The sequence below is a fragment of the Rhodococcus sp. KB6 genome, assembly GCF_001445685.1.
Taxonomy (GTDB): domain Bacteria; phylum Actinomycetota; class Actinomycetes; order Mycobacteriales; family Mycobacteriaceae; genus Rhodococcus_F; species Rhodococcus_F qingshengii.
Genome location: NZ_LNAK01000134.1, coordinates 545,009 through 602,201 on the forward strand (window position 1 = coordinate 545,009; position 57,193 = coordinate 602,201).

Consider the following 57,193-nt stretch of genomic DNA (forward strand, 5'->3'; position numbering starts at 1 on the left):
GCCTTGGAGGTGCTGGACGGCGAGTCCGAGCTACCGGAATCACTGGAACAACCAGCCAGAAGCAGCGCCGCGGCGCTTGCGGCGGCAATAACTACAGGAAAGCGCATCACAGGTTTACGTCGCATCAGTCGAGCCTTACTGTCTTGATGTCGGTGGTCAGATTCGGCTTGCCGTCACCCTCTGGCGTCGATCCGCCGGCCGCGACCTTGTCCAAAGTGGCGAGCCCGGTTTCGTCGATCGTGCCGAAAACCGTGTACTGCGGGGGGAGTTGTGAGTCGCCGTAGACGAGGAAGAACTGGCTGCCGTTGCTACCGGGTGCCCCGGTGTTGGCCATCGCAACCGTGCCGCGCGCGTAGGTGACGGGCTCCTGCGCTGCCGGGTCGGTGGTGGAATACGCCGTGGTGGGGAATTCGTTGTCGAAGCCGTAGCCCGGTCCGCCGGTGCCGGTGCCGGACGGGTCACCGCACTGCAGCACCTGGAGCGAGGGGCTCGTCGTCATGCGGTGGCAGGTGGTGTCGTTGAAGTAGTCCTGCTGCGCCAAGCTCACGAAGCTGTTGACCGTGCACGGAGACTTCGTTCCGTCGAGTGTGAGCCCGATGTTTCCCTGCGAGGTCTCGACGCTGATGCTCGGCGTCGCGTCCGGCGCGGTGGTGGGAATCCCGTCGGTACGAGGAGGGTTGTTGGCCTTGGACGCGGTAGCGCCGTCGGCTGGATACGAGCAGGAAACCGTGTCGGCCAGTGGCGTCGACAGACCGGCCGGCATTGCACCCGCGGTCTGTGGCGTGAGGCTCGAGTCGTCGGCAGCAGTGTTGGTGGTGTTCGCGTCGTCGTCACTGCGATTGCTCAGCCAGATGAGTCCACCGACGACGCCGACTACGACGACCACGCCGAGCGCAGTTCCGGCTATCGTCATCTGCTTGCGCTTGCGGGCACGTTCTGCGCGACGTTCGAGCTGACGCTCGAGCTTGCGTTTCGCCGCCTCGCGGCGTTGCTCGTTACTCGGCACTGCTGTAGTCCTCCGTATCGCGGGTGGATCGTGGTCGGCCGGCCGAGCGACACCCTGGGGGTCGGCTTCGGCAAGCGGCTCTACTCGTCGTCAGAGTCTCCCATTGCAACCTGAGAACTTACTGGCGGGGCAGCAGCTTAGGCTGTAACCGACAGCGTGTTGTTTGTTTCCACCCTTCGAAGAGGAGTTGCCCCCGTGCTCGTCACTGGTTTTCCGGCCGGGATGTTCCAAACCAACTGCTACATACTCGCTCAGGACGACGCGTGCGAGTGCGTAGTCGTAGATCCGGGTCAGGATGCAGCTGAGCCGCTCTTCGAATATCTGGACTCCAAGGACATGTCGGTCACGGCGGTCCTCCTGACGCACGGTCATCTCGATCACGTGTGGTCGGCCCGCGAGGTCTGTGAGCGGTATTCCGTACCCGCGTACATCCATCCCGAGGATCGCTACATGCTCAGCGATCCGGCACGGGGGATCGGCCCGACGATGAAGGAATTCATTCAAGGCATGACGTTCGTGGAGCCGGACGAGGTGATCGAACTGGCCGACGGAGACAAGATCACCGAGGCCGGAATGACGTTCGTCGTGGACCACACACCCGGGCACACGCAGGGATCGGTGGTGTTCCGCACCCAGGCGAACACCGAGAGCGGGCCCGTGGATTTGGCGTTCACCGGTGACACTCTGTTCCAGGGTTCCATCGGGCGCAGCGACCTGCCCGGCGGAAATCACGAGCAGTTGCTCGCTTCGATCGCCCGCAAGCTATTGGTACTCGGTGACGAGACAGTGGTCCTGCCCGGGCATGGCGGAAACAGTTCGATCGGCGCCGAGCGAAGCTCGAATCCGTTTCTCGTTGGACTCAGCGCACAAGAATAAGGAAAAGTACCTCTCGTGAGTAAAGCCAGCACCTTCTCTGCACCCAAGGGCATTCCGGACTACGTTCCGCCGCAGTCAGCCGAATTCGTCGCCGTTCGTGACGGTTTGACGCGCGCCGCGAGATTGGCCGGATACGGCCACATCGAATTGCCGATCTTCGAGGACACCGGCCTGTTCGCTCGCGGTGTCGGTGAGTCGACCGACGTCGTCAGCAAAGAGATGTACACATTCGCCGACCGCGGTGACCGTTCGGTGACGTTGCGTCCCGAGGGAACCGCCGGAGTCATGCGTGCGGTCATCGAGCACAGCCTCGATCGTGGACAGTTGCCGGTCAAGGTCAGCTACGCGGGCCCGTTCTTCCGCTACGAGCGCCCGCAGGCCGGTCGCTACCGCCAGTTGCAGCAGGTCGGCGTCGAAGCCATCGGGATCGACGACCCCGCGCTCGACGCTGAGGTCATCGCGATCGCCGACGCCGGATTCCGGTCGTTGGGGCTCGACGGCTTCCGCCTCGAAATCACCTCTCTCGGTGACGACACCTGCCGGCCGCAGTATCGCGAACTGCTGCAGGAGTTTCTCTTTGCACTCCCACTCGACGAAGACACGCGTCGACGCGCCGAGATCAACCCGCTCCGCGTGCTCGACGACAAGCGCCCAGATGTACGCGAGATGACGGCCGGCGCACCGCTCATGCTCGATCACCTGTCCGAGAGCTGCAAGGCGCACTTCGACGAGGTGCTAGCGCACCTGGACGCATTGGGCGTTCCGTACGTCGTCAACCCGCGCATGGTCCGCGGCCTCGACTACTACACCAAGACAACCTTCGAATTCGTGCACGACGGACTGGGTGCGCAGTCCGGAATCGGTGGTGGTGGTCGTTACGACGGTCTGATGGAACAGCTGGGTGGACAGCCGCTCTCGGGCATCGGGTTCGGAATCGGCGTCGACCGCACGGTTCTCGCGCTCGAGGCCGAGGGCAAGTCCGTTGCGCCACCGGCGCGTGTCGACGTCTTCTGTGTACCGATGGGTGCCGAGGCGAAGGCTGCACTGGTGAAGATCGCACATCAGTTGCGTGCCAATGGGATTCGCGTCGACCTGGCGTACGGAAACCGTGGCGTGAAGGGCTCGATGAAGGCAGCTGATCGTTCGGGTGCCGCGATCGCTTTGGTTCTCGGCGAGCGTGAACTCGAAGAGGGCGTTGTCGTTGTCAAACAGTTGGCAACAGGTGAGCAGGAGACAGTGGCGCTCGACCAGGTTGTCGACAAGCTCGGGGAACTCGTTGAGCACTGAGGCCGAACCGGTTTCGCTCGATCTGGTTCCCGTGGCGTTGATCGCGCCGCGGCTGAAGAAGTTCGCCGTTGTTGTCGTGGTGTTCGGTGTGGTCGTCGGGTTGATCGTCAGTGTGTTCTCGACGGCGACCGTTGGAGTGATCGTCGGTGCCGTCATCGCGGTGCCGACGTCACTGGCGATCCTGATGACGCTGCGCCGACATATCACGTTGTACGGCAACAGAGTTCGTGCGCAAGCTGGTTTTCGAACCAACGACGTCGACGTGGCCGAGGTACTCACGGCGGCATTGACGGTGCGATCCGGCCGGATCAGCGAAGTCAGCTTGACGCTCGGCGACGGACGGTCCACCGTGCGGATCCCGCTCGCGCTGTATACCGCGGGGGGTGGGCGCGAGTTGGAGATCCTTGCACTCCGCAAGCTCGCCGACGCGCTGGCGGCCAGCGAGTTGGTACCGGCTGCCGCGTTGTCCTCGGTGCTGATCGAACAGTTGCGTGCCGAAGCCCGCGGCGCCGGACTCGCCGAGCGTCCGCTCTACCGCGCCGTCGAACTCGTGACGGCGGAGGGACGAGTGCCGAGAACCACACTGACAGACCACGAAGTGGCCGGTTTACTCGACTAGCGTGGAAACCGTTCTTACAGCGTTGTAGAACGGACAGTCGTGAAAACGGCAGGTGAGGAGTCGGCAATGAGTATTGCGCCCGTAACCGTCACGGTAACCGGAGCGTCGGGTCAGATCGCATACGGAATGCTTTTCCGCATAGCTGCGGGGGAGATGCTCGGCGCTGACGTCCCGATCAAACTTCGACTGCTCGAGATTCCTGCCGCCGTGTCCGCTGCCGAAGGCGTTGCGATGGAACTCGAAGACGGCGCATTTCCGTTGCTGAGCTCCATCGACATCACCGACGATCCCGATGTCGCCTTCTCCGGCGCGAACGTCGGGATGCTGGTCGGCGCACGTCCGCGGAGCAAGGGGATGGAGCGTGCCGACTTGCTGAGTGCGAACGGCGCGATATTCACAGCCCACGGGAAGGCGATCAACAACAACGCAGCCTCGGACGTCAAGGTGCTGGTCGTGGGAAATCCGGCCAACACCAACGCGCTCATCGCGATGAACAATGCACCGGATGTGCCCGATACTCGGTTCAGTGCACTGACGCGTCTCGACCACAACCGAGCGATCGCGCAGGTGGTGAAGAAGACCGGGGTTCGTGCGTCGTCGGTGCGCAAGGTGTCCGTCTGGGGAAACCATTCGGCGACGCAGTACCCGGACCTGTCCCACGCGACTGTCGCAGGTGAGCCTGCACTCGCGGTGATCGACGACCGCGACTGGGTGGAGAACGATTTCATCCCGACTGTGCAGGTGCGAGGCACCGCCATCATCGCTGCGCGTGGATCGTCCTCTGCGGCGAGTGCGGCCAGCGCGTCGATCGACCACGTCCGCGACTGGGTGATCGGTACCGCCGAGGACGACTGGGTATCCATGGCCGTCTGTTCGGACGGTTCCTACGGGGTGCCCGAAGGATTGATCTCGTCCTTCCCTGTGACCTGTGCCGATGGCGAGTTCGCTATCGTGCCCGACCTCGCGATCGACGACTTCTCGCGCGAACGGATCGACCTGTCCGTCAGCGAACTGGAGCAGGAGCGTGCGGCGGTGCGGGAGTTGGGCTTCGTCTGAGGTTTGTCTTGATCAGAGATCTCGGAACAGGTACTGATCGGGATCGTCAGCCCCGAGCACGGGCGGCGACACCATCGGCAGATCGTCGACCATCGAATTCTCGTCGCCGGCAGTGACGAGATACCTCGGGGTAGTGCGTGACGACTCGTCGTCCCGAGATCCGCGGGGTCCACCGCCCAGCATGCCGCCCGGCGACATGCCGCTACTGCCGACTGTCGACGATGGTGCACCCAGGCCGGGCGTTGCTACCGGAACCGGTTGAACTGCAGCAACTCCCGCTGCACCCCTCACCATTCCGCCGGTAGTGCCACCGCTTCCGCTCACCCATGCTCCGCCAGAGCTTGCCGTCGCACTGGGTGACGGCGACGCGCCGGCTGCGAGTGACGTCGACGGATTGCCTGCGCCCCACAGCTTGTCGACGCCGGTCGGAAGCCCGGCGCCGGCCCGTGCAGCCGAAGTTCGAACAGCCTCTGTGCCTGGCTGAGTGGAGTCCGGGTGGGTGGAGTACGGTGCATCACTGGCATCGGTTGAGGCAGAAAGAGGTTGGGCGATCTGACGGGCGGCGTTGTTGATTGCCTCCGCAGTGACCAGGTTGGAGAGTGCCTCACTGGTCGGTGGGGTCGGCACGGGGATCGGTCCGGCAAGGGCGTTCATGGCTGCGGTGTGCCCGAGCATCTCCCCACGCGTCCGAGTCACCGCCGCGACGGCTGCCTGCATGTGTTCAGCTGCCGAGGCAAGCAACATCGCCTGTCCTGGTGGTGTCCACGCGATGGGCGCGGCAGCTGCAACCGTGGTGGCGAAGGACTGCGCGATTGCCGCGAGATTCGCGTTGCCTCGCTGCACCGATTCCGCGGCGGCGGCAGCAGTTTTCGATATCGCGGTTCCGCGTTCGCTCAATTCTGCGCCGCTGTTCTGGGCGGATCGCGACAGTTCGGTCGCGGCGTCACTGCCGGTGCTGTTCCAGGTCTGGCCCACGTCGGCGACCGCGCTTCGGGACAGTCCCATGGCGTGGTCGATGAGAGTGGACGCCTGATCGAAGATGCCGACGGGATCGATGCCCGCAAAAGTGCCTGTGCCGAGACTCTTCCCGAGTTCGATCAAGGGCGCGAACAGATCTTCGATTCCGGGGAGTGCCGGTACCGGTATGCCGGCGAGCATCGATTCGACCACATTGTTCGGCAGTACCGGGGCAGGAGCGCCACCGTGAAGGAATTCGATGACGGTTGTCGAGTCGTCTTCGGTGCTCACGCGGTCGCGCCCGTCGATCCGGCCGCAGCGGTCAGATCTGTTGCGATTGCATGATCTGTGGTGTCGTAGGCCTGCGCGGCTGCACCGGCCGTCGCGGCGTTGCCGGCGTAGAACGTGGCGAGTGCTGCAACATCTTTGGTGTGTGTGGCCTGAGCGCGCGCGAATGCTTCGAGAAATTCGATCCCGACGGGGCCCACGGCCGGTGCGACTGCTGCGATGTTTGCACCCAGATCGACGGCGGCGGCCTGCGCGATGCGTCCTGCCGCTTCGGTCGACGTCGAGCCGTACTTTCGGATGCCGTCAGTGGCGACAGTCAATTCGCTCATCATTACCCCCCAGTTGGTAAGCGTCGTGAGAACTTTAGCGGACCACTGTGGGCCCTTACAGGGAGACGACGCGACCTACTCAGCGGTTCCGGACAACCTGGACGAAGTGGCAGAGATTACATTCGGCTCCGGTGTTGGTATTACGAGTGCGATCGATTTGGCACACTCGAACCATGCGAACCGCTTCGGACGTCATCCTCCGACTCACGTCCGATCCAGCTCGCTGTGGACTGGTGATGGATTTCGACGGCGTGCTTGCACCCATCGTCGACGATCCGTCGGCGAGTGCGCTACTGCCCGGCGCCGAAGACGTGCTTGCGACCCTGGCCGAGCATCTCGGTGTTGTCGGCTTGCTCTCGGGACGGCCTGTGTCGTTCTTGCGAGAGCGGCTCAGCTTGAATTCCGTTGTGCTCATGGGTTCCTACGGCGTCGAGACCTGGACGGACGACGGAATCCACGTGCTTCCGGCCGTCGCGGCGTTCAGTGATGCTGTCGCCGAAGCAGAAGCCGAATTGCGACGCTTGTTCGACTCTCCGGCAGTTGCTGGCATCCATGTCGAGAGCAAAGGCCTTGCGGTGGCCGTGCATTGGCGTCGGGCCGCGGATCGTGCGGTCGCGCAGCGCCTGGTGGAAGCAGCGACGACAGAAATCGCGAGCCGGACCGGGTTGCGGCGTGAGCCCGGCAAGTTGGTCGAGGAATTGCGTCCACCCGTTGAGGAGGACAAGGGGACAGGCCTCCTTCGCGCGATCGCGGCCGCAGGGGTCGACGTCGTCGCGTACGCGGGCGACGACCGGGGTGACCTACCGGCCTTTGCCGTTGTCCTTGCCTCGGGTGGAGAAGCGTTGGTGGTCAAGGGCGACGACATCGCACCGGAAGTGGCTGCTGTCGACGGCGTCCAGTTCGACGGCCCGCAGGCATTCCTCGATTGGATGAAAGAGCTTGCCGCGCAACTGGAACGCTGACGCGTAAGGTCAGTCTGCCAGGAACTCGACCAGGTCTTATTTCGAGGTGCCGCGTCCGCGGGGCAGAGTGACGCGAACCCGCGCGTGCCCTGTTCCTTGGCGTGATCGACAAGCGCTGCGGGTTCTGTCAACGCGAAACTGGCCGCACCGGAAGGGCTCCGGTGCGGCCAGTTTTGGTCTTGGTCGGTTTGCGACTCGGTCAGGCGTCGCGCTTGTTGACGACGGCGATGCTGATTCCGAATATCACCAGCACAAACGCTGCGAAGTAGAACAAGCTTCCCCAAGGGCCCCAATGGAAATTGGTGCTCGAACCCGAAGAGAGGAAGTGGTCGGCGTTGGCGAACGGGAGGAACGGTGTGACGTTTCTGCCGAAGGATCCGAACATGCCGAACAGGCTCTCGATGAGCAGTGGCCACAGCAGCAGTAGTGCAATGGCGCCTGCGGACTGACGAAGGAGTGCTCCGACGGCGATGGCAAGGGCAACGCAGAGGAACGCGAAGATCGGTACGCCGTAAACGGCGCGCCAGGCGTCGGCGTTGTCCAGTGCCAGATTGGTGGAACCTTCAGAGCCTGCCGCAGCTTTGGTGATGAATACCGCGCCGAGCATGAGAACGAAGGACAGCACCGCGCCGAAAGCCCCGATCAGGCAGGCTTTGGCGATCAGAACCGAAGCCCGACTCGGGATGGCCTGGAAGGTGGTACGGATGATGCCGAAGCGGTACTCGCTGGTGATCGCGAGCGCCGCCATGATCATCAGGACCATGACGCCGAATCCGGATACTCCTAGCCCCGCGTCGTTGAACGTGGGGAGGAATTTCTCGAAATCAGGAGTTCCTGATGCGGCTTCGTCGTTGTACGCCTGAATGCTCGAACTCGACGAACGCCCGATCATCCAGGCGACGCCCAACCCTAGGACGATGATTGTGATCGTGCACCACAGCGGCGACTTGGTCGTGGTGATCTTGATACGTTCAGCACTGAGAACAGCCATTACAGTGCACCTCCCATAGCGTGCTGTGTGTTTGCGTGGTGGGCTCCGGCGCCCGGATCGATACCGGATGCGTGGTACTGGACATCGTCCCCGGTCAACTTCATGAACGCATCCTCGAGCGATCCCTGCACAGAAGCCAACTCGTGCAACACGATTCCCTGCGAACCAGCCAAACCACCGATCACATCGGTGGTCGAATCCACGACCACCAACACCGGCTCCGATCCTGAATGTTCCTCGCGGACAGTCAGTCCCTGGGCAGTCAATGCGGCATGGAGAGCGTCCAATTGTGGGCTGCGCACGCGCACCGTCGACTCCGACGAACGATCCACGAACTCCGCGACCGTCGAATCCGAAATCAACCGACCCCGACCGATCACCACCAACTGCTCCGCCGTGAGCGCCATCTCCGACAGGAGGTGACTCGACACGAGCACCGTGCGGCCCTCGGCCGCCAACCGCTGCATGAACTTACGAATCCAGACGATGCCCTCCGGATCGAGACCGTTGACCGGCTCGTCGAACAACAACACCTTCGGATCCCCCAACAGCGCACCCGCCAACCCCAGACGCTGCGACATACCGAGCGAGAACCCGCCGGCCTTCTTGCCCGCCACCTCGGACAATCCGACCAACCCGAGCACCTCGTCGACGCGGGACTTCGGGATCCCGTTCGAAGCAGCCATCCACTGCAGATGTGCACGCGCGCTGCGATTGGGGTGCACCCACTTCGCATCCAGCAACGCACCCACCGTCCGCAACGGCGTCTTGAGCTCGCGGTACGGCTTGCCCTCGATCAACGCCGCACCCGACGTCGGCTGATCCAAACCCAGGATCATCCGCATCGTCGTCGACTTGCCTGCACCGTTCGGGCCCAGGAAGCCCGTCACGATGCCCGGCTTGACCGTGAACGACAAGTCGTCCACCGCTTTCGTCGGTCCGTAAACCTTGGTCAATCCCCTCAGTTCAATCATGAGGAGAACTGTGCCCTACCGGCACTGACCAGCACATCGGTCCCGAGGATGACATGAACCCTGAGATGTGAATACGGCAGTTCAGGGAAAACCCTGTGCTCGACCGGAAGTCGGAACTGGCGCGGCATGCGGGTAGGGCGCATCGAAGTCGCCGTCGAACAATCGCCAGTAGAAGTCGTTCATCCTCGCAGCGACGGGCGCGTGCCGTGTCACGATCGCGGCCACCTCTGGTGTCACATCACCTGGAATATGACCTGTGGCGCATCGTCGTACGTACTGGTTGCGGGCGACTGGTCCGCCGCTCGTCGGCCTCGGTACCCCGCAGACCTCGGTCACCAGCCAGTTGACCAGAAGCATGGCGGCGTAGTCGGCGTCATGAGTGGCGTGGCGCCGGACGAAGTCGTGCTCGGCAGTCGACAGGTCGAAGTGTGGGGATGTGGCCAGTCCGAAGTCGGTGAGATAGATCCGCTCCATGTCGGTGCGCATGTTGCCGAAATGTCCGTCCATGTGCAGCAACTGTCGATCGCGCAAGAATGCCACGATCTCCGAAAACTGTCGCTCGACTTCGGCAGCTTTGGCGGACGGGTTGTCTTCCAGCCAATTCGAGATCGGGTGTTCGATGTACTCGCAGAACAGTACGAGGCTGCACGGCGCAGCGGCAAGCGCTTCGAGACGGGTCCGCACTTCACGGCTGGCGCCGGCGGTGTGAACGGAATCGATGTCGGCGTGTTCGGCCGCAACGGGCGAACGTCCGGGAAGTATCCGCCAGTGGTAAAGCATTGGGAACGACTGTGTTTCGCCGGCCAGAACGGCATCGGTGACCACGATGTTCGCGGCCAGTTCTCGCCAGGCGTTGAAGCTTGGGCCACCAATGCCGTACTGGCAGAACGTCGGCAGATCGAAATGGTTGGAAGTAGAGCCCACCTCGGCGATTTCCCGCACGCTCAGTGGGATGCGTTTGGTGAATACCGGAACGCCGTTGAGCCTGTTGTCATAGACCCTGATCACTCCTGCGGCGCCACCTACGCCGACACTCGAGATTTGAACGGTGTCGACCAGTCGGGCCAGTTCGACATCGTTCTGGGAAGACAGGAACGCCGACAGCTTTCGGTGGCGGTCAATCCTGACGTCTGTCATTCCACGACTGTGCCACAGGCTCGTCCGGCTTCGATTTCGCGGAGCCGCCTGTCGAAGTCACCGATTCTGGCGGTGTCCTCGTAGTAGTCCTCTTGCTCGATGATCTTTCCCACTTGGTCCGAACGAGAAGCACTGTTCGATTTCGATAGATGACGGCGCCGTCGGGGCCAAGGGCTCGGTCGTCGAAACGGGCGAGCAGGGTCATGCGCCAGAGTGGACCACCGAAATACGCTTCGGTGACCGCGCCTTGAAGCCCCGCATCGACAAATTGTTGGAGAAACGTCTCGATTCGGTCCCCATCGCTTCATCTTCGAAGCTTGTCGTGGCATCGAATGCCCTGTCAACGATGTGCCCGGGTCTGCTGATATCTGACAGAGAATTGGATATTGACAGTGACTGTCACAATAGGTGAGACTCGCATTATCGAGAATGGCCGGATCTCGGCCGAGGCGGGAGGACGTTGCTGATGTCACTACGGGAGAGACAGCGGTTGCAGGTGCGAGCAGACATTCAACGTGCGGCATTCGATCTGTTCGCGCGTGACGGTTTCGAGGATGTGACCACCGAGCAGATTGCGGCGGCAGCGGGGGTATCGGCGAGTACGTACTTCCGGCACGTTCGTAACAAGGAGGATCTGCTGTTGGATCCGGTCAGGCAGGGCGGCGCCGGAATCGTGACGCTGCTCGAGGATCGCCCGGCATCCGAGTCGGCTGATCTTGCGATCTCGCGGGCAATCCTGGAACGCTCCAATGCTTTCGAGTCCTCGGAGATCGATCAGTGGCGAGCAGCGTTCCGCACCGCGCCGCACCTGATGGATCGAGTCGCCCTGATCGCGCCCGAGCATCGTGATCGGTTGGTCGAGTTGGTGGCACAACGGATGTACCTCGATCCGGAAAATGACAGCCGCCCAGGACTTCTCGTTCATTTGATGTTGGCAGCGGCGGAGTTCGGTTATCGGCAATGGATACGTAACCCTCACAAGCGCGGGGCATCACTTCCCGTGTGCGTCGAGGGGGCGCTCGACGCAGTTCGGGGATCCCGGTGGCACACGCAGGACGAAGATGACACGAAAGGTCGTGACCAGTGATGGACGAGAACTCTCAGGGCGCCGCGCCGCCCGTAGTGGATGTCGTTGTTGTCGGATCGGGGGCTGCCGGCATGTCCGCAGCCATCACCGCAGCCCGCAACGGACTCTCGACGATACTCGTGGAGAAGTCCGAATACTGGGGCGGTTCGTCGTCCCGGTCCGGGGGCGGCGTGTGGATTCCGGGAAACTCGATACTTCGCCGCGAGGCACCGAAAGATGATATCGACTCTGCGCGAACATATCTGAAGAGCATTGTCGGAGAGGATGCAGACAGCGACCGAATCGACACGTATCTCGATCGAGGTCCGGAAGCCCTCGATTTCCTGATTCGTCACTCTGCACTCGAGCTCGAATGGGTGAAGGGTTACTCCGACTACTTTCCCGAGGCACCTGGCGGACGTGCAAGCGGCCGCTCGTGCGAGCCGCGCCCGTTCGACGCGCGAGCTCTGGGCGACGATCTTGCGACACTTCATCCGCCGTACATGAAGGTTCCGCTCAACATGGTTGTCCAACAATCTGATTACCGTTGGCTGAGCACGGGGATCCGGCATTGGCGGGGTCCGGTGCGGATGCTTCGGGTAGGAATGAGATCCCTGGCCGCAAGAGCTCGGAAGAAGAAGCTGATCGGGCTCGGGCCGGCGCTCATGGCCGAACTGATGCTCGGAGTTCGGGACGCCGGAGTGACGGTGGAGCTCGGGACGAGGCTTGTGGATTTGGTGACCGACAGTGATCGTGTCGTGGGTGTGCGACTCGAGTCCGGGGGAGTGCAGACCACCATGCACGCTCGATGCGGTGTCATCCTCGCGTGTGGCGGGTTCGACAACAACGACGACATGCGAGGCGAGTACCAGCGACGGCCGAGTAGCGCGCAGTGGACTCTCGGGGCACCGACCAATACCGGGGATGGCATCCGTGCAGCTCTACGCGTCGACGCCGCAATTTCGTACATGGACGACGCGTGGTGGGCCCCGTCGATTCCACTGCCCAAAGGCCCGTGGTTCGCCTTGGCGGAACGCTCGTTGCCTCGCAGCCTCATGGTCAACGCCAGCGGTCAGCGCTTCATGAACGAGTCACTTCCCTATGTCGAAGCGGCACACGCCATGTTCGGCGGAAAGTACGGCCGAGGTGAAGGACCCGCTGAGAACATCCCGGCTTGGCTGATCTTCGATCAGACGTACCGTGACCGTTACCTGTTCGCGGGGGTTCCGGCGCGCAGGCCGATACCTCGGTCGTGGATCGAATCGGGTGCGATCGTGCGAGCTGGATCGATTGCCGAACTCGCTGCCGAGATCGGAGTGCCGGGCGATGCGCTGTCCGCGACCATCACACGATTCAACAGTCACGCGCGCGACGGAGTCGATCGCGACTTCGGCCGTGGGACAAGCAGATACGACCACTACTACGGCGACTGCACCAACAGGCCCAACTCCAGCCTCGGAGAACTCACGAAGGGTCCGTTCTATGCCGCGAAGATGGTGCCTGGAGACCTGGGGACCAAAGGCGGCATCAACACGGACGCTCGCGCGCGAGCGTTGCGCGCCGACGGTTCGGTCATCGACGGGCTCTATGCAGCAGGTAACACCAGCTCACCGGTGATGGGTCATACCTATGCCGGTCCAGGTGCAACTATCGGTCCCGCAATGGTTTTCGGATATCTGGCGGCGCTCGATGCGGTCGGACGATCCCGCGACGGTAGTGAGCTCGAGACCGAAGGCAGGAATAATGGTTTGGCAGATCGCCGTGGGTAGGGTTCTCTTGACAGCGTGACCCACCTCAACATCGCCGACGTCGACTACTTTCTCCCTGATGGTCGGCAACTGCTCAGCGGTGTCAGCTTTCGGGTCGGCAACGGTGCAAAAACTGCACTGATAGGCCCCAACGGGACTGGTAAGACGACGTTGCTCCGCATTGTCGCCGGAGACGTCGTCGCCGACGAGGGCGCTGTCACTCGATCCGGAACACTGGGCGTGATGCGGCAATTCGTCGGCCAGGTTCGCGACGAGTCCACCGTGCGCGATCTTCTGTTGTCCGTCTCGCCGGCACGGATCCGGGACGCAGCACTGGCGCTCGATACGGCAGAAAACGCGATGATCGAGCGCGACGAGGAATCAACTCAAATGAAGTATTCGCATGCGCTGGCCGATTGGGCCGACGTGGGCGGCTACGAGACCGAAGACTTCTGGGACAAGGTCACTACCGCGGCTCTCGGTGTTCCCTATGACCGTGCGAAGTGGCGCGCGGCCAACTCCCTCAGTGGTGGCGAGCAGAAACGGTTGGTTCTCGAAGCACTGTTCGCTGGGCCCGACGACGCACTCCTACTGGACGAGCCGGACAACTACCTCGATGTTCCGGGCAAGCGATGGCTGGAAAAGACGATCTCGGAATCGTCGAAAGTGGTTTTGTTCGTCAGCCACGACCGCGAACTGATCGCCAACGCGGCCACCCACATCGTGACGCTCGAGCCCGGAATCAGCGGCGCAACGTCGTGGACGCACGGCGCTGGGCTGGCCAGCTACCACCAAGCCCGCGAGGATCGCAACGCTCGATTCGAAGAACTGCGCCGACGCTGGGACGAGGAGCACGCGAAATTACGTGCCCTGGTTCTGCGATTGCGTGAAAAGGCCAAGTTCAACGACGGCGTCGCTGCGCGGTATCACGCCTCGCAAACCAGGTTGGCGAAGTTCGAGGAGGCAGGGCCACCCGAAGCGATTCCACTTCAGCAGAAGGTGACGGTTCGGCTGGCGGGCGGGCGAACCGCCAAGCGCGCGTTGGTATGTCAAGATCTCGAGCTGACCGGATTGATGAAGCCTTTCGACACCGAGATCTGGTACGGAGATCGGGTTGCCGTGCTGGGCTCCAATGGATCCGGAAAGTCGCATTTCCTTCGGCTCTTGGCGGGTGGGGGGACCGATCCGGGGAGCGAGCATCTGCCCGTCGAGGCGCTCGACATCGCGCCGGTCGAGCACGGGGGTACTGCGACGCTGGGTGCCCGGGTACGTCCCGGATTGTTTGCGCAGACACACTCCAGGCCCGATCTGACCGGAAACACGCTGCTCGAGATCCTGCACATGGGCGACGAACACCGCAGCGGAATGGGACGCGAAGCGGCGAGCCGCGCGCTGGACCGTTACGGATTGTCCCAAGCTGCGGAACAGAAGTACGACGACCTGTCCGGCGGTCAGCAGGCACGATTGCAGATCCTGCTCCTCGAGCTCTCCGGCGCCACGATGTTGTTGCTCGACGAACCGACCGACAACCTTGACCTTCATTCGGCTGACGCGCTCGAGCAGGGCATTGCTCAGTTTGCCGGCACGGTCATCTCGGTCACGCACGATCGCTGGTTCGCGCGCGGGTTCGACAGGTTCCTCGTCTTCGGATCGGATGGGAACGTGTACGAGAGCGAGTCGCCGGTGTGGGACGAGGCCAGGGTCGAACGAGCGCGCTGAGATCGAGCAGCCACTCCCTACCTGGGGAGAGGCGGCAGCTCGTTGATCATCGCGCGAAGGAGGCCCGGATCGCTGCGATCCGATCGAGGCGGGGGACAGCGCGAAAGATCGAGCTGTGTCGGAAAGCGCCACACAACGCGACCTGGATCTACCCTGTTCACCGCCGAGTACCAGTGGGTGAGGGGCTCGGCGAGCGCCGCGTGAAGCTCGAAATGCCGTCGTCGGCGGCTGGGGTCTCCTTCGCGCTGAAGTAGAAGCTGCCCCGGTGACGGTATCGAGATGACGGTCAGATCCGCGAAACCCAGTTCGAGGTGCTCGAAAGCTGTCTCGACTGCCGCGAGCTCGTACTCGAATCGCTCCCGAGGTGCTGCGCCCACCGCAGCGAGACACCAGCTGTAGTGCAGTTTCAGCGGGTCGCTGTCGCAGAGCGCGATACCGGTTCTCGCTTCGAGATCTTCCGCTTGCGACCATCGCTTCGAATTGACCGTTGTCCAGTAACTTGCCTGCACTTCGAGGTTGGTTCCATCCGGTTCGAACCCGGTGGGCTGATATTCGGCCACGAATTCCTCGACGACCGATTCATTCGTCATCTGGGCTCGGCACCAAGTGGTCTTGCCGGCGGCGCTGGGTCCTTCTACTGCGATGATCACCAGTTGATTCTCCATAACGATTGGGGCGGTTGGTTTTTGCCCGTTGCCAGGAATCTCTTAACATCCGAAGGGGGCTCCTTCGTGGTCCGACACGGCCTTTTTCGGTGCGGTGGGTCACAAAATCGCAGTGACGGTTGACACATAACGGACGGATAACGATCGGTATGGTTGAACCTCGAATCAACTAGTTGACCTGTGGTTATTTCTTGAAACTCGACTGAATCTGGTACGGCAGTGCCGGAAACTTGCCCCGTGACCAATCCGTGACCATCACCTACGGTCGTTGACAGCCCGAAACTACCGGGCAAACACCGACCCGCAACTGCGTGCTTCTGCCCCGCGGGTCCGGTACTCCCGAAACCTTCGCGGGGCAGGAGTGAAACAGACGAGTCGATCGACTAGACGTGAAAGCGTCCGGGCCGACCTCGTCCGCGGTAGCGGAGAGGATTTACCCAATGACCAGCATCACCTTCAAGCGCGCCCTCGGCGCAGTTGCAACCGCAGGCGCAGTCGTCGCGATCCCGCTCGCCATGAGCACCGGCACCGCTTCGGCAGCCGGCCACGACTGGTCCGGAGTCGCAAACTGCGAGTCCTCCGGTAACTGGGCCGCCAACACCGGAAACGGCTTCTACGGTGGTCTGCAGTTCACGCAGAGCACCTGGAACGCATTCGGTGGATCGGGCAACGCTGCCAACGCCAGCCAGGCCGAGCAGATCCGTGTCGCCGAGAACGTTCTCGCAGGCCAGGGCGTCGGCGCATGGCCCGTCTGCGGTCAGTACCTGACCACCGGCACCACCGCAGGCAACTACGAGGCCGCAGCCGCCCCCGTCACCGCTGAGGCTTCCGTCGAGTCGGCTCCGGCAGCAAGCACCGGAAGCGGCAACTACGTGGTCAAGGCAGGCGACACCCTGTCGAAGATCGCTGCTGCACACGGCATCTCGCTCGAGAACCTCGCCAGCCAGGTTCCGAACATCAACCTGATCTTCCCGGGACAGTCCCTCTCGGTCTAGTCACGTGGCCGTTTAGGTCCTCAATGCGTCGAAATTGTCCGGAGCTGATGCAGCCCCGGACAATTTCGGCGTTTCTGCGTTCGCAATGAGCGTTGCCGCTTCCGTATGGATGGGGTCAAGATCCTGGCGCCACCCAAGAATGTGCAGCGCCGACCCGGCGATGACAGCTGCGTCGGGAATCGGGGTGCCTTCGAGCGCGTCGGCTCGCGCGCTGATCACACTTTCTACCAGGCGAAACGGAAGCTCGGCCAGGTGCGTTGATGATGGATCGTCAATCGCGTCGAGCACATCCTGGGCGAGTGCCCGGTATTGCTCGCGAAGCCGATCGCGATCGGCTCGGAACGACATGAACCTGTCACTTCTCAGTTCCGGTAAGAGATAAAGGACGCCGAGGTTCCACCGTCCGGTGATCAGTTGTGCCGCGTCGATGTACGAAAGTGCGTAAAGCTTCACCTCGGGTGCGGTGTCGAGTGGCCTGAGATTCTCCGCGAAGTCGAGCGCCGGCGTCACGGTGTCGGCGAGCAGTGCAACCAGAATGTCGTCCTTGGTGGCGAAATGGTTGTACAGCGACGCCTGACGCATTCCGACTGCTTCGGCGATGTGGCGTGTGGACGTCGCGGCGAAGCCTCGGGTGGTGAACAGTTCAGCGGCTGCATCCAAGATCTCCGCCCGGGCAGTGCCACCCGGGCGTCGGCGAGCGGTCAGGCGGGGTCTTCCGGGGCCGGCGTTGGTCACGCCTTCCATAGTGGCAGGCTGCGGCCTTACGTGCGGGATGGCCGCCGCTGTGAGCATTCGGTCACGTGCTCGAAACGTACTCAACGAGCCTGTTACAGAATCAGGCGAATCGTATACGCGGGCGTCACCTGCGGCGAGTGGATTTCGCGAAAACTATCAATCGACAGTTATTCGCCTCTGAATCGCTTCGCCGAAGGAGTACGCCGTTGAGTGCAACCACCCCGGCTGCGCAGCCCACCACCGCATCCGCACTCGCCTCTTCGCCTCACGACGACGGTGACCTCGCGGAGTTCGGCTACGAGCAGCAGCTGCATCGATCGCTGGGAAAGTTCGCGTCTTTCGCCGCGGGCTTCTCCTTCGTCTCCATCCTGACCACGATCTTCCAATTGTTCGGCCTCGGTTTCGGTTTCGCGGGTCCGGCGTTCTTCTGGACCTGGCCCGTCGTCTTCATCGGTCAGTTCATGGTTGCTCTCAACTTCGCGGAACTTGCTGCCAGATATCCGATTTCGGGCGCCATCTACCAGTGGTCGCGGCGGATGGGTGGTGAAATCGTCGGCTGGTTCGCCGGTTGGTTCATGATTCTCGCTCAGATCGTCACCGCGTCCGCCGCCGCGATCGCCTTGCAGGTCGTGCTCCCCAATGTGTGGAGCGGGTTCCAGATCATCGGCGAGGACAGTGCACTCACCTCCTCGAGCGGTGCTGCCAATGCCGTACTGCTCGGTTCGGTACTTCTGGTTCTGACCACCTTCATCAACTGCATCGGCGTCAATTGGATGTCGCGTATCAACAACATCGGCGTGACCTGCGAAATCGTCGGTGTCATCGCAGTGATTGGGATGTTCTTCACCCACGCTCAGCGCGGACCGGACGTCGTCTTCGACACCGGCAGTGCCGGCGGTCAGCCCGGATACGCCTGGGCGTGGATCATGTCCGGACTGATGGCTGCTTACGTCATGGTCGGCTTCGGTTCGGCAGGCGAACTGGCCGAGGAGACCCGCAACCCCCGACGCGTCGCACCTCGTACGATCCGGCTTGCACTGTCCGCTTCTGCGCTCGGCGGCGGCTTGATGATCCTCGGCGCGTTGATGGCAGCGCCCTCACTCACCGACGGACGCCTGGCCACGGAAGGTTTGCCGTACGTACTGACATCGATTCTCAGTTCCCCGTGGGGCACGGTCTTGTTGATCGACGTCTCGATCGCAGTGTTCGTGTGCACCTTGGCCATTCAGACTGCTGCTTCACGGCTGATGTTCTCGATGGCCCGCGACGGGCGGCTTCCTGCCTCGCAGGTACTGGCAAAGGTCAACCCCCGCACCGGAACACCTATCGCGCCGTCCGTCCTCATCGGTCTGGTCTGCATTGCCGTCCTGGCCGTCAACGTGGGCAACTCGGCAATTTTTGCAACCCTGTCCAGCGTATGCATCATCTTGATCTACTTGGCCTACCTCATGGTGACCGTGCCGCTGCTGGTTCAGCGTCTCAAGGGATGGCCTCGCACGGCAGTCGGCCCCAAGTTCGACGCCGAAGGCAAAAAGCTTTTCTCCCTGGGCATCTGGGGAGTTCCGGTCAACATCGCCGCGGTTGTGTACGGCGCGCTGATGGTGATCAACCTGTCCTGGCCACGAGCCGAGATCTTCAACCCCACCGGGGAGTACCCCATTCTGCAGTGGGCCGCGCCCATCACGGTAGCGCTGGTCGTGGGGCTGGGAGTCGCTTGCTTCCCACGTGGCCGCGCCACCCCGAATCCCGTCACGATCGGAGCCTGACCATGAGTACTCAGACCACCGCCGGAGCGCGCGAGCATGCCCGGTCTCAAGCTGGAACGATCACCGATTCCATGCCCGTATTGCCGGCAACGCGTTGGCCGAACCCACCCGAAGACGTCGCTCCCGAACGTCTGACCTGGGCTGAGACCGTGCCGGGTGGGCGGTACACGACCAAGGTTCTCGCACGTGGAACCCGATTGCGACTTCGCGACATCGCTGGCAGCGCCTGCGCAAACATCTTGCTCTATCGCGCCGACGCCCCCTGGGAGCGTCTCAACGTCGCCGATACCGTCAAGGTGCCATGGCAGGCCTATCTCGGCGTCGGGCACCCGTTGCTCTCCGATCAGGGGCGAGTACTTGCGACCGTGGTCGCAGACACGTCGGGTCACCACGACGCGTTCTGCGGAACGACGTCACGCGCCACCAACGAGGCGAAGTACGGGCAGGGTTCGCTGCACAGTGCCTCACCCGCCGGTCGTGAACTGTTCACCGTCGCTGCCGCGAAGAACGGGCTCGGGCCGCAGGACATCGCGCCTCCGTTGTCCTTCTTCCATGGTGTCCGCGTCGAGGCGGACGGCGCTCTCACCAGTACGGGGTCCGCCGGCTCAGGCGCGACGGTCGATCTTCTGATCCACCTGCCGGTCATCGTGATGATCGCCAACACCGCGCACCCACTCGATCCGGCGCCGCAGTTTCCCACCACGTCCCTCGAAGTGCTCGCGTGGAAGGCCGCCGACGAACTCGGCAGCCTTGACGATCTCGGGCCGGAATACCAACGCGCAGTGCTCAATACCGAAGATGCCTGGACGGCTTCGAACTTGGAGGAGATCGCATGACCACCACCTTGGATGTCCCCGCCCTCGTTCCCGGAACGGTGATCCTCGACGAGATTGCTGACGCATTCGGGCCGTGGTCCGCAGTTGTCCGTGCCGGTGACGTTCTGACCATCGTCGATCTACACGGAAATCAAGCCGTCGACACCCTCGTCTACGCCGGTGACGATCACAGCGTTCGGTACTCGGCAGCAGCGACGGTCACAGCCCAGAAGAACCTGTTTCTGTCCACAGGCTCCGTGCTCCGCAGTGACGACGGAACTCCACTCATGACCCTGGTCGCAGACGAGGTCGGAAACCACGACACCGTCGGCGGCGCGTGCTCACAGGAATCGAACACCCTGCGATACGGCCACCACACCAAGCATCAGCACGCGTGCGTCGAGAACTTCCTCGTCGAGGGCGCAAAATGGGGGCTCGGTAAGCGGGACCTGGTGTCCAACATCAACTTCTTCATGAACGTCCCGGTCGACCCCGACGGCACACTCGGAATCGTCGACGGACTGTCGGCACCAGGCAAGCGGCTCGCGTTGCGTGCCGAACGTGACGTGCTCGTCCTCGTGTCCAACTGCCCGCAGATCAACAACCCGTGCAACGGCTTCGATCCCACGGCCGTCCGCATGATCGTCACACGGCCGGGAGCAGACGAATGAACGCAAAACTGACCATCGTGCGTCCCGGAATGCTGACGACGGTTCAGGACTATCCAGGACGCGTCGGATACTGGCAGATCGGAGTCCCACCATCGGGCCCGATGGACGACCTGTCGTTTCGGTTGGGAAACACCGCACTCGGAAACCCCGAAGGCGCCCCCGGCATCGAATGCGCGATGGCCGGACCTGCCATGACGTTCGACGAAGACACCACGGTCTGCATCACAGGTGCCCCGGTGTCGGTGACCGTCGACGGCGTCGTACACGGTCAGTGGCGACCAGTTTTCGTCCCCGCTGGATCGGTGCTCGACGTCGGAACGGTCAGCGGCCCGGGACTGCGCATCTACGTACTCGTACAGGGCGGAATCGAGACCGACGACTATCTCGGCAGTGCGTCGACCTTCACCCTGGGCAGGTTCGGGGGACACGAAGGTAGGACTCTGCGGGCAGGAGACGTTCTCAAACTCGGACAGGCGACCGGGGTCGCGGGAGCTGTTCCCGCCGAGCATGTTCCGGCGATACACACGTGCTGGGAACTTGCGGTGACCGAGGGCCCGCACGGGGCGCCGGAGTTCTTCACCCGCTCCGACATCGACACGCTGTACGCGACCGAGTACGAGGTCCACTTCAACTCCGACCGCACCGGTGTCCGGTTGATAGGTCCGAAACCAGACTGGGCCAGAACCACCGGCGGCGAAGCCGGACTTCACCCTTCGAACATCCACGACAACGCGTATTCGATCGGTGCACTCGACTTCACCGGCGACACGCCCATCCTCCTCGGACCCGACGGACCGAGCCTCGGCGGCTTCGTCTGCCCGATCACGGTGGTGTCCGCTGATCGCTGGAAGCTCGGACAGTTGGCTCCCGGGAACAAGATTCGCTTCGTGCCGGTCCGCGCCGAACGGGCAGCCTCCCGGCGTGACCTCGGAGTATCGCGTCGAGCGTCCAATTCGGTTGTTCATTCCTCCGGTGGTGACGGCGACGACGGCGTCATAGCCCGCCGTGACGGCGACACCGCGGTCACGTACCGGCGCTCAGGCGATGACAACGTGTTGGTCGAATACGGCGACATGAATCTCGACCTGGCGTTACGTGCGCGTGCTCATGCACTGCATCAGCGACTCGACGCCGAGAAGCCGGCCGGACTACTCGATCTCACCCCGGGAATCCGCAGCCTGCAGGTCCGCGTCGACCCGGACGTGCTGCCCGTCGGCAAGCTGATGGGAATGCTCGCCGAGGCGGAGGACACCTTGCCGGCGGCCAACGAACTCGTTGTGCCCAGTCGCACTGTGCGGATGCCACTGTCGTGGGACGACCCGGCTACGCGCGAAGCGATCCAGCGGTACATGCACGGGGTTCGCGCCGACGCGCCGTGGTGCCCGTGGAACATCGAGTTCATCCGCCGGATGAACGGTCTCGAATCCGTGAACGACGTGTTCGACACCGTCTTCGGCGCCGAATACATGGTGCTCGGACTCGGTGACGTCTACCTCGGAGCGCCGGTCGCGACGCCGCTCGATCCGCGTCATCGTCTGGTCACGACCAAGTACAACCCCGCCCGCACCTGGACCCCCGAAAACGCCGTCGGGATCGGTGGGGCGTACCTCTGCATCTACGGCATGGAAGGCCCAGGCGGGTACCAGTTCGTCGGACGTACGACGCAGGTGTGGAATCACCGCCACCCCGCGAAGTCCGGGCCGTTCGAGGAGGGCACTCCGTGGTTGCTGCGATTCTTCGACCGGATCTCCTGGTACCCCGTCGAGCCGGAAGAGTTGATGGATCTGCGCGCGGACACCGCCGCCGGCCGCGGCGGGGGCGTCGAGATCGAGGACGGCAGCTTCTCGCTGGCCGAGCATCAGGAGTTCCTCGCGTCGAACTCGCGCTCGATCGAGGAGTTTCGCGCGATGCAGTCCGTCGCGTTCGGGGCCGAGCGTCAGCGCTGGTCCGACGCAGGGGAGTTCGCGCTGCCCGGTTGATGGTCGAGTGAGCACCCTTTTCCTCAAGTGAGCACCGCTTCCAGAGTGTCGGAAGCGGTGCTCACTCAGTAGTAAAGGTGTTCAGTCCGCCTGGAACGGTTGCAGATGTCTGCGTCAGCGAGTCAGCGCGCGATTGAACAGATCGGTGAACGGGCGAGGTGACGGGGTTCCGGTGGGCCGGAAAGGCGCAGAATCCCTCGACGCGGATACCCACTCGGTTCTGCTCACCCGCGACAAGTCGAGCTGATACCGGGTGTCGGCGGCGAGTCGGTGCAGGAAGAGGGTTCCGGTTCGCCCGTTTCCTTCCCGAAACGGGTGGGCATGATTGAGCGTCGAGTACACCGATGCGAGCGCGAACGACGCAGCGCCGTGATCGAGCGCTACCCAATCGACGGCGGCGATGATCTCTTCGACCTCGGACAGGTAGTTCCGAATCGCCGAGACCGGAGCAAACGTTGCCGCACCTTTCCTGATGTCGACGGTTCTGATGTGTCCGGCCCACTGGTACAGATCTTGGAAAACGTGCTGGTGAAGTAGGAGAAGTTCGGCTGTGTCTCGCGTGTGCGGTACGAGGTCGCTGCCGAGATGCGCCTCACCCAGACGAAGCGCGGTCGCCGCGAACTCGAGTGATTGCAGTGCGGCGGGATCTCGTACGTCGAAATTGTTCGCGAGCACCGATGTACCGCGATAGACGTACGGCGCTGATCTTCGCCAGCGGATCCGCGGGGGAATCGCAGACGAGAGGCCGACGGCTCGCGCCAATTCCTGCTCGAAATACTCACGCCGAGAAAGCATCCCGATCATCACGGCCTCGAGTTCCGCGATCTGTTCATCGCTCGGATCCCAGCCTTCGAGGCGCTCCGCCGCCAGAACCTGTTCGAGCGCAGTGCGATTCACGGATCGATGTCGGGTAGCGCCGACGCGGACGCGGCATATTCGAGTCGTCGTTGCACACCTGCGACCTCGCGCACTGCATTGCTCAGCAAGCTCCGCGAGAGCGGAGTGAGTTCGGAGATCACGACTTCGTCGGTCGGTGGCCGACCTGCCGCGAACTGATCGGTCTGGTGGCGGACACGAATCTGCTGCAACACCTCGAAAGATTCGATCAGTACCTGGGCGTCGTCGTCGAGTAGGAAACCGCTTCCCGCTGCAGCCTTGAGGCGTTCGAGTGTCGAACTCGTGCGGGCGCCCACGGAAATCCCCGCCCAACGAGCGATGTTCACGATCGGTTGGACGGCGCTGGCTTTGAGGTCGACGGTTCCGGTCCGACGCGTCATCACGTCCTTGAACGAATGGAGCTTTGCCTTGTCTCCGACGGCTTCGCGAAGGAGCAGTCGCATGACGGCCGGGTGCAGTCGCAGTTGATCCAACGCCGCAGGGCGAGGATCCAACGCCGGATCGCCCGCGACGACACGGGCATCCGCCAGCATCGACAACATGACCAGGGCCTGGTCCTGGTACGGATTGGATACCCATTTCCGCAGCGCAGTGCGCCATTGTGGGAGCGTCCGAGCGAACCTGGCCTGGGTCGCGACGGCGTTCTTGGTGTCGCGAGGGAACCCGCAGAGATCGAGGATGTCGTGGATCGTCTTCGCGGCGTCGGCTCCCTCGTGATGAGATTCGCCGCCCCACACCAGCGCACTGTCGATATCCGAAGAGGGGAGCGCTTCACGTCTGGCGACGCTGCCGAGCGACAGCCACGCGAAATCCGGTCGCTCGTCTCCGTCCACCACCAATTCGATGGCGCGCCTGACCGTCACGTCGATCAGCACCGCCAGCGTCGCACCGATGTCGAGCGGTGAGACCCGTGACGCCACCAATTCCGTCACCAGAACAGGGACCGCGCGGGCTGTTTCGACGAGGTGGGCGTCATCCTGTGCTGTGGCGAGCGCTGCGCGCAGTTCGAAACCCTGATTGGTGGCCGAAGTCAGGAGGTCGCTGAGTTCGAGCACGCCCATCAGTGCGCCTGCCTCGGTCACGACCGGGAGATGGCGCAATCCGTACTCGAGCATGTCGGTCACGGCGTCGGCGCCCAATCGATCCGGATCGACTGTCACTGCTGACGGCGTCATCACCGTTGATACCGGCTGATTGCTGTCGATACCACCGACTACCACACGAGCACGTAGGTCACCTTCGGTGAAGATTCCGAAACCGGTTGTCTCCGTCGGGATCACAACAGCGCGGCGGCCCGCGTCGGTCATCAACTTCGCGGCCTCGCGGATGGTTGCTCGGCCATCGCAGACAATTGCGGGCCCGCGCAACAGGTCTCGCACCCGGCGCATGGCGGGACTCTGCATGCCTTGCCCCGTCGAGTGCCCCGTCATGGGGTCATTGTCGCAGGTGTGTCCGGTTCAGGCAGCGGAGGGTGAGATGTCACAGACCACCGAGTCGCGAGAGTACGTCGAGAGCGGAATCTGTAGTACGCCAGAGTGCGTCGATCTCCTGTTCTGCGCCCGGACGTGTCTGCGGATTCTGGAGGGCGAATCCGTTGGCCAGCGTGATGGTGTTGTATCCGCTGTCGGCGGCGCGGAGCAACAATTCCGAGGGCTGCGAGTTTCCGGCCAATCGGTCGAGTCCTTCGCCGACGAAGTAGAACCGCCAGAGCGGCCCCAGATCGGCGTCGTACTCGGCCTTGGTGAGGGTCACGATCGAACCACCCTTGACGGCAATGGAATCGACGATCTTGTAAAAATCGGGGACATCCTCCGCAGTGGTTCCGGACGTGGCGACGGCGTGAGCGAGGTCGACGGTGAGATGCGCGTTGTAGCCGGCCATGGCGACCCGTGCTGGACTGGCGTCGCACTGACGTGTCAGGGCGAAGTAGTTGCTCCACGCCGGATCGGTGGGAGTACCGGTGAACTCTGCATGGACGTTCACCAGGTACCTGCGCAGCAATTCGTAGCTGACGGAATGGGCCCACTCGTCATCGGCGAAGGCCGCAGGGTCTCGCTGCAGCGGCATCACCGCCTCGTGCTCGACAGCGTCGAGGCCGATGGAGAACAAGCCTCGCCAATCGTGGTGTGAGACGAGGATCGACGTGATCTCACGATGACGTTCGACAGCGGTCTCGAGCCGAGGCAGTCCGGCACCGTTCAGGGTCGTGACGTCGCTGAGTTCGGCAATCCGGCCCACCTCGGCATTGCTCAACTGGCTGCCGCAAGCCGTCGAAAGACTCTCGCCCGGATCTGCGAGTGCAGAACCGGGCGAGAGGAAAGCGGCGGTGATGCCGAGCGCGAGCGTCAACGGATACAGTCGCATCGGTTTCATCGGCTCAGACTAGGCGCCCATTTCACAAATGTCCGGATTGGCGATCAGCTGAGGACCGCGTCGGCCTCGATCTCGATGAGCAGAGCGGTGTCGATCAGCGAGCTGACCTCGAGGATCGTCGTGGCGGGACGAATCTCGCCGAACACTTCACCGTGCGCGAGAGCGGCCTGCTCCCACTGCGTCATGTCGCGCAGGTACATGCGAGTGCGGATGACGTCGTCGAGCGAGGCGCCGGCCTCGGCCAGTGCTGCCTTGATAGTTTCGAGCGCTGCGCGGGTCTGATCTGTGAGGGTCTCACCAGGAGCGGTGGTGCCGGAGACTGCGATCTGGTTACCGATGCGCACGGCACGGGAGTAACCGATCTTGGGTTCCCATTCGGAACCGGACGAAATATTGATTCTGTTCGACATGCACCGAATTCTGCCAACAACTTCCCGGCCGTGGTGAGGCACGGTCGGGTATTCGCTCCATCTTGACATACCTTAGAACAAGTGTTCGACTTGGGGCCATGAGGTGGTCGGGTCAGGCATTGGATGCAGATGACGGAGCGCTACCCGGACTCGAACGGGCCGGGTTGGTTCGCTCCGTGCAGACTCCCGAGTTCGAGGGAATCACGTTTCACGAGGTGCTCTGCAAGAGCGCGCTCAACAAGATGCCCGAAGAGTCGACGTTGCCGTTCAGCTTCACCGTCAACGCTTTTCGTGGTTGTTCGCACGCATGCCGATATTGTTTCGCGAGACCGAGTCACGAGTATCTCGACCTCGACGCCGGCGCGGATTTCGATTCCCAAGTGGTCGTGAAGACGAACATTGCCGCGGTGCTCCGCAAAGAGTTGGCGCGAAAGTCCTGGAAACGGGAGGCGGTGGCACTGGGTACCAACACCGATCCCTATCAGCGAGCCGAGGGCCGATACCGCTTGATGCCCGGCATTATTCGCGCGTTGACCGAATCCGGAACTCCCTTCTCGATCCTGACGAAGGGAACTCTGCTCCGACGGGACCTGCCGCTGTTGAAAATGGCGGCAGCGCAGGTCGACGTCGGAATCGGTGTGTCGTTGGCGATCAACGACGCTGCACTTCAGAAGCAGATCGAGCCTGGTACCCCGTCGCCGCGGGCGCGTCTCGAGATGATCCGCGCCATCACCGACGCGGGATTCTCGTGCAATGTCATGGTGGCGCCGGTCATTCCGTTCCTCACCGATTCCACCAGTCATCTCGACGGGCTGTTCGAGGCACTGTCCGAAGCCGGTGCGACGAGTGTGACGGTCTTCCCGATGCACCTGCGGGGGAGTACTCGGGGTTGGTTCATGAATTGGCTTGCTCAGGAACATCCGGCGCTCATCCGTCGCTACCGCGAGCTGTACGGGCGGGGCGCGTATGTCACTCCCGAATACAAGCGTTGGCTCGCAAGCCGTGTCGAGCCATTGGTCGAGCGCCATGGGTTGGGTGGTCGTTCGGAGCATCGAGACGTCAGTGCAGCTGGCAGTGAGCCGCGTGAGGCGCCCCGGCAACTGGTGGGTGCGGGAGCAGCTCTCACTTTGTTCTGACGGCCGCGGGCGCGTAAATCGGAGGCGCCCCGGACGTTTGCCGGGCTACATTCGCCTGGTGCTACTCACACTGACGTCCACCCCGACCCCGCAGACTCCTGATGCGACCGCGTTGAGCTACCTGCTGCACAAACATCCCGACCGCGTGCAAAGCTTCGACTTGGCGATCGGCACCGCCACGGTTCTGTACCCGGAGGCCTCGGCCGAAAAGACCACGGTGGCAGTGATTGTGGACGTCGACCCCATCGAACTTGTGCAGAGTAGGTATCGACGCGGCAAGAGTGGCGACAACTTTTCGCTGGGTGAGTATGTCAACGATCGGCCGTATGCGGCGTCGTCCATACTCTCGGTTGCTCTGTCGAAGCTGTTTCGCACCGCGTTGACGGGAACGTGCAAGTCGCACCCGGAACTCGTCGGAACCGAACTCGCGTTGACCGTCTCGATTCCGGTGGTTCCGTGCGGCGGCGATGCGGAATTGCCTCGTCGGTTGTTCGAGCCGCTGGGCTGGGATGTGACCGCGATACCGGTGCAGCTTGATCCGCACCTGCCGACGTGGGGAAACTCCGACTTCGTGTCGTTGACGCTCACCGGGGAACACACGGTGCAGAGTGCCCTTCGGCACCTCTACGTGCTGTTGCCGGTCCTCGACGACGTGAAGCACTACTGGGTGGGACCCGACGAGGCAGACAAGTTGATCCGCGTCGCTGGAGAGTGGTTGGCGTCGCATCCGGATTCCGCGCTGATCATGTCCCGCTACCTGGCGCGTCGACGCGACCTGGTCGAATCGGTAGTCGATCGACTGATTCCCGACCAAGCAGAGGCGCAGATCGAACTACCGCGACCGGATCCGCCGCTGGCACGGCTTCGCGTCGACGCAGTTTTGGCGACGCTTCAGCGACTGCACGTCAGAACGATTGTCGACATCGGTTGCGGCGAAGGCAAACTGATCGAGGCGCTGATGCCGCACGCTCAATTCGACAAACTTGTCGGCGTCGATGTGAGCGCGCGCGAACTGACACGGGCGCAACGCAGATTGAAGTTCACCGAAATGTCCGACGCCCAACGTGAACGTGTGTCTTTGATGCAGTCTTCCGCGACGTACCGCGACGCACGCTTGAAAGGCTTCGACGCAGCCGTGCTGATGGAGGTGGTCGAGCACGTCGACACGGCGCGCCTGCCGGCGCTGGTCAGATCGGTCTTCGTGGACGCAGCACCGCGGTATGTGCTGCTGACTACTCCGAATGCCGACTACAACGTGCTGTATCCGGCATTGGCCGCGGGAGAGTTCAGGCACCCCGATCACAGGTTCGAGTTCTCCCGAACCCAATTCCGCGACTGGGCAACCGAAACGGCCCGAGTCCACGGCTATTGCGTGGAGTTCGAATTTGTCGGAGCAATTGATCCGGTCCTTGGCGGGCCGACACAGATGGCAATCTTCACGAAGGAGGCACGAACGTCATGACGGTGTACGAGATTCCAGATCTCGCCCTGGTAGTACTCATCGGCGTCAGTGGCTCGGGAAAGTCGACCTTCGCGGCGCGTCACTTCGGTGAGTTCGAAACTCTCTCGAGTGACACATTCAGAGGGTGGATCAGTGATGATCCGAACTCACAGGAGTCGACGTCCGATGCTTTCGAAGTGCTGGAGTTCGTTGCGGCCAAGCGTTTGCGACGCGGACGTCTCACGGTGGTCGACGCGACCAACGTCCAGCCCGCCGCGCGCAAGCGACTCGTTGCGTTGGCTCGCGAGCACGACATACTGCCGGTGGCAGTCGTGCTCGATGTTCCGGAATCGGTCTGTTCTGCACGAAACGACGCTCGCTCTGATCGGACGTTCGGACGCGACGTGATTCGCCGTCAGCACCAACAGTTGACTCGCTCGCTCCGCGGGCTGGGTAAGGAAGGTTTCCGTTCGGTTCACATCCTCAGAGGTGAGGACGCGGTTTCCGAAGCCACATTCTTGCGCCACCCGCTCCGCAGCGATCTGCGTGTCGAGCGTGGTCCGTTCGACGTCATCGGTGACATCCACGGATGTCGAAGTGAGCTCGAGACGCTCCTCGTGAAACTCGGCTACACCGTCGACTACGGGACGGACGGCAGAGCTGTCGATGCGGTGCCGCCGGAAGGGCGAACTGCCGTCTTCCTCGGTGACTACGTGGATCGAGGACCGGATTCGGTCGGTGTGCTGCGTCTGGTCATGGGGATGGTCGCGGCGGGACATGCGATAGCGGTTCCGGGTAACCACGAGAACAAACTCGTCAAGGCCTTGCGCGGTAAGAAGGTCACGGCCAGTCACGGACTCGCCGAGACCCTCGAGCAGATGGCCACCGAGTCGGCGGAGTTCCGGGACAGCGTCGTCGACTTCTGTGACGGGCTCGTCGCGCACCTCGTTCTGGACGACGGCAAACTCGTGGTTGCGCACGCCGGTCTCAAGGAGGACTACCACAACAGGGCGTCCGGCCGAGTCCGGAGCTTTGCGCTCTACGGTGAAACTACCGGTGAGACGGACGAATTCGGCTTACCCGTTCGATACCCGTGGGCGCAGGACTACCGAGGATCAGCCATGGTCCTCTACGGTCACACGCCGGTGCACGAGGTGGAATGGATCAACAACACCGCGTGCCTCGACACCGGCTGTGTGTTCGGTGGATCCCTCACGGCTCTTCGATACCCGGAACGAGAGATCGTGTCGGTTCCGGCGGAGCAGGTTTGGTACGAGCCGGTGGTACCGCTGGCACCGCCGACTCGTGATCCGGACGTGCTCGATCTCGCCGACGTCCTCGAAACGACCGGCGTCGACACCGAACTGCGCGGTCGAGTGTCCGTTCGCACCGACAACGCTGCCGGCGCCTTGGAAGTGATGAGCCGATTCGCGGTCGCGCCGCAATGGCTGCGGTACCTACCGCCGACCATGGCGCCCTGCGCGAGCGCCCAATCCGATGACTATCTGGAACACCCGTCGACCGCGTTCGACGCATACCGGGCCGGCGGAATCGGAACAGTGATCTGCGAAGAGAAGCACATGGGTTCGCGGGCAGTGGTGCTCGTGTGCCGTGATCGATCGGTTGCTCAGTCCCGCTTCGATGCACCGGATGCGCTCACCGGGATGGTGCACACCCGCACCGGCCGCCAGTTCTTCGACGACGACCTGACTCAGCAGTTGATCGACGACATCGCCGCCGCAGTCACCTCCGCTGGGTTGTGGGAAGAGCTGGGCACCGACTGGCTGCTCCTCGACTGCGAACTGTTGCCGTGGAACGTCAAAGCGGAAGGTCTGCTGCGCTCGCAGTACGCGTCGGTCGCGGCGGCCGGGCGATCAGACCTCACAGCTCGCGAGGCCGTGCTGGCGCGGGCCGGGTCGCGGGGCCTGGACGTGGCGGAGATGTTCGAACAGACAACTGTTCGGGCCGCCAGTATCGAGCGCTTCGGCGAGGCGTACCGACGGTACGTGTGGCCGACGAACGGACTGGACGGCGTCACCATCGCGCCGTTCCAGATTCTGGCGGCCGAGGGCCAGTCGTACGGGGAACGGGATCACGAATGGCACCTCGGTATTTCGGACCGCCTGGCCGCGGCCGACCCGAGTCGATTTACCACTACACGTCGCCTGGTGGTCGATCTCGGTTCCGAGGACTCGGTGTTCGAAGCGACGAAGTGGTGGGAGTCGCTCACCGGCGACGGTGGTGAGGGGATGGTCGTCAAACCGCTGGCGAATCAGATTCACGGACCGCGGGGGTACAACGCGAAGGTTCAGCCGGGGATCAAGGTCCGCGGCCGGGAGTACCTGCGATTGATCTACGGTGCCGACTACCTCGAACCGTCGACGCTTGCGAGATTGCGTAACCGCAACCTCGGACACAAGCAGTCGATGGCGCTGCGCGAGTACGCGCTCGGCATGGAGGCGGTATCCAGGCTCGTCGACCGTGAACCTTTGTGGCGAGCGCACCAGGCCGTGTTCGCGGTGCTGGCTCTCGAATCGGAGCCGGTCGACCCGCGGTTGTGACGGCCGGTGCGCGGGCTCGGATTGATACCGTCGGGTATGGGTGTGATTGCTCGCTTGGACGGTTTCAATCGACGCCATCCGTGGAGTCACAACGATCACTACGGCCGGTGGGTTCTACGTAATCTGCGCGGGGTCAGGTCCGGTCGCGCTCTCGACGTGGGGAGCGGGACCGGCAATCTGATCGACCTCTTGCGTCGGCGGTTCGACGTGGTGGTCGGTGTGGAACCCGACCTGACAACCTCGGCCGCCGTGCGCGCAAGGTTTGTCGACGACGGGAACGTGATCATCGACGCGCAGCGGATCGAGGACTTTGCATCCGAGGCGAAGTACGACGCGATCACAGTCGTCGCAGCGTTGCATCATCTTCCACTCGAAGAATCGATGAAGCAGCTGAGTAGCCTGCTCGAACCGGGCGGGCGGCTCGTCGTGGTCGGGTGTTTTCGATCGACCACAGCCACCGACGCACTCCTGTCGGTGTTGGCGACCGTGTGCAATCCGGTCGTCGGCGTCGTCAAGCATCGACGGGTTGCCTCCGAGCCACTGAAGGCGATGACAGGTCCCACCGCGGAACCGGGTGAGTCGATGGCTGACGTCCGGCGCGCGGCCGCGTTGTGTCTGCCAGGTAGCCGGATCAGGAGACGACTGTTCTGGCGATACACCCTGATCTACGACGAGAGTCCGGCCGGCGCGTCGGTGGGGGAGTGAGTAGACCGTTCCGGTTCCTGGGGAAACGCGCGTCGGCCGAACCCGACTATCGCCAACGAAGCGATCATCAGAGCGACCCCGATGCCCGCCAGATGTGAGAGCCCGCCACTGTCGACGACGGCCGCACCGAGCAGAGCGCCCGTTGCAATCGCGATCTGGAACACGACAACGTAGATGGCCGAGGCACGGTCGGTCCCGATAGGGACGGCGCGCAGAACCGAGGACTGGAGGCAGATCGGAACGGTGGTGAACGCCGCACCCCACAAGATCGTGGCGACGACAGCGAACGCTCCCATCGACGGCGCCAAGAGCCAGAAGATGGCCAGCGCGCCTGCCACCGTCGCGATCGCGATGAGCGTGAAGAGGCGCGGTCGGCGGTCGTAGTACTTGCCGGCGACCCACACTCCGACGGCGCCGGCGGCGCCGTAGACCAGAAGCATCGCGGTACGGATGCCACCGGACGAGCCGAGGCTTTCCTCCACCAGAAGTGTGAAGAACGTGTACGAAGCGAATTGCCCCAGGGCGGCAAACAGCGTTGCCGCGCAGATGACGGCGAGTGCCCGTTTCATCGCCGGTGTCGGCTTCGGTTTGTCTCGCTTGCTCCGATGGTATTGATCGACCGGCATTTCGGGCAACGCACGATGCAGTGAGAAAGCAATGACCACTGCCACCACACCGATTGCCGCCGATGCGGTCCGCCAACCCCAGGACTGGCCGATCGCCGAAGACAGTGGCCCTCCGAGAACAAAAGCGATAGACGTTCCGGCATACACCATCGCGATGGCCTTGCCCTGTTGTCCGCGCGGAACGAGGGTGGCTGCGACCGGTGCAACGACAGCCCAGAACACTCCGTGCGTCGCAGCGCAGAGCAATCGTCCGATCACCAGCATCGGATAGTTGACGGCCAATGCTGCGACCAGTTGCGACACCGCGAGGGTGGCCACCGTCAGAACGACGACGCGTCGTCGCGGCCAGGTTTTGACCGCTCCGATCAGCGGAAGCGTCAAGACCGCGACACCGTATGCGTAGAAGGTCAGCAGTAGGCCGACACGCCCTTCGGTGACGTCGAGGTCCGTCGAGATTTCGCTGAGCAGTCCGACGGGGAGCATTTCGGCCGTCACGTAGGCGAAGGCTGCTCCGGCCAGTGTCATCAGCCGTAACGTGGTTGCCTTCGGCAGTCGAGCACTCATGTTGTGTAACGATACATGTATCGATACACACCTGCGCAATGGATATTTTTCACTCGCTATGCTGATGCTCATGGCCATACGTGCGCAGCGTTCGAGTCGTCCGACGATGGCCGACGTCGCCAAGGCCGCAGGCGTGTCGGTGATGTCGGTGTCGTACTCCTTCGCGCAGCCCGAGCGCGTGTCTGAATCAACGCGGGCCAAGGTGTTCGCCGCCGCCGAAGAGCTCGAGTACGCGGGCCCGAACCGGGCGGCGCAGTCCTTGCGGAGCGGGAAATTCAACAACATCGCGGTCGTCTTCAGCGAGAAGCTGACGTACGCCTTCGAAGACGCAGTAGCTCGGCGATTCCTCTCGGGAGTCGCCGAAGCGTGCCTGGATGCGAACGCCGGGCTGATGATGCTGCCGAACTCGGGGAAACCGGGAGACGTCGACAGAGTTCGCGAGGCGGCAGTAGACGGTTTTGTCGTCTGGACCACCGTCTTCGACGATCCCATCCTCGACGCGATTGTCGGCACCGGAAAACCCGCATGCATCCAGGGTGGTCCGTTGCACGAGGGTGTGGATCTCGTCGGGATGGACGATGTTGCCGGCGCCGTCGCGATCGCGGCAGTCGGGTTGTCGGGGGCGCAGCGGCCCGCGGTGATCAGCCTTCCGTGGGATCGTGAGCGTCGGTCCGAGATTCGGATGGACGTGGATCCAGGTGAAGCGTTCTTTCCGGTGTCCCGCCATCGGCTCGAGGGCTACGAGCGCGCCGTCCGCGACGCGGGCCTCGATTGGCCCTCGGTGCGGGTAGGGGTCGTCACTGTCAACGAGCGGAGCGAGGGTGCGCGGATGGCTCGGTCCCTGCTCGACGTTCCCGAGAGCCGAAGGCCCGATGTCATCTTGGCGATGAGTGACGAACTGGCTCTGGGGGTTCTGGACGCGATCCGTGAACTCGGCCTCGCGCTGCCCGACGATGTCGCAGTCGTCGGATGGGACGACACAACAGCCGCATCGGACGCCGGCCTGACAACGGTTCGCCAGTCCCTGTTCGATCAAGGGCGCAATGCAGCTCGCGTGGTTCTCGGGCTGGACGATGCGGTCGAGCCGGTCGAATGGTCGGTGCGTCGGCGAACCTCGACACGATGATCACGCCGGTAGTCATCGACGGTCTGCGTTTTCGGTGGTTTGTTCCTCCAGAATTGGGGGAGACCGTCCGGTGGGGACTCTCCTGGAATGTCGACAACCCGCGCCGGTGGGCGGTTGCCGAAGTCGCGGGTGCATTGCACCTACTTGCCGGAACTCCTCGTGACGACCCAAACGCGCGTCAGGCGTGGATAGACTTCGGCGCGGATGCCGCCACGACCGGGGTAGTTCGGCGCCTGCGGCTCATGTCGATGGAGTCCGACATGCTGCCCGACCCGAAGTTTCCGCACGGCCCGAACTGGGGTTGGGCTACGAGGCAATTCGTGCCTGGCTCCGAGCGGTTCTACGAGTTGGCCCGTGCACCTCGTGCGTTGCGCTCGTATCAGCTGACCGATCGTGAATACGGGCCGCGGCGCGAGGACTTCCTCCTGGTCGACCTCGAGACGGCTGCTTGATCGTTGGGACCTGACACCGTTTTTATTCAGTGGACACAGACTCCAGCTGACCGGAACCAGTGTCTGCTCGACGAAACCGGTGCCAGGTGCTGCGACTAGCGCGCTCCACTGGCCACGTTCAGTGAGTATTTGCCGGGCGGCGCCCCGACATGCTTGACGAAGTGCCGCGACAGGTGGGATTGATCGTGGAATCCGACGTCGACGGCCACGTCCGCCAATTCGCGCCCGGCGAGGATTGCGCGTCGCGCCAGATCGATTCGACGTCCCGTCACGTACTTGTGAGGCGGAAGCCCGAAATGCTTCGCGAAGTTCTTGATCAGATACGTGGGCTTCCGCTGCAGGATGTTCGACGCTTCCCGCATCGTGATTCCCGTTGTGAGTCGCGCATCGAGCAGGTCCCGAAGTTGATCGGCAACGCGTTCGTCAACGGTCGGCGTGTGAAGGGATCGACCTGTGGCCGGTGTGAGGATCTCGTTCAATCTTTCAGCGAGGAACCCCAGGCGACTTTCGGCCTCGAGTGATTCGCCGTCCGGGCCGAGTGCAGAGTGCAGTTGATCGATGCGATGGCGCAGCAGAGGGTCTCGAATCTCGGGGCTGTCCACCGCCGGGCCTATGAGGACCTCGCCGAGAACTGACGTGTCGAGGTAGAGGATTCGTTGACGAAATCCGGCCTCGGTGACCGGAACTCCGTCGTGTGCAATGCCTGGCGGCAACAGAGTCACGATCTCTGGTGCTGCGCCATGAGCGCGATGATCGAGGTCGTATGCAATCGTGCCGCGGTCGACGAGCATCAGGGACCACTGATCGTGCGTGTGTTTGGGATAGGCGTGTCCGACGAAATCGGCATGGAAGACCTCGGTGATTCCCGCGAGGCTCGGTGCCCACGCGGTGATCTGTGCGCCGCGGGGGTCCATGTCAGAAACGTACAAGACGCAGCTGCCTCGGGTGACGAAGAGTGGCGGGGTCGTCATCGCAGTGGTGGCGCGCCCGAGGGAGGAACAACATGAACAGTTCGGCAACAGCGGTATCGCTCCGCGAGAAGTTCGGTCAGTTCACCGAGCACTGGTCGCCCAAGAAGATTGCGGGCCTCAATGATTACGAGATCAAGATCGTCAAGATCAAAGGTGAATTCGTCTGGCACTCCCACACCGACACCGACGAAATGTTTCTGGTGACAAAGGGGCAGATCCGAATCCAACTGCGCGACGGAGATGTTTCGCTGGGGCCCGGTGAATTGTTCGTTGTGCCTCGCGGAGTCGAGCATTGTCCCATCGCCGAAGAGGAAGCGGAGGTGATGTTGATCGAACCCGTGGGCGTGGTGAATACCGGGAACGTCGGAGGATCACGAACCGCGGTGCTCGAGGACTGGACGTAGCTAGCGGCTCTTCCAATCCAGGGGATTGGTTCGGAGCGGCAGTGCCATGCCCGATCTCCAGAGCGTCGCCGCGCGAGAGTGAGGACGGAGCTCGACCTCGCGCCGCATCGACTGCGCGAACTCGTCGGTGAACCCTGTTCGCGGGTACTCCGCGATTGTTGCATCAACAGTTGCTCGCGGAATTTCGGGCGCACGCCGACCGGCAACGTCGAAATGCGCTGCGGCATGCAGTAGGTACGCGTCAGCGCCCGCGCCGCGGTCGACGGTCAGATCCATGTGCAGACGGATCGCTTCGCCGATTCGCTGTACCGACCTCTCCGAAGTTCCCACTCTGGTCGCGAGTTCTTCTGCGTCTGCGGCACTGATGTAGGTGAAACACCCGTGCTCGGCCGATCCTTCTGCGCCCAGTCCGACATCGTGAAGGGCGCACGCAGTGAAGAGATCTTCGGGGTCGTACTCGATCGCATCGATCTGCGCGAAGGCGTCGGCCCAGATCCAGCAGCGCAGGCTGTGGTTCAAGACCGCGGGGGACAGGGTTCCTCTGGCGTGATCGAGCGCTTCGCTGCACAGCTTGGTGTCGGGGAGTGGGCGTTTGCGCAGCTCGGGTGTGCGAGTGGGGTAGCGGCCGAGCCGCAGTCGGAGCATCGACGGAGCACTCATGGCCTGCGCAGCAGCCGCGCGGGCCATGAGCTGTATCTGCGCGAGGGTGGTCAGCTCACCAGGGCGCATCGGATTCCTGTTCTGGGTGGGGGACAACTGGATACGAATCTAGTTGGCAGGGAAACTTCTTCACACATGTCTAATATCTGTCGACGACGGAAACAGGAAATTTTCCGAATATTGGTTGATAGCAAGTGCCATCCAACGGCAACCCCGAATCTGTAGCCTCACCTCTGCACTTCGCAAGAACCATCAAGCAACGACGGTGGGGCTCGGGCTCAGATGACGCCGAACCCGACGATCCCCGGGACTTCCGACGGGACGATGCGATGGAGCATGACCTTGTTGTTCTCGTTGCCGCCGACGGTCGTCAGAGTGCCGGCGTCGTTGACCAGAACGACGTTGACGTGTTGGCCGAAGGGGCTCGAGTCGCCGTACAGGATCGTGTCGCCGACCTTGGGTTGGTAGTCCTGAGCGTAGGGGACAAACGCGTCGACGGACTCGTAATACTCCTGCAGCGTGTACACCCCGGGGATGCGCCACGACCCTGAGTTGGGGTTCGAGAACGGCGTGCCGATCTGGTTCATCGACCAGCTCACGAAATCGGCACACCACGATTCTTCGACACCCTCGGCGTACTTGGTGCCGGGACTCCCTGACTCCCATTCCTGCTCGAGGACGCCCAGTAGCGCACTCTGCTGAGCGCTGAGAATGCTGTGGTCGACGGCCGGGAACGAATCGAGATTCTCGCCGGCAAGAGCGTCGTCGCCGCGCGCGAACCACCACAGTGCGCCGGCGACAACTACGACCACCGCAACGCCGAATACGCCCAGAACAGCGAGAGTGCGTCTGGGCGTATTCGGTGCGTGCGACATCACGCCACGATAGTCAATTACTCGAGCGGGGGTGCAGAGCGATCGATCGTCGTCGCGAGTGGCTTCTCCTTGACGAAGAGCAACAACACGACCGCTGCGATGACCAAGGGGACGAGGTACAGGAAGATCGGCGCCAGCGCGTCGTTGTATGCACCGACGATGATCTCGCGAACCTGGCTCGGCAACTTCCAGAGGATTCCCGGGGTCAAGGAGTTCTCGTCACCACCGACCGCGCCGCCATTCGCCGGGAGTCGCTCGGCCAGGAGATTGGTCAGACGCGAGGCGAACAGGCTGCCCACGATCGCGCTGCCCAACGACGCACCGATCTGGCGGAAGAAGTTGTTCGACGCGGTGGCCGTTCCCACTTCGGCCGCGGGGAAGGTGTTCTGCACGATCAAGATCAAGATCTGCATGACGAGGCCGAGTCCGATACCCATGAGTGCGATGTAGCAACCGAAGACCAGCAGTGAGGTCGACGGCGTCAGACGTGAGAGCAGGACCAGAGCAACAGCGACGATGGATGTTCCGACGATGGGGAAGATCTTGTAGCGGCCGGTCTTGCTGACCAGCTGGCCGGACCCGATGGAGGCGACGAGCAGGCCCGCCATCATGGGAATCATCATCAATCCAGCTTCGGTGGCGTTCTTGCCTGTCACCATTTGGATGTAGGTCGGCAGGTAGGCGAGCGCACCGAACATGGCGATTCCGATGATCAGGCCGGCGACGGTGGTCAACACGAAGTTGCGCTGAGCGAACAGGTGCATCGGAATCACCGGTTCGTCGGCACGCTTCTCGACGAAGACAAAAGCCACTGCCGTCACGACGCAGCCGACGATCAACCCGATGATGACGGCCGATCCCCAGGCGTAGGTGTTTCCACCCCAGGTCGTGAACAGGATCAGACACGTCGCTGCCGTCGCGACGAGAACCATGCCCAGATAGTCGATGCGAGGCTTGCCGAGGTTCGGCTTCCGCAGGTGCAGAAATGCCATCGCGCTCGCGATGGCGAGTAGGCCTAGGGGGATGTTGATCCAGAAGGCCCAACGCCAACCGATGCCTTCGGTGAACCAGCCGCCGAGTAGGGGACCGGCAACCGAAGCCAGTGCGAACACGCCGCCCATCGCACCCATGTACCGGCCGCGTTGCCTGGCGGGGACGACGTCGGCGATGATCGCCTGGGACAGCAGGATCAATCCGCCGCCGCCGAGTCCCTGCACGGCTCGACCAGCGATGAGTGTGGTCATGTCGTGGGACAGACCGCCGATCACCGAACCGACGATGAAAATGCTGATGGCGCCGATGAAGAGGCCCTTGCGGCCGATCAGGTCACCGAGTTTTCCGTACACCGGCATCATGACGGTCGAGGCGAGGATGTATGCCGTCGTCACCCAGACCATGTGGTTGACGCCGTTCAATTCGCCCACGATGGTGGGCAAAGCGGTACTGAAGATCATCTGGTCGAGCGAAGCCAGAAGCATCGTGATCATCAGCCCGACAAAAACGAGGATGATCGACCGTTTGTCCGGCGAGGCCTCGGTGTCGGTATGCGTGCCGTCGGGCTCGACGGTCGCAGCTTCTCGAGTGGACATGTAGTTCCTTAGTTGAGTGACGGCGGGTGCGAGAGTGTGGATCAGCTCTCGGACCTCAGTATTCGAGCCATCAGGAGTAGTGCCGGATCGAGCAAATCTGTTCTGGGGCTTGCCCGTTCACTGTTCTGCCATTTTCGGAAGACGTAACGCATCGCGGCGCCTGCGGTGATGACCGTTGCTGTGGCTTCGTCGGCAGCGGCTGTGTCCGAGTGCAGGCGGCGATACTCGGTTCTGTTCGACAACTCCCGCGTGAGGATCCGGGTGAGCGTGTCTTCAAGATCGTGGAAGGTGGCCAGATGTTGTTGCAACAGCGTGGGATGACGCTCGAACAATTCGCGTCGATGCGCGAGCAGATCGGGTCGCTCGTCGACGATTTGCATCGCCGCCTCGAATACCGCGAGAGCGCCGCGCAGCGGATCGTCCGGGTGCTCGCCGATGAGCGTGAGCATGGTCGTCTCACTTGGCACGACGAGCATGAGCCCGCCGATCGCTGCGTCCTTGGTGGGGAAGTAGTTGAAGAACGTGCGGGTCGACAGATTGCAGGCTTCGCAGATTTTCTCGACGGTCACTTCGTCATAGCCCAGGTCGAGAACGAGTTCGACGGCGGTGTGCTCGATCAGCTGCCTCGTCGCAATTCGTTTTCGTTCGCGCAATCCGAGAGTTTCGGTTCCCATTTCATCCATAATTGCACAGAGTGCAAAGTTTCATCGAATGCAATATTTCGCCCAAGGGTGCCTCATGAAATGCAAAAATGGGGATCGGGTGCCTGGTGGATAGGATGAACCGCGTGGAAGACACCTTGCCCCCTTGCCCTGAATGCGCCGGCGAATACACCTACGAGATGGGCGCGTTGATGGTCTGCCCGTCCTGCGCGCACGAGTGGGCGCCGACCGATAGTGCCGGCGAGGACCTGGGTGTGGTGAAAGATGCCGTAGGCAACATTCTTGCGGACGGCGACACGGTGACGGTCGTCAAGACGCTCAAGGTGAAGGGCAGTCCGACCGGCATCAAGTCAGGTACGAAAGTTCGCAACATCCGCCTTGTTCAGGGTGTTGGTGACCACGACATCGACTGCAAGGTCGACGGCATCGGACCGATGCAATTGAAGTCGAGCGTCGTCAAGAAGGTGTGACCGGACAGCGATAGTTGTCGGCTCGAAATCCTGTTCAGTTTCGACGGTTCGATAGCCACAATCGAGGTGATTCTCGACCGCTCGAACGAATGGACCGAACTGTGCCGAACTCGATCTGCCTGGCGCCCGCACTCGATAACACCGCACTCGATACAGACGAGCAGTGGAAACGCATCGTCGATGCGCTGACGCGCAGGGGTTTCCTCGGCGCCGGGCTCGGTGCCGCGGCCGCGACCTTGCTGGCAGCGTGCAGCAGCGACGAAAACGGCTCGGCGCCAAGTGGTCTCGTCACAGTGCAGGATGAGACGGGCAGTGTCGAGATTCCGTCGGACCCGCAGCGAATGGTCATCGCCCATGTCAGCGCCATGGCGACGGTGCTCGACCTCGGTGTGCCGCCGGAGAAGATCGTCGGCGGCTTCTTCGGTCTCGAGGGTGTGAGCGGTGACGCGGTGTTGCGTACGATGCCGGAGGCTGCGAACATCCCGAACCTCGGTACGGCGGGGACGTGGAACAAGGAAGCGATCATCGGCGCGTCGCCGGATCTGATCGTCATGCTCCTGACGGCCGGAAATGCTTATGCGGCAAAGTCCTACGACGAACTCTCCGCGACCGGTGTTCCAGTATTCGCCGGCTTCAACGGGTACCTCACGTGGGCCGAGATGAAGAAGTTGGTCACCTCGATGGGCGTCGCGGTCCGACGCGAAGACGCTGCTGCGGAATTGAACGCGAGAACGGAAGAGCGCCTCCTCACAATCAAGGATCGACTCTCCGCCCTCGGTTCGTTGCCGTCGGTGACCCTCCTCCGCACCGGCGAGAACGGTGTCGTCTACAACCAGGTCGACGCTCTTCTCGACGCCCTCGGTTTCCCCGGCGAACGAGCTACATCGGAGGAGTTCACGCGCACACTCACAGCGGAGCAACTCGATCAGGTGACCAGCGACGTGATCATCGTGGGCGCATTCCAGGACCAGCAGGACGTCCGTGCGCAGTTGGCGATGAACCCGCTCTGGGAGCGTCTTCCCGCTGTCCGCTCGGGGAACGTCCATTACGTCGACGACAGCCTGTGGGGCTCGGGCTATTCTCCCCGCGCGACCGAGCTGCGACTCGACGACATCGAGCGGATCTTCAGCTGACGCCGTCGTGTCACCTCGACTTATCGGTGCATTACCTCGAGAATCATGACCATGGACAAAATCAGGTTCTTCGAGCTGGTCACCGAATGGTTCGAGGTACTCGGTGTTGTCGCCATGGTTCTCGGGTTCGTGTTCGCATTCGTGATCGCGGGGCGCGCATGGAGTCGAACGCGGGACGGTAGTTCGGCGTTTCGTACTCTGCGCGAGACCATGGGCGCGGTCATCCTTCTCGGCCTCGAGATCCTTGTCGCCGCTGATCTGGTGAAGACGGTGACGTCGTCGCCGTCGCTGACAGACGCCGCAGTTCTGGGCATGATCGTTCTTATTCGGACCGTGCTGAGCCTGTCGATTCAGATCGAGATCGACGGGGTACTTCCGTGGCGCAAGGCGTTGGTGTCAAGTCCGGAACTCCTGGTACGCGCAGCGCGCGGATCAGGAGGCCGCACGACGCCCGACGCGTCGAGTTCGTAGCGATAGCCGTTGCGAGTGAAAGGTCGGGCAGATGACAGCAGTGCGCACCGAGCATCTCACGGTCGACGAAAGGCGGGCACGCGGCCGTCAGGCGCGTAGAGATACGCCATTGGCCGCGCTCGCGGATCTGGCAGAGAGTGACCGTGATCCGATATCACTGCTCGAATTGCAGGCGAAGTCGCGGGTACAGGACCTGGTGCCCATCCGATACGGGCGGATGTCGGCATCGCGGTTCTCGTTCTTCCGCGGCGCTGCGCTGGTGATGGCCGACGATTTGTCACGCAGTCCGGATTCGGGTCTTGCCAGCCAACTCTGCGGCGACGCGCACCTGAGCAACTTCGGTATCTATGCGACGCCCGAGCGAAAGCTCGCGTTCGACATCAACGACTTCGACGAAACGTACCCGGGACCGTTCGAATGGGACGTGAAACGACTGGCCGCAAGTTTGGTGATCGCCGCAAAGGACAACGGATTTTCGGGCAAGGAGCGGAAGAAGATCGTTCGCGGATGCGCGGCCGAGTATCGGGAAACCATGATCACCCAGGCAGGATTGGGAAATCTTGCAGTCTGGTACTCGCACATCGCACCCGAGGACGGGCTCGAGGCTCTCCAGATCGACCTGAAGAAGCGCATGCTTGCTCGCACACAAGCGACGCTGGACAAGGCTCGTCGCCGCGACAGTGTGCAGGCGGCAGGCAAGTTCACCGAAATCGTCGACGGCCGGCGGCAATTCATCAGTGATCCGCCGCTGATCGTGCCCGCAAACGAGTTGTTCGCAGGGACCGATCTCACGCAGATCGAGGAGTTGCTACGTCAGCGCGTTCGGTCGTATCGGAGCACGCTGCAGTGGGACCGTCGGGTGTTGCTCGAAAGCTTCGAGATGACGCACATTGCGCGGAAGGTTGTCGGTGTCGGGAGCGTCGGAACACGCGCATGGATGATCCTCATGAAAGGCGTCGACGACGACGATCCGTTGATCCTGCAGGTCAAGGAAGCGCAACCCTCGGTATTGTCCGGCTACGTCGATGGTCCGACCTTCAAGAACGAAGGGGAACGCGTCGTCAACGGGCAACGCTTGATGCAAGCGACAAGCGACATCTTTCTCGGCTGGGAACGAGGGCCGGGGCTCGACGAGGGTGAGCACGATTTCTACATTCGTCAACTGCGTGACGGTAAAGGGTCGGCAGTCATCGAAGAGATGGTGCCGCAGGGGCTGGAACTCTACGGGCGCCTGTGCGCCAGGGTCCTTGCCTACGCACACGCTCGCTCGTCCGATCGGATAGCGATCGCCGAATATCTCGGTGACGGAACCGAATTCGATTTCGCGATCGGGGAGTTCGCGGCTGCCTACGCCAAGCGCAATGCACGCGATCATGCCGCTCTGCTGACCGCGATCGACGACGGTCGCGTGTCAGCAGAGCGGGGAGTGTGACGACTCAGGCGAACACGCCGTCGAGCCAGCCCTGCCACGCTGCCGTTGCTGATCCACCGTCAGCGCCCTCTGCGAAGAGGTGATGGGCCGCGTCGACGTTGCCGCCGAAAGCATTTCGGCCGTAGAACCGCAGCAATGCGTCCTCGGTGCGCAAGCCGATGAACCAGTCGTTGATGTAGTCGACAATCGCGTCGACGGTTCCGATTCCGGGGACTTCCACCGACGCGGAGTCACCGACACCGGCGCCCGAGGTGATTCCGAGGGCGCTGCGAAGCGTTCCCATCGCTTGCGGCGCGGACGAGGATTCCGGGCCTTCGGCCGAGACATAGGTGACGGGTTTTCCGGCGAAGTACCGCACGTATTGGCCGAGACTGTGCAGGTAGAAGTCCGTGTGCTTGCTCGCGCCGTCGTACTGGTTGTCCCAGTCATCGGCAAACACTCCGGCGTGGACGTAGCGGACAACGGCGGTGCTCTCGTCGCGTGCTTCGACGACGTATTCGAGGTTGTTGAACCAGCCGTCGGGGCCTTGCATGTGGATGGCGAGTTCGCGGGGCGGCTCCCAGGTCGCGATGATCGGGCTGTCCGGGCGGCTGCCGTCGGCGGGGATCTCGAGAGGGGAGGGGAACATCCAGCCGGCCGTTTCGGCCGAGATGGCGGCCCAGATCTGCTCGGGGGTTCCTGGGACGACCACCTCGCGGCGGATTTCGAATTTCTCGGACATTGCTACTTCTCCGTTTCGGGCGCGTCGATGGCTTGGGTTGTGATGGTTTGGGGTGTGGTGAGGCTGGGATGCAAGGCGACAACGAGGCGGTGTTTGCGTCCGCCTTCGGAATTGCCGTTGTGATACTTGGCGACGAGTGAGTTGATCGACTCGCCGAGTTCGCCGGCGAACGCGGCACGGTCGGCCGCCGTGGCAAAGGTGATGTCGCTGTCGATGGCAAAGGACGCCAACGGTTTTCCGGCTGCAGTTGCGCCGGCGATCAGCTCGCCGACCTCTCGGACGATCCGCGCTGCGAGACTGACGAGCCAGCGCGCCGAGAGCTGATCGGGGAACCGGCCCGGGTCTGGGGCGAGCGCCGACATGGCGGCAGGGGATATGACGTACGACGCGGCACTGGCCTGCATGATTCGCTCGGTCATGTTGCCTCGCTTGCGTTCCTCGACGAGCTCGACAAGTCCGTGGTCTTCGAGAGTGCGCAGGTGGTAGTTCACCTTCTGGCGTGTCAGCCCGATCCGGGGCGCCAGCGAGGATGCCGATCCCGGCACCGCCAATTCGGCCAGAATCCGTTGCCGAATCGGATCGAGCGACGCCTCGGCAGCTCCGGGGCGATCGATGACTGCTACGTCCAACATGAGAAAACCATCCCACCGACAACAAAATCTGTCAAGACAGAAAAAATTTTCGGTGGGATGGTTTCGGAGATTCGCTATCGCTTGAGGTCGGGCGGGTTGTTCAGATCCCGCGCCGAGTACGTGTCACACGACGAAATCTGGCCGGTCTGGTATCCGGTCATGAACCACGCCTGACGCTGTGCGGAGGAGCCGTGTGTCCAACCTTCAGGGTTGACCCGACCGGTCGTGGACTTCTGGATACGGTCGTCGCCCACCGACGAGGCGGCGGACAACGCGTCGCGAATGTCGTCTTTTGACAAGGGCTTCAGGAACGGTTGACCGGTCGCCTGATCGGGAATCGTGTCCGCAAAATGTGCCCAGACGCCTGCGTAGCAATCGGCCTGGAGTTCGGTGCGAACCGCACCCGACTGCTCACCCTGCGGGTCGGCCTGCGCGCGGCCGATGTCGCCGAGCTGATTCTGGATGTGATGTCCGAACTCGTGCGCGACCACGTACTCCTGTGCGAGCGGTCCGGCGCTGGAACCGAAACGGTCGACGAGTAGTTGGAAGAAACTCGTGTCGAAGTACGCAGTCTGGTCGGCCGGGCAGTAGAACGGACCGACGTCACTAGACGCCTGGCCGCAACCGGTGTTGACCGAACCGCTGAACAGAATGACTTCGGGTCGCACGTACGCCGTGCCGGTCTGCTTGACCAACTGCTGTTCCCAAACGTCGTCGAGGCTTCCGACGGTCAGTGTGACGCGGCAGTTCACATCGGCGTTTGCCTGAGCACCGGTGCACTCGTCGACCGACGACAGTCCGGTCGACGAACTCGAAGTCTCGGTAGACGTACCCAGGAGTGAGCCGGGGTCACCGCCGAACAACAGCGCCAGGATCAGAACGATGATGCCGCCCGCGCCACCGCCGATCGCGATTTTGCCGCCGCGGCCACCGCCACCCCCGCCGCCTTGAACCTGAACGCGTCCCGCTTCGCCGCGGGCCCCCTCGTTGAAGGTCATCTATGTCCGCTTTCTGCTGTCGTGAACAAGTGCTTGCCGTCACTTCTGGAGATAGCTTCGCATGCGATGCGGGTCCGCGTTTCCGCTCTGTGCAGTTCGCTCCGTAGGATCGCAGGCAAAGTAGTCGGTCGTCGGTTATTGGAAGTAGTTCGAAAGGAATCCCGTGCTGCGCACACATCTCGCCGGTTCATTGCGACCCGAGCAGGCAGAGCAGACCGTAACGCTCACCGGTTGGGTAGCCAGGCGTCGTGATCACGGCGGAGTGATCTTCATCGATCTCCGTGATGCATCCGGAGTTGCGCAGGTAGTTTTCCGGGCAGGTGACGTGGCCGAGCAGGCGCACCGTCTGCGCGCGGAATACTGCGTTCGCGTGACCGGAACGGTCGAGGTTCGCCCAGAGGGCAACCAGAACTTCGAGATCCCCACCGGAGCGATCGAGGTCAACGCCACAGAACTCGAGGTTCTCAACGAAAGCGCACCGCTGCCGTTCCAGCTCGACGATCAGGTCGGCGAAGAAGCGCGCCTCAAGTACCGCTACCTCGACCTGCGTCGTGAAGGCCCCGGCTCCGCAATTCGCTTGCGCTCCAAGGTAAGTGCTGCAGCGCGCGGCGTTCTCGCGCATCACGAGTTCGTCGAGGTCGAGACTCCGACGCTCACGCGCTCGACGCCCGAGGGTGCCCGTGACTTCCTGGTGCCGTCGCGCCTTCAGCCCGGTAGCTTCTACGCACTGCCGCAGAGCCCGCAGCTGTTCAAGCAGCTCCTCATGGTCGGCGGCATCGAGCGCTACTACCAGATCGCACGTTGCTACCGCGACGAGGATTTCCGCGCCGATCGCCAGCCCGAGTTCACTCAGCTCGACATCGAGATGGCTTTCGTCAACCAGGACGACATCATCCTGCTCGCCGAGGAAATCCTGACGGCGCTCTGGAAGCTCGTCGGCCACGAGATCAAGACGCCGATCGACCGCATGACCTACACCGAGGCAATGCGTCGTTATGGCAGCGACAAGCCGGACCTGCGTTTCGACATCGAACTCGTCGAGTGCATGGACTTCTTCAAGGACACGACGTTCCGCGTGTTCCAGGCGGAGTACGTCGGCGCCGTCGTGATGCCCGGCGGTGCAAGCCAGCCGCGCAAGCAACTCGACGCCTGGCAGGAATGGGCCAAGCAGCGTGGGGCCAAGGGTCTGGCGTACGTGTTGGTCGGTGAAGACGGCACTCTCGGTGGACCTGTTGCCAAGAACCTGACCGACGCCGAGCGTGAGGGCCTGGCCGCCCACGTCGGAGCTCAGCCGGGAGACTGCGTCTTCTTCGCAGCTGGTGCAACGAAGCCGATGCGCGCCCTCCTCGGCGCTGCCCGTGGTGAGATCGCCCGCAAGAAGGACCTCATCGATCCTGACGCGTGGGCCTTCGTGTGGATCGTCGACGCTCCGATGTTCGAGCCGACCGCCGACGCCACTGCATCCGGTGACGTCGCTCTCGGCCACTCCGCGTGGACCGCCGTGCACCACGCGTTCACGTCGCCGAAGCCGGAGTTCTTCGACACGTTCGACACCGATCCGGATTCCGCTCTCGCCTACGCGTACGACATCGTCTGCAACGGCAACGAGATCGGCGGCGGCAGTATTCGTATCCACCGCAAGGACATTCAGGAACGAGTGTTCAAGGTGATGGGTATCTCCGAGGAAGAGGCGCAGGAGCAGTTCGGCTTCCTCCTCGACGCCTTCGCCTTCGGTGCGCCGCCGCACGGCGGAATCGCATTCGGCTGGGACCGCATCACCGCGCTCCTCGCCGGCATGGATTCCATCCGTGAGGTCATCGCGTTCCCGAAGTCCGGCGGCGGCGTCGACCCGCTGACGGATGCTCCGGCACCGATCTCGGCTCAGCAGCGCAAGGAATCGGGTATCGACGCGAAGCCCGAGAAGAAGTCAGAGGACAAGAAGTCCGAAGGCGACACCGGCGAAGCCAAGTAGAGCCGACACCGGATCGCCATGCTGCATTTGCGGGTGATCTGCCCGACCGAGCGCACCGAGCAAGTTCTCGGTGCGCTCGCGTCGCAGCGGGGCGCGACACACATCGTCGTGATGCGCGACGTCGCGGTTCATCCTGCCGGCGACATGGTGGAGGCCGACGTCGCCCGTGAGGCGGCAAACGACGTCGTCGATGCCCTGAACGAACTCGGCGTCGCCGAGGACGGCGGAATGACGCTCGTACCGGTCGAGACGGTGTTGTCGGCGGCGGCGCGCAAAGCCGAGCGTGACGTGCCTGGTGATCCCGCGGATTCCGTCGTGTGGGAGGAATTGCTGTCCCGCACTCGCGAAGAGTCGACTCTCAACGGATTGTTCGTCGCGTTCCTGACCATTGCGTGTCTGCTGGCCGCGATCGGCGTCGTGACCGACTCTCAGATCACGATCGTCGGCGCCATGGTCGTCGGTCCGGAGTTCGGTCCGCTGGCTGCTTTGGCAGTCGCACTCGTACGGCGGGATCGACGGTTGCGTCGGCGTTCGATTCTCGCGCTTGCCGTCGGATTCCCCATCGCGATGGGCGTGACGCTTGCCGCAACGTTCGTGGTGAAGTTCTTCGGATGGATGGACGTCGTCAGTCTCGAGTCACTCCACGAGGTCGATTTCGTATACAAGGTCGGGCCCATTTCGTTTGTCGTCGCGCTTCTTGCCGGTGCGGCTGGGATGCTGGCACTCGTCTCGTCGAAGTCCGCTGCCTTGGTCGGGGTGTTCATCTCTGTCACCACGGTTCCTGCCGCCGGTTTCGCGGTGGTTGCGGCAGCAAACGGAGAATGGCGGATCGCCGGGTTGTCGTCTCTGCAACTGGCTGTCAACCTGCTCGGGATCGTCACTGCCTGCGTGATTGTTCTCTGGCTCAGAACCCGGGCCGACGAGGAATTCGAAGCAGCGTTGAAAGGCATTTCTCGATTTGTCGACGAGGACAAAACTCCATGACGTCGCAGGTTCGGAGTTCTGCTCACCGACAGCAAAATTCTCGAGAGAACTGTGAGCCGGTGTGGCGATTAGGGACTTTTGTCATCGCCGCAGGTAGTCGGCAATTTCTGTTGCTGTGAGGCCTTGAATTCTCCGCTGCGAGCGGACGAGCTGGGCATGATCGGAGTCACTAACGGGTAAGTTGGTCGGTGATGACCGCATTACTGGCAGACCCCGTTTCCGAAGTCGTCGCAGCTGCTGAGCAGTTGCTGACACGCCGCACAGGGGCACCCGTAACCCTGGTGGATCCCGTAGATCTCGGGGGGAGTGGCCGCACCGTCGTGCTGCGCGTTCGTGTCGCCGAGAACCCGTTCTCCCTGCCCCGAACTTTGGTGATCAAGCAGGTCCGCGACAACTTCCAGGGAGCTACCAAAACAGCGATTGCGCTCCCGGCCGCGTCCGAAGGTGACTTCGACGTCGAGACCGCATTCCTTCGTGAAGCGGTGTCGTATCAGTTCGCCAACGCGCTTGCCAAGGACGCACGCCCCGGCGCCGAACTGTTGGCGTCCGACCTCGATGCTCGCCTCCTGATCCTGAGTGATCTCGGCGACGCCACCGCAATCAGCGTCCGACTCGAAGACTCCGACCCGGACACCGTCACTTACACGTTGATGGCCATGGCTCAGGCAATGGGACGCATGCACGCCGCGACCGTCGGCCGTGAGGACGACTTCACCGCGCTTCTGCGTCGAGCCGAGGTTGCGCATTGTTCCGACGAAGTGGCGGATCAGGTGGGACGTGCCGTGGCCGGTGTTCCCGCGATGCTGGTGGAAAGTCTCGGCATCGATGTGAGTTCGGACATTCTCGAGCAGGTTCAGCATGCGCAGACACTGTTCAGCGGTGGCCGGTTCCGTGCCTTCAGTCCGTCGGACCTGTGCCCCGACAACATCATCGTCAACGACGACGGCGTGCAGTTCCTCGACTACGAGTGGGGTGGCTACCGCGATGCCCTCCTCGACATCACCTACGCGTTGGTGTCTTTCCCCGGTTGCCTGTGCAACATCGACCTGACCGAAGAGCGGGCGTCGGCGATGGTCGATGCCTGGCGGGCCGAGGTGGTGGGGATGTGGCCCGCCCTGGCCGACGAGGCCGAATTGGGGCGCAGGATCGTCGAGGCCCAACTCATCTGGGTCTGGCTCAGTACCTATCTGTACCTGCCCGAGGATCATTCGCGTATCGCCGCCGTCCGCGAACATTATCTCTCGATTCCACGCGCCGACGCACTGGTCGGACGCTGGGCCAGGCTCGCACGCTCGGCTCAGCTCGCCGGCAACGACGCCGTCGAGGCACACGCCCGCGAGGTCGTGGCGGCGCTGCGGACCGAGTTCAGCTGAGGCCCTGACCGATCACACACAGAAGGGCGCCCGTGCACGAAGCACGAGCGCCCTTTCTGGGTCGAGTCCGATCAGTTGTCGGAGACCAGATCGTTCTCGGACAGGTCCGTCGCCGCGAGCGCTGTCGCCAGATCGGGATGCCGGAACGTCGACGTCACCTGGTCGGCCACGACTCGGAAAGCAGAGGCCAGGGTCGCGGACTTGTCCGGTTCGGCCGCCCACGTTGCGGTCTGTTCGACGACGACCACGCCGTGGTGGACGTACATCTTTCCGGGGACGAGCGTGATGCCGGCGTTGGTGGCCCACTCGCGCAGGGCAGCGAGTCCCTGGCTCGCGCCCTTGGGGCCGCCTACCTCGATGTCGTCACTCGACAACTGCAGCAGAGTGTCGACGTCTTGGGAGTTGAGTGCATCGTGCCACGCGAGGACGGTGGCGATCTCGGAGGTGCTCATGGCGACAACGCTATCCAATGCGGATTCACGACTGGGTGAGGGCTGGCGGAACAGCGGATTGTGTCGGGCGTCGGTGGTCTCTAGTAGCGTCGATTCGTGAGCGATTGGCAAGCGGAAGACAGTGTGGGGGCGAAAGACGGCGTGGTGGCGGAAGACGGCCTGTTCGAGGCAACTCCGGAGGAATCCGCGATCGTCGACGAACCAGATGTCGTGTCTGTAGCCGAGCGCGCCCTGTCCTCGGTGCCGCCCGGTGCTCCTCTGGCTGTCCGCATGCGTCCGCTCACTCTTGGTGAAGTTGTCGGTCAACAGCACTTACTCGGGCCCGGCGCGCCACTCCGCAGAATGGTCGAGGGGTCCGGCGCCGCATCGGTACTTCTGTACGGACCTCCCGGCACCGGCAAGACCACGCTCGCATCGTTGATCTCGGGTGCTACCGGCCGCCGGTTCGAGGCTCTGTCGGCTCTGTCCGCCGGAGTCAAAGAAGTCCGCGGTGTCATCGAACTCGCGCGCCGCCGCCTGCTGAACGGCGAACAAACCGTCTTGTTCATCGACGAAGTTCATCGCTTCTCCAAGACCCAGCAGGACGCCTTGCTCGCCGCGGTCGAGAACCGCATCGTGCTCTTGGTCGGCGCGACCACCGAGAACCCGTCGTTCTCGGTCGTCTCCGCTCTGTTGTCGCGCTCGTTGGTCCTGCAACTGCAATCGCTCACCGCTGCGGATGTCCAGGAACTGCTCGAGCGCGCTGTCGCCGACGAACGCGGGTTCGGCGGAGCGATCACGATCGACGACGACGCGATGGAACACCTCGTTCGTCTGGCGGCCGGCGACGCCCGCCGAGCCCTGACGGCACTCGAGGCTGCCGCCGGAGCTGCACTGGACACGGCCGGTGACGCTTCGGGCCCGGTGGTGCTCGACCTCGCGACCGTCGAGGCCAGTGTCGACAAGGCCGCGGTTCGGTACGACCGTGCCGGAGATCAGCACTACGACGTCATCAGTGCATTCATCAAGAGCATTCGTGGATCAGACGTCGACGCCGCCCTGCACTACCTCGCACGGATGCTGACCGCGGGCGAAGACCCTCGCTTCATCGCACGGCGTCTGGTGGTTCACGCCAGCGAAGACATCGGCATGGCTGATCCGATGGCGCTGCAGACTGCCACCGCCGCGGCGCAGGCAGTGCAGCTGATCGGTATGCCGGAGGCTCGTCTGGCGCTGGCACAGGCCACCATTCATCTGGCGACGGCTCCCAAATCGGGTGCGGTCATCGCCGCACTCGGCGCGGCCATGGCCGACGTGGCCGCCGGAAAATCCGGACTGGTACCGCCGCACCTGCGTGACGGGCACTACAAGGGCGCCGAGCAATTGGGCAACGCAGTCGGATACAAGTACCCGCACGACACACGTGATGGTGTTCTGCGGCAACAGTATCCACCGGACGATCTGGTGGGTGTCGACTATTACCAGCCCACCGCGCACGGCAACGAGCGGGAGATCGCCGATCGGGTGAGCAAACTTCGCCGAATAGTTCGTGGCTGACGCCTGCCAGGTTCCACCGGCCGACGCGTTAGTCTGGACACCCATAGCTCGACGCTCTTGAAGGTAAGGACCGGTTAGTGCAAACCCACGAGATCCGCAGGCGATTCCTCGACCACTTCGTCAAGGCCGGCCACACCGAGGTGCCCAGCGCCTCGCTGATTCTCGACGACCCGAACCTTCTGTTCGTCAACGCGGGCATGGTTCCGTTCGTGCCGTTCTTCCTCGGGCAGCAGACGCCGTCCTACTCACGGGCGACGTCCGTGCAGAAGTGCGTCCGCACCCTGGACATCGAAGAGGTCGGCATCACCACCCGCCACAACACCTTCTTCCAGATGGCGGGCAACTTCTCCTTCGGTGACTACTTCAAGAAGGAAGCCATCTCCCACGCCTGGCAGTTGCTGACAGGTTCGGTCGAGGACGGCGGATACGGCATCGATCCCACGCGCCTGTGGGCCACCGTCTACCTCGACGACGACGAAGCGTTCTCGATCTGGCGCGACGAGGTAGGAGTGCCCGAAGAGCGCATCCAGCGCCGCGGCATGAAGGACAACTACTGGTCCATGGGCATTCCCGGGCCGTGCGGCCCCTGCTCGGAGATCTTCTACGACCGCGGCGCCGAATACGGCGTCGAGGGTGGCCCCGAAGCCGACGAGGATCGCTACATCGAGATCTGGAACCTCGTGTTCATGCAGAACGAGCGCGGCGAGGGCACCAACAAGGGCGACTACCCGATCCTCGGACCGTTGCCGAAGAAGAACATCGACACCGGCATGGGCGTCGAGCGCGTTGCGTTCCTCCTGCAGGGCGTCGAAAACGTCTACGAGACAGATCTTCTCCGCCCCGTCATCGACAAGGCCGCCGAACTGACCGGCAGTGTCTACGGGACCGACCACACTTCAGACGTCCGTTTCCGCGTCATCGCCGACCACGCACGCACCGCAGCGATGTTGATCGCCGACGGTGTGAACCCCGGCAACTACGGCCGCGGCTACGTCCTGCGCCGGTTGCTGCGTCGCATCGTGCGTTCGGCCAAACTGCTCGGCAGCGAGCAGCCCACCATGCGCGAGTTCATGATCGTCGTCCGCGACACGATGGCGCCGTCGTACCCGGTTCTGGAAACCGACTTCACGCGCATCGAGAACGTTGCCGTCGGCGAGGAGACCGCGTTCCTCAAGACGCTGGCTTCGGGTTCTGCTCTGTTCGAGAATGCTGCCGAGACGGTCAAGTCGTCCGGAAAGTCGGTCATCGCCGGCGATCAGGCGTTTGCACTGCACGACACCTACGGCTTCCCGATCGACCTCACGCTCGAGATGGCGTCCGAGGCCGGTCTCACCGTGGACGAGGACGGCTTCCGCACGCTCATGGCCGAGCAGCGCAAGCGCGCCAAGGACGACGCTCAGGCTCGTAAGCACGCCCACGCCGACCTCACGGTCTACAAGGAACTGCTCGACCGAGGCGCCACCGAGTTCACCGGTTTCGACGAACTCGTCTCCGAGGCTCACGTCCTCGCACTGATCGTCGACGGCGTCCGTGTCCCGGTAGCGAAGGCCGGTCAGGACGTCGAGGTCATCCTCGACCGAAGCCCGCTCTACGCAGAGTCCGGTGGACAGATCGCCGACATCGGTTCGCTCACCGCGCCGGGCCTCGAAGCCAAGGTCAACGACGTACAGAAGATCGCCAAGAAGGTCTGGACGCACAAGGTGACGGTGCAGAAGGGTGAGATCACCGAGGGCGACGTCGTACTCGCGCACGTCGACGCCGAGTGGCGCAAGGGTGCAACCCAGGGGCACTCCGGCACCCACATGGTGCACGCTGCACTGCGTCAGGTGCTCGGCCCCAACGCGGTGCAGGCAGGCTCGCTCAACAAGCCGGGTTACCTCCGCTTCGACTTCTCGTGGCAGGGCGCGCTGTCCGACTCCCAGAAGCAGGACATCGAGGCACTTACCAACGAAGCCGTGGCGTCGAACTACGCGGTCAACACATTTGTCACGGATCTCGACAAGGCCAAGGCGATGGGTGCGATGGCACTCTTCGGTGAGAACTACGGCGACGAGGTTCGTGTCGTCGAAATCGGCGGCCCGTTCTCGATGGAACTGTGCGGTGGCACTCACGTCGGAAGCTCCGCACAGATCGGTCAGGTCACGCTGCTCGGTGAGCAGTCGGTCGGCTCCGGAATCCGACGCGTCGAGGCGTACGTCGGTTTGGACTCCTACCGCTACCTCGCCAAGGAACGCGCGCTCCTGGCCGGACTCTCCTCCTCGCTGAAGGTTCCTTCGGAAGAGGTGCCCACCCGCGTCGAGGCGCTCGTCGAGCGACTCAAGGTGGCCGAGAAGGAACTCGAGCAGACCAAGGCCAAGGCTGTGCTGGCGTCGGCAGGCGAGTACGTCGCCAAGGCCAAGCGCATCGGCAGTGTCCTCGTCATCGCCGAGCCTGCTCCCGCCGGAGTCGGCGGAAACGACCTGCGCAGCCTCGTCACGGACATCAAGGGTCGCCTCGGCTCCGAACCTGCCGTCGTAGCTCTGCTCGGTGACGTCGACGGCAAGGTTCCGTTCGTGGTCGCCTCGAGCAAGGCAGCTCAAGGTCTCGGTGTGAAGGCCGGCGAGCTGGTCGCGTCGTTCGGTCCCAAGATCGGTGGCCGCGGCGGCGGAAAACCCGACATGGCCCAGGGTTCGGGTTCGGACTCCGCAGGAATCCCGGCGGCGCTCGATGCGATCCGGGACAGAGTCGGAGAGCTGGCGGGCGGCAGCTGACGGTGGTGGCTACGCAGCAGGGTCCCGATCGCCCCGGCATCGACGACCCTGGTCGCGGGCGGCGCATCGCCATCGACGTGGGCAGTGTTCGCATCGGCGTCGCGTCCAGCGACCCCGACGGCATCCTCGCGACACCGGTGGAAACGGTTCCACGCTCGAAGGAGCGTGGGCCCGACGCGCCGGATATCCGGCGCATTATCGCCATCGTGTCCGAATACGAGGCCGTTGAGGTTATCGTCGGACTGCCACAGACGCTGCGCGGTGAGCAAGGTAAAGCCGCCGGTATCGCGACTGCATTCGCCAAACGACTGCAGCGGGCCGTCGAACCGATCCCGGTGAGACTGTCCGACGAACGACTGACGACCGTCACGGCTGCGCGCAATCTCCGCGAAAGTGGAGTCAAGGCACGCGGCCAGCGACCGATGATCGATCAGGCTGCGGCGGTGGAAATCCTGCAAGGCTGGCTGGACGAGCGGAGTAGAGCTGTGAAACCAGGGGAGTCGTCGAAGGACGCTGCACTGGAGGGCGATCTGTGAACGCGCGGTGGGATGAGGGCGGCGGAAGCCGGCCCACCAGTTCGTTCGACTTCGACAACGACGAGACCATGGTCATGCGTGCACTGCCGCAGAACATCGATCCGCCGCATATGTCGCGAGCCGAGGCACGCAAGCAACGCGAAGCGCGCAACAAGCGCGCCAAGCGTGGCAAGAAGGTCGGCGTTCTCGCCCTGCTGGTGTTGGTGATCGCAGTCCTCGGTGTCGGTGCATACGGCGCTCTCTGGTACATGGATCGCAACAAGACCGCGGAGGATTTTGCCGGCCCCGGCGGCGCACCCGTGGTCATCCAGATCAACAGTGGAGAAACTGCATCGGAGATCGGTGCGACGCTCGAGGCGAAGAACGTCGTCGCGAGTTCCGCTGCTTTCTACAACGCGGCGATCGCCAATCCGTCTGAGATCCAAAAGGTGCAACCCGGCTTCTACCAGGTGCCGGTGCAGAGTAGCGCCGCGAGCGCACTCGACACCTTGGTTGCCCCGGACTCCCGAGTCGGCAGTGTTGTCATCGCCGAAGGGCGTCAGCTGCACGACAGTTCGGACGCGCAGACCGGCTCGCTCAAGAAGGGCATCTACAACCTCATTTCCGAGGCGAGTTGTGTCGGCCCGGTTTCCGCTCAGAAATGTGTCTCGACAGACGAATTGAACACTGCGGGAGCATCTTCCGATCTGGCTTCGCTCGGCGTGCCCGAATGGGCGATGTCGTCGGTCAAGAGCGTGCCGGACAAGGACCGTCAGCTCGAAGGCCTGATCGCCGCCAGCAGTTGGGATTTCGATCCCACTGCGACGCCCACCGAGATCCTGCGGTCGTTGGTCGAGGGTAGCGCCGCCAAGTACGAGGCCACGGGAATTCTTACAGCCGGCAGCGGGGTCGGAATGTCTCCGTACCAGTTGTTGGTGGCAGCGTCGCTGGTCGAGCGTGAGGCGTTGCCCGCTGACATGGCCAAGGTCGCGCGGGTGATCGTCAACCGACTCGCAGTCGATCAGCCTCTGCAGTTCGACTCCACGGTCAACTACTCACTCGACACCACCGAGGTCGCAACCACGGATGCCGACCGTGAGCGCGTCACGCCGTGGAACACGTACGCAATGCCGGGTCTGCCTGCAACGCCCATCGCTTCGCCGAGCATCGACGCGCTGAAGGCCGTGGAATCGCCGGCGGCCGGTGACTGGTTGTACTTCGTCACGATCAACAAGGAAGGCCAGACGCTCTTCACCAAGAGCTACGAGGAGCATTTGGCCAACATCGAACTGGCACAGCAAAGTGGGATTCTCGACAGTGGACGGTAGTACCGCGACTTCGCTCGCGACGCCCCGTAAGGCGGCAGTTCTCGGAAGCCCGATCGCTCACTCGAAGTCCCCGTTGCTGCATCTTGCGGCGTACGCGGCTTTGGGGCTGAGCGATTGGACCTACGAGCGGATCGAATGCACCGGCGAGCAGTTGCCTGCCCTCGTCGACTCACTCGGCCCCGAATGGATCGGCCTCTCGGTGACGATGCCGGGCAAGATCGCAGCACTCGAATATGCCACCGAACGCACACCGCGAGCGGTGACCATCGGCTCGGCCAACACCCTGGTTCGCATCGACGGCGGTTGGCGTGCCGACTGCACGGACGTCGACGG

54 protein-coding genes (1 of these 54 only partly in view) are annotated in these 57,193 nt (G+C 62.9%); 32 read left to right on the forward strand and 22 right to left on the reverse strand.

Going from position 1 to position 57,193, the window contains the following annotated elements; translation table 11 throughout:
• Positions 1–124: 124 nt before the first annotated feature.
• The gene (locus tag ASU23_RS22515) at positions 125–1,006 is read right to left on the reverse strand and encodes a peptidylprolyl isomerase (RefSeq protein WP_003943303.1); all 882 of its coding nucleotides are present in this window, start codon (positions 1,004–1,006) and stop codon (positions 125–127) included.
• 195 nt (positions 1,007–1,201) lie between these two features.
• Between ASU23_RS22515 and ASU23_RS22520 the strand changes: the two genes are divergently transcribed.
• From ASU23_RS22520 to ASU23_RS22535, 4 genes are all read left to right on the forward strand, one after another.
• Positions 1,202–1,882, forward strand: coding sequence for an MBL fold metallo-hydrolase (locus ASU23_RS22520; protein WP_007732970.1), 681 nt, complete (start codon positions 1,202–1,204; stop codon positions 1,880–1,882).
• Positions 1,883–1,897: 15 nt separating this feature from the next.
• Complete coding sequence (gene hisS, locus ASU23_RS22525; protein ID WP_007732972.1) at positions 1,898–3,169, forward strand: histidine--tRNA ligase; 1,272 nt, start codon at positions 1,898–1,900, stop codon at positions 3,167–3,169.
• On the forward strand, positions 3,159–3,788 hold the full coding sequence (locus ASU23_RS22530) for a hypothetical protein (protein ID WP_042919891.1): 630 nt from the start codon (positions 3,159–3,161) through the stop codon (positions 3,786–3,788). The genes hisS and ASU23_RS22530 overlap by 11 nt, the downstream gene beginning before the upstream one ends.
• A gap of 66 nt (positions 3,789–3,854) precedes the next feature.
• Entirely contained in the window at positions 3,855–4,844 is a 990-nt protein-coding gene (locus tag ASU23_RS22535; RefSeq protein ID WP_042452093.1) for a malate dehydrogenase, read from the forward strand.
• 12 nt (positions 4,845–4,856) lie between these two features.
• Here the strand turns inward: ASU23_RS22535 and ASU23_RS22540 are convergent, their stop codons facing one another.
• Together ASU23_RS22540 and ASU23_RS22545 are read right to left on the reverse strand one after the other, a co-directional pair.
• Complete coding sequence (locus tag ASU23_RS22540; RefSeq protein ID WP_233405695.1) at positions 4,857–6,092, reverse strand: hypothetical protein; 1,236 nt, start codon at positions 6,090–6,092, stop codon at positions 4,857–4,859.
• Entirely contained in the window at positions 6,089–6,418 is a 330-nt protein-coding gene (locus tag ASU23_RS22545) for a type VII secretion target (protein WP_037130770.1), read from the reverse strand. Before ASU23_RS22545 ends, ASU23_RS22540 begins: the two co-directional genes overlap by 4 nt.
• Before the next feature lie 173 nt (positions 6,419–6,591).
• Here ASU23_RS22545 and otsB point away from each other — a divergent pair, with 173 nt between their 5' ends.
• Entirely contained in the window at positions 6,592–7,380 is a 789-nt protein-coding gene (otsB, locus tag ASU23_RS22550) for a trehalose-phosphatase (protein WP_233405696.1), read from the forward strand.
• A 199-nt stretch (positions 7,381–7,579) separates the two neighbouring features.
• Here otsB and ASU23_RS22555 read toward each other — a convergent pair whose 3' ends face one another.
• The 3 genes from ASU23_RS22555 to ASU23_RS22565 form a co-directional block, all read right to left on the reverse strand.
• On the reverse strand, positions 7,580–8,371 hold the full coding sequence (locus ASU23_RS22555; protein WP_007732982.1) for an ABC transporter permease subunit: 792 nt from the start codon (positions 8,369–8,371) through the stop codon (positions 7,580–7,582).
• Positions 8,371–9,345 (reverse strand): ABC transporter ATP-binding protein, encoded by a 975-nt coding sequence (locus tag ASU23_RS22560; RefSeq protein WP_042919882.1) that lies wholly within the window; start codon positions 9,343–9,345, stop codon positions 8,371–8,373. Before ASU23_RS22560 ends, ASU23_RS22555 begins: the two co-directional genes overlap by 1 nt.
• 81 nt (positions 9,346–9,426) lie before the next feature.
• The gene (locus ASU23_RS22565; protein ID WP_030536453.1) at positions 9,427–10,482 is read right to left on the reverse strand and encodes a serine/threonine protein phosphatase; all 1,056 of its coding nucleotides are present in this window, start codon (positions 10,480–10,482) and stop codon (positions 9,427–9,429) included.
• A 466-nt stretch (positions 10,483–10,948) separates the two neighbouring features.
• On the opposite strand from ASU23_RS22565, the gene ASU23_RS22575 reads away from it, so the two are divergent.
• The 3 genes from ASU23_RS22575 to ASU23_RS22585 are packed head-to-tail and all read left to right on the forward strand — an operon-like array spanning position 10,949 to position 15,015.
• Entirely contained in the window at positions 10,949–11,569 is a 621-nt protein-coding gene (locus tag ASU23_RS22575; RefSeq protein WP_030536452.1) for a TetR/AcrR family transcriptional regulator, read from the forward strand.
• On the forward strand, positions 11,569–13,317 hold the full coding sequence (kstD, locus tag ASU23_RS22580; protein ID WP_058038738.1) for a 3-oxosteroid 1-dehydrogenase: 1,749 nt from the start codon (positions 11,569–11,571) through the stop codon (positions 13,315–13,317). Before ASU23_RS22575 ends, kstD begins: the two co-directional genes overlap by 1 nt.
• 15 nt (positions 13,318–13,332) lie before the next feature.
• The gene (locus ASU23_RS22585) at positions 13,333–15,015 is read left to right on the forward strand and encodes an ATP-binding cassette domain-containing protein (RefSeq protein ID WP_003944811.1); all 1,683 of its coding nucleotides are present in this window, start codon (positions 13,333–13,335) and stop codon (positions 15,013–15,015) included.
• 17 nt (positions 15,016–15,032) lie between these two features.
• On the opposite strand, the gene ASU23_RS22590 is transcribed toward ASU23_RS22585, so the two are convergent.
• Positions 15,033–15,680, reverse strand: a complete 648-nt coding sequence (locus ASU23_RS22590) for a hypothetical protein (protein WP_058038739.1) — start codon at positions 15,678–15,680, stop codon at positions 15,033–15,035.
• 440 nt (positions 15,681–16,120) lie between these two features.
• On the opposite strand from ASU23_RS22590, the gene ASU23_RS22595 reads away from it, so the two are divergent.
• Positions 16,121–16,675: a transglycosylase family protein gene (locus ASU23_RS22595; protein ID WP_003944949.1), complete on the forward strand. Its 555-nt coding sequence runs from the start codon at positions 16,121–16,123 to the stop codon at positions 16,673–16,675.
• A gap of 12 nt (positions 16,676–16,687) precedes the next feature.
• On the opposite strand, the gene ASU23_RS22600 is transcribed toward ASU23_RS22595, so the two are convergent.
• Complete coding sequence (locus ASU23_RS22600) at positions 16,688–17,419, reverse strand: TetR/AcrR family transcriptional regulator (RefSeq protein ID WP_003944898.1); 732 nt, start codon at positions 17,417–17,419, stop codon at positions 16,688–16,690.
• A gap of 197 nt (positions 17,420–17,616) precedes the next feature.
• On the opposite strand from ASU23_RS22600, the gene ASU23_RS22605 reads away from it, so the two are divergent.
• Genes ASU23_RS22605 through ASU23_RS22620 form a run of 4 tightly spaced genes read left to right on the forward strand, consistent with a single transcriptional unit; the run spans position 17,617 to position 22,641 of the window.
• The gene (locus tag ASU23_RS22605) at positions 17,617–19,176 is read left to right on the forward strand and encodes an amino acid permease (RefSeq protein WP_042951823.1); all 1,560 of its coding nucleotides are present in this window, start codon (positions 17,617–17,619) and stop codon (positions 19,174–19,176) included.
• Between the two features lie 2 nt (positions 19,177–19,178).
• The gene (locus ASU23_RS22610) at positions 19,179–20,012 is read left to right on the forward strand and encodes an urea amidolyase associated protein UAAP1 (protein WP_047270362.1); all 834 of its coding nucleotides are present in this window, start codon (positions 19,179–19,181) and stop codon (positions 20,010–20,012) included.
• Positions 20,009–20,662 (forward strand): urea amidolyase associated protein UAAP2, encoded by a 654-nt coding sequence (locus ASU23_RS22615; protein WP_007728099.1) that lies wholly within the window; start codon positions 20,009–20,011, stop codon positions 20,660–20,662. The genes ASU23_RS22610 and ASU23_RS22615 overlap by 4 nt, the downstream gene beginning before the upstream one ends.
• On the forward strand, positions 20,659–22,641 hold the full coding sequence (locus tag ASU23_RS22620) for a 5-oxoprolinase/urea amidolyase family protein (RefSeq protein WP_058038740.1): 1,983 nt from the start codon (positions 20,659–20,661) through the stop codon (positions 22,639–22,641). Before ASU23_RS22615 ends, ASU23_RS22620 begins: the two co-directional genes overlap by 4 nt.
• Positions 22,642–22,755: 114 nt before the next feature.
• On the opposite strand, the gene ASU23_RS22625 is transcribed toward ASU23_RS22620, so the two are convergent.
• Genes ASU23_RS22625 through ASU23_RS22640 form a run of 4 tightly spaced genes read right to left on the reverse strand, consistent with a single transcriptional unit; the run spans position 22,756 to position 26,321 of the window.
• Positions 22,756–23,538, reverse strand: coding sequence for a Fic family protein (locus ASU23_RS22625; protein ID WP_058038741.1), 783 nt, complete (start codon positions 23,536–23,538; stop codon positions 22,756–22,758).
• Positions 23,535–24,968 carry a putative nucleotidyltransferase substrate binding domain-containing protein gene (locus ASU23_RS22630; protein ID WP_231915016.1) on the reverse strand — a complete coding sequence of 478 codons (1,434 nt, stop codon included), beginning with the start codon at positions 24,966–24,968 and terminating at the stop codon, positions 23,535–23,537. The genes ASU23_RS22625 and ASU23_RS22630 overlap by 4 nt, the downstream gene beginning before the upstream one ends.
• 49 nt (positions 24,969–25,017) lie before the next feature.
• Positions 25,018–25,902 carry a DUF5995 family protein gene (locus ASU23_RS22635; protein WP_082661458.1) on the reverse strand — a complete coding sequence of 295 codons (885 nt, stop codon included), beginning with the start codon at positions 25,900–25,902 and terminating at the stop codon, positions 25,018–25,020.
• Between the two features lie 53 nt (positions 25,903–25,955).
• On the reverse strand, positions 25,956–26,321 hold the full coding sequence (locus tag ASU23_RS22640; RefSeq protein ID WP_058038743.1) for a RidA family protein: 366 nt from the start codon (positions 26,319–26,321) through the stop codon (positions 25,956–25,958).
• A gap of 98 nt (positions 26,322–26,419) precedes the next feature.
• On the opposite strand from ASU23_RS22640, the gene ASU23_RS22645 reads away from it, so the two are divergent.
• The 4 genes from ASU23_RS22645 to ASU23_RS22660 are packed head-to-tail and all read left to right on the forward strand — an operon-like array spanning position 26,420 to position 32,164.
• A complete protein-coding gene (locus tag ASU23_RS22645; protein WP_058038744.1) occupies positions 26,420–27,457 on the forward strand; it encodes an Rv2578c family radical SAM protein in 1,038 nt (345 codons plus the stop codon).
• Positions 27,458–27,494: 37 nt separating this feature from the next.
• Complete coding sequence (locus ASU23_RS22650) at positions 27,495–28,919, forward strand: 3' terminal RNA ribose 2'-O-methyltransferase Hen1 (protein ID WP_058038745.1); 1,425 nt, start codon at positions 27,495–27,497, stop codon at positions 28,917–28,919.
• Positions 28,916–31,459: a polynucleotide kinase-phosphatase gene (locus tag ASU23_RS22655; RefSeq protein WP_058038746.1), complete on the forward strand. Its 2,544-nt coding sequence runs from the start codon at positions 28,916–28,918 to the stop codon at positions 31,457–31,459. Before ASU23_RS22650 ends, ASU23_RS22655 begins: the two co-directional genes overlap by 4 nt.
• A 36-nt stretch (positions 31,460–31,495) precedes the next feature.
• Positions 31,496–32,164: a bifunctional 2-polyprenyl-6-hydroxyphenol methylase/3-demethylubiquinol 3-O-methyltransferase UbiG gene (locus ASU23_RS22660; RefSeq protein ID WP_058038855.1), complete on the forward strand. Its 669-nt coding sequence runs from the start codon at positions 31,496–31,498 to the stop codon at positions 32,162–32,164.
• Here the strand turns inward: ASU23_RS22660 and ASU23_RS22665 are convergent.
• Entirely contained in the window at positions 32,125–33,354 is a 1,230-nt protein-coding gene (locus tag ASU23_RS22665) for an MFS transporter (protein ID WP_058038747.1), read from the reverse strand. The genes ASU23_RS22660 and ASU23_RS22665 overlap by 40 nt on opposite strands.
• A gap of 70 nt (positions 33,355–33,424) precedes the next feature.
• On the opposite strand from ASU23_RS22665, the gene ASU23_RS22670 reads away from it, so the two are divergent.
• Together ASU23_RS22670 and ASU23_RS22675 are read left to right on the forward strand one after the other, a co-directional pair.
• Positions 33,425–34,480 carry a LacI family DNA-binding transcriptional regulator gene (locus tag ASU23_RS22670; RefSeq protein WP_238592723.1) on the forward strand — a complete coding sequence of 352 codons (1,056 nt, stop codon included), beginning with the start codon at positions 33,425–33,427 and terminating at the stop codon, positions 34,478–34,480.
• On the forward strand, positions 34,477–34,932 hold the full coding sequence (locus tag ASU23_RS22675) for a hypothetical protein (RefSeq protein ID WP_228232707.1): 456 nt from the start codon (positions 34,477–34,479) through the stop codon (positions 34,930–34,932). Before ASU23_RS22670 ends, ASU23_RS22675 begins: the two co-directional genes overlap by 4 nt.
• Before the next feature lie 95 nt (positions 34,933–35,027).
• On the opposite strand, the gene ASU23_RS22680 is transcribed toward ASU23_RS22675, so the two are convergent.
• Positions 35,028–35,846, reverse strand: coding sequence for an AraC family transcriptional regulator (locus ASU23_RS22680; protein WP_042919858.1), 819 nt, complete (start codon positions 35,844–35,846; stop codon positions 35,028–35,030).
• Between the two features lie 89 nt (positions 35,847–35,935).
• Between ASU23_RS22680 and ASU23_RS22685 the strand changes: the two genes are divergently transcribed.
• Complete coding sequence (locus ASU23_RS22685) at positions 35,936–36,307, forward strand: cupin domain-containing protein (RefSeq protein ID WP_054781205.1); 372 nt, start codon at positions 35,936–35,938, stop codon at positions 36,305–36,307.
• On the opposite strand, the gene ASU23_RS22690 is transcribed toward ASU23_RS22685, so the two are convergent.
• From ASU23_RS22690 to ASU23_RS22705, 4 genes are all read right to left on the reverse strand, one after another.
• Positions 36,308–37,036, reverse strand: coding sequence for an HD domain-containing protein (locus ASU23_RS22690; protein ID WP_058038749.1), 729 nt, complete (start codon positions 37,034–37,036; stop codon positions 36,308–36,310).
• A gap of 209 nt (positions 37,037–37,245) precedes the next feature.
• Positions 37,246–37,842 (reverse strand): CHAP domain-containing protein, encoded by a 597-nt coding sequence (locus ASU23_RS22695; protein WP_172827080.1) that lies wholly within the window; start codon positions 37,840–37,842, stop codon positions 37,246–37,248.
• A 17-nt stretch (positions 37,843–37,859) separates the two neighbouring features.
• Positions 37,860–39,431: an MDR family MFS transporter gene (locus tag ASU23_RS22700; protein ID WP_003944867.1), complete on the reverse strand. Its 1,572-nt coding sequence runs from the start codon at positions 39,429–39,431 to the stop codon at positions 37,860–37,862.
• Between the two features lie 41 nt (positions 39,432–39,472).
• The gene (locus ASU23_RS22705) at positions 39,473–40,105 is read right to left on the reverse strand and encodes a TetR/AcrR family transcriptional regulator (protein WP_003944787.1); all 633 of its coding nucleotides are present in this window, start codon (positions 40,103–40,105) and stop codon (positions 39,473–39,475) included.
• A gap of 104 nt (positions 40,106–40,209) precedes the next feature.
• Here ASU23_RS22705 and ASU23_RS22710 point away from each other — a divergent pair, with 104 nt between their 5' ends.
• The 4 genes from ASU23_RS22710 (at position 40,210) to ASU23_RS22725 (ending at position 43,599) form a co-directional block, all read left to right on the forward strand.
• On the forward strand, positions 40,210–40,563 hold the full coding sequence (locus tag ASU23_RS22710) for a zinc ribbon domain-containing protein YjdM (RefSeq protein WP_164490578.1): 354 nt from the start codon (positions 40,210–40,212) through the stop codon (positions 40,561–40,563).
• A 101-nt stretch (positions 40,564–40,664) separates the two neighbouring features.
• Positions 40,665–41,696 carry an ABC transporter substrate-binding protein gene (locus ASU23_RS22715; RefSeq protein WP_228402242.1) on the forward strand — a complete coding sequence of 344 codons (1,032 nt, stop codon included), beginning with the start codon at positions 40,665–40,667 and terminating at the stop codon, positions 41,694–41,696.
• A 51-nt stretch (positions 41,697–41,747) separates the two neighbouring features.
• Entirely contained in the window at positions 41,748–42,167 is a 420-nt protein-coding gene (locus ASU23_RS22720; protein WP_007728052.1) for a DUF1622 domain-containing protein, read from the forward strand.
• Positions 42,168–42,198: 31 nt separating this feature from the next.
• Positions 42,199–43,599, forward strand: coding sequence for a DUF2252 domain-containing protein (locus ASU23_RS22725; protein ID WP_007728051.1), 1,401 nt, complete (start codon positions 42,199–42,201; stop codon positions 43,597–43,599).
• A 4-nt stretch (positions 43,600–43,603) separates the two neighbouring features.
• Here the strand turns inward: ASU23_RS22725 and ASU23_RS22730 are convergent, their stop codons facing one another.
• From ASU23_RS22730 to ASU23_RS22740, 3 genes are all read right to left on the reverse strand, one after another.
• Positions 43,604–44,320: a hypothetical protein gene (locus ASU23_RS22730; protein WP_058038751.1), complete on the reverse strand. Its 717-nt coding sequence runs from the start codon at positions 44,318–44,320 to the stop codon at positions 43,604–43,606.
• 2 nt (positions 44,321–44,322) lie between these two features.
• Positions 44,323–44,952, reverse strand: a complete 630-nt coding sequence (locus tag ASU23_RS22735) for a helix-turn-helix domain-containing protein (protein WP_042448756.1) — start codon at positions 44,950–44,952, stop codon at positions 44,323–44,325.
• 74 nt (positions 44,953–45,026) lie between these two features.
• Positions 45,027–45,950, reverse strand: a complete 924-nt coding sequence (locus ASU23_RS22740) for a neutral zinc metallopeptidase (protein ID WP_003945028.1) — start codon at positions 45,948–45,950, stop codon at positions 45,027–45,029.
• Between the two features lie 163 nt (positions 45,951–46,113).
• Between ASU23_RS22740 and aspS the strand changes: the two genes are divergently transcribed.
• The 3 genes from aspS to ASU23_RS22755 all read left to right on the forward strand — a co-directional run bounded on the left by aspS (position 46,114) and on the right by ASU23_RS22755 (position 50,279).
• Positions 46,114–47,922: an aspartate--tRNA ligase gene (gene aspS / locus ASU23_RS22745; RefSeq protein WP_003944808.1), complete on the forward strand. Its 1,809-nt coding sequence runs from the start codon at positions 46,114–46,116 to the stop codon at positions 47,920–47,922.
• An 18-nt stretch (positions 47,923–47,940) separates the two neighbouring features.
• Positions 47,941–48,906: a DUF389 domain-containing protein gene (locus ASU23_RS22750; protein ID WP_058038752.1), complete on the forward strand. Its 966-nt coding sequence runs from the start codon at positions 47,941–47,943 to the stop codon at positions 48,904–48,906.
• Positions 48,907–49,097: 191 nt separating this feature from the next.
• The gene (locus tag ASU23_RS22755) at positions 49,098–50,279 is read left to right on the forward strand and encodes a kinase (protein WP_058038753.1); all 1,182 of its coding nucleotides are present in this window, start codon (positions 49,098–49,100) and stop codon (positions 50,277–50,279) included.
• Between the two features lie 71 nt (positions 50,280–50,350).
• On the opposite strand, the gene ASU23_RS22760 is transcribed toward ASU23_RS22755, so the two are convergent.
• Positions 50,351–50,731, reverse strand: a complete 381-nt coding sequence (locus tag ASU23_RS22760) for a nuclear transport factor 2 family protein (RefSeq protein ID WP_003944973.1) — start codon at positions 50,729–50,731, stop codon at positions 50,351–50,353.
• A 210-nt stretch (positions 50,732–50,941) separates the two neighbouring features.
• On the opposite strand from ASU23_RS22760, the gene ASU23_RS22765 reads away from it, so the two are divergent.
• The 5 genes from ASU23_RS22765 to ASU23_RS22785 all read left to right on the forward strand — a co-directional run.
• Positions 50,942–52,267: a replication-associated recombination protein A gene (locus ASU23_RS22765; protein WP_223304671.1), complete on the forward strand. Its 1,326-nt coding sequence runs from the start codon at positions 50,942–50,944 to the stop codon at positions 52,265–52,267.
• Between the two features lie 77 nt (positions 52,268–52,344).
• On the forward strand, positions 52,345–55,017 hold the full coding sequence (alaS, locus tag ASU23_RS22770) for an alanine--tRNA ligase (RefSeq protein ID WP_058038754.1): 2,673 nt from the start codon (positions 52,345–52,347) through the stop codon (positions 55,015–55,017).
• A gap of 2 nt (positions 55,018–55,019) precedes the next feature.
• Complete coding sequence (gene ruvX, locus ASU23_RS22775) at positions 55,020–55,553, forward strand: Holliday junction resolvase RuvX (RefSeq protein ID WP_003944838.1); 534 nt, start codon at positions 55,020–55,022, stop codon at positions 55,551–55,553.
• On the forward strand, positions 55,550–56,860 hold the full coding sequence (mltG, locus tag ASU23_RS22780; protein ID WP_042445689.1) for an endolytic transglycosylase MltG: 1,311 nt from the start codon (positions 55,550–55,552) through the stop codon (positions 56,858–56,860). Before ruvX ends, mltG begins: the two co-directional genes overlap by 4 nt.
• Positions 56,850–57,193, forward strand: partial view of a shikimate dehydrogenase gene (locus tag ASU23_RS22785; RefSeq protein WP_003944839.1) — the 5' end (the start) only. It continues 496 nt past the right edge of the window; the window shows 344 of its 840 coding nt (coding positions 1–344); the start codon lies at positions 56,850–56,852; its stop codon lies beyond the right edge, outside the window. Before mltG ends, ASU23_RS22785 begins: the two co-directional genes overlap by 11 nt.

Bases quoted from the DNA above. Each gene is read 5' to 3' on its own strand.
- ASU23_RS22535 (WP_042452093.1), top strand. From the start codon at position 3,855: ATGAGTATTGCGCCCGTAACCGTCACGGTAACCGGAGCGTCGGGTCAG.
- ASU23_RS22545 (WP_037130770.1), bottom strand. From the start codon at position 6,418: ATGAGCGAATTGACTGTCGCCACTGACGGCATCCGAAAGTACGGCTCG.
- otsB (WP_233405696.1), top strand. From the start codon at position 6,592: ATGCGAACCGCTTCGGACGTCATCCTCCGACTCACGTCCGATCCAGCT.
- ASU23_RS22555 (WP_007732982.1), bottom strand. From the start codon at position 8,371: ATGGCTGTTCTCAGTGCTGAACGTATCAAGATCACCACGACCAAGTCG.
- ASU23_RS22560 (WP_042919882.1), bottom strand. From the start codon at position 9,345: ATGATTGAACTGAGGGGATTGACCAAGGTTTACGGACCGACGAAAGCG.
- ASU23_RS22565 (WP_030536453.1), bottom strand. From the start codon at position 10,482: ATGACAGACGTCAGGATTGACCGCCACCGAAAGCTGTCGGCGTTCCTG.
- ASU23_RS22575 (WP_030536452.1), top strand. From the start codon at position 10,949: ATGTCACTACGGGAGAGACAGCGGTTGCAGGTGCGAGCAGACATTCAA.
- kstD (WP_058038738.1), top strand. From the start codon at position 11,569: ATGGACGAGAACTCTCAGGGCGCCGCGCCGCCCGTAGTGGATGTCGTT.
- ASU23_RS22590 (WP_058038739.1), bottom strand. From the start codon at position 15,680: ATGGAGAATCAACTGGTGATCATCGCAGTAGAAGGACCCAGCGCCGCC.
- ASU23_RS22595 (WP_003944949.1), top strand. From the start codon at position 16,121: ATGACCAGCATCACCTTCAAGCGCGCCCTCGGCGCAGTTGCAACCGCA.
- ASU23_RS22600 (WP_003944898.1), bottom strand. From the start codon at position 17,419: ATGGAAGGCGTGACCAACGCCGGCCCCGGAAGACCCCGCCTGACCGCT.
- ASU23_RS22610 (WP_047270362.1), top strand. From the start codon at position 19,179: ATGAGTACTCAGACCACCGCCGGAGCGCGCGAGCATGCCCGGTCTCAA.
- ASU23_RS22615 (WP_007728099.1), top strand. From the start codon at position 20,009: ATGACCACCACCTTGGATGTCCCCGCCCTCGTTCCCGGAACGGTGATC.
- ASU23_RS22620 (WP_058038740.1), top strand. From the start codon at position 20,659: ATGAACGCAAAACTGACCATCGTGCGTCCCGGAATGCTGACGACGGTT.
- ASU23_RS22630 (WP_231915016.1), bottom strand. From the start codon at position 24,968: ATGACGGGGCACTCGACGGGGCAAGGCATGCAGAGTCCCGCCATGCGC.
- ASU23_RS22635 (WP_082661458.1), bottom strand. From the start codon at position 25,902: ATGCGACTGTATCCGTTGACGCTCGCGCTCGGCATCACCGCCGCTTTC.
- ASU23_RS22640 (WP_058038743.1), bottom strand. From the start codon at position 26,321: ATGTCGAACAGAATCAATATTTCGTCCGGTTCCGAATGGGAACCCAAG.
- ASU23_RS22645 (WP_058038744.1), top strand. From the start codon at position 26,420: ATGAGGTGGTCGGGTCAGGCATTGGATGCAGATGACGGAGCGCTACCC.
- ASU23_RS22655 (WP_058038746.1), top strand. From the start codon at position 28,916: ATGACGGTGTACGAGATTCCAGATCTCGCCCTGGTAGTACTCATCGGC.
- ASU23_RS22660 (WP_058038855.1), top strand. From the start codon at position 31,496: ATGGGTGTGATTGCTCGCTTGGACGGTTTCAATCGACGCCATCCGTGG.
- ASU23_RS22665 (WP_058038747.1), bottom strand. From the start codon at position 33,354: ATGAGTGCTCGACTGCCGAAGGCAACCACGTTACGGCTGATGACACTG.
- ASU23_RS22670 (WP_238592723.1), top strand. From the start codon at position 33,425: ATGGCCATACGTGCGCAGCGTTCGAGTCGTCCGACGATGGCCGACGTC.
- ASU23_RS22675 (WP_228232707.1), top strand. From the start codon at position 34,477: ATGATCACGCCGGTAGTCATCGACGGTCTGCGTTTTCGGTGGTTTGTT.
- ASU23_RS22680 (WP_042919858.1), bottom strand. From the start codon at position 35,846: ATGGACCCCCGCGGCGCACAGATCACCGCGTGGGCACCGAGCCTCGCG.
- ASU23_RS22685 (WP_054781205.1), top strand. From the start codon at position 35,936: ATGAACAGTTCGGCAACAGCGGTATCGCTCCGCGAGAAGTTCGGTCAG.
- ASU23_RS22690 (WP_058038749.1), bottom strand. From the start codon at position 37,036: ATGCGCCCTGGTGAGCTGACCACCCTCGCGCAGATACAGCTCATGGCC.
- ASU23_RS22695 (WP_172827080.1), bottom strand. From the start codon at position 37,842: ATGTCGCACGCACCGAATACGCCCAGACGCACTCTCGCTGTTCTGGGC.
- ASU23_RS22700 (WP_003944867.1), bottom strand. From the start codon at position 39,431: ATGTCCACTCGAGAAGCTGCGACCGTCGAGCCCGACGGCACGCATACC.
- ASU23_RS22705 (WP_003944787.1), bottom strand. From the start codon at position 40,105: ATGGGAACCGAAACTCTCGGATTGCGCGAACGAAAACGAATTGCGACG.
- ASU23_RS22710 (WP_164490578.1), top strand. From the start codon at position 40,210: ATGAACCGCGTGGAAGACACCTTGCCCCCTTGCCCTGAATGCGCCGGC.
- ASU23_RS22720 (WP_007728052.1), top strand. From the start codon at position 41,748: ATGGACAAAATCAGGTTCTTCGAGCTGGTCACCGAATGGTTCGAGGTA.
- ASU23_RS22725 (WP_007728051.1), top strand. From the start codon at position 42,199: ATGACAGCAGTGCGCACCGAGCATCTCACGGTCGACGAAAGGCGGGCA.
- ASU23_RS22730 (WP_058038751.1), bottom strand. From the start codon at position 44,320: ATGTCCGAGAAATTCGAAATCCGCCGCGAGGTGGTCGTCCCAGGAACC.
- ASU23_RS22735 (WP_042448756.1), bottom strand. From the start codon at position 44,952: ATGTTGGACGTAGCAGTCATCGATCGCCCCGGAGCTGCCGAGGCGTCG.
- ASU23_RS22740 (WP_003945028.1), bottom strand. From the start codon at position 45,950: ATGACCTTCAACGAGGGGGCCCGCGGCGAAGCGGGACGCGTTCAGGTT.
- ASU23_RS22750 (WP_058038752.1), top strand. From the start codon at position 47,941: ATGCTGCATTTGCGGGTGATCTGCCCGACCGAGCGCACCGAGCAAGTT.
- ASU23_RS22755 (WP_058038753.1), top strand. From the start codon at position 49,098: ATGACCGCATTACTGGCAGACCCCGTTTCCGAAGTCGTCGCAGCTGCT.
- ASU23_RS22760 (WP_003944973.1), bottom strand. From the start codon at position 50,731: ATGAGCACCTCCGAGATCGCCACCGTCCTCGCGTGGCACGATGCACTC.